This window comes from Pseudobutyrivibrio ruminis HUN009 (assembly GCF_000703005.1).
Lineage (GTDB): Bacteria > Bacillota > Clostridia > Lachnospirales > Lachnospiraceae > Pseudobutyrivibrio > Pseudobutyrivibrio ruminis_A.
Genome location: NZ_JNLH01000001.1, coordinates 1,525,686 through 1,583,356, shown reverse-complemented (window position 1 = coordinate 1,583,356; position 57,671 = coordinate 1,525,686). Strand labels below are relative to the sequence as shown.

Here is a 57,671-nt window from a genome sequence, read left to right as displayed (position 1 = left end):
TGTGTAAGGACCCCGTCAAGGTCATTTACAATATCGTAGCCACCATCCCAAACATGGCAGGTATCAAGGCAAACACCCAGCTTATCGCTAAGTGTGGTGCGGTCAATAATCTCTTTTAATTCCTCAAAAGTTTTGCCCACCTCTGAGCCTTTACCAGCCATAGTCTCTAAGAGCACTGTAGTCTGCATCTCAGGGAAAAGTGATTGATTCAAGCCATCCGCAATCTGCTGAATTCCTGTTTCTGGCCCTTGGCCAGTGTGAGAACCTGGATGGAAATTGTAATATTGATTTGGAACCTGTTCCATTCTCTGCAAATCCTGCTTAAGCATATCGAGAGCGTTCGCTCTAGTCTCTGGTTTCGCCGAGCAAAGATTCATGGTATAGCTGGCATGTGCCACAAGTGTACCGAATTTCTTCTCCTGCAGTATTTGCTGGAGCTTTTCAACATCTTCCGGCTCTATATCCTTTGCTTTTCCACCACGTGGATTTCTTGTAAACCATGCAAATGTGTTTCCTCCAAATTCTACCATCTGGCGTCCCATTGCTTCATATCCGTTTGTCACTGACAGGTGACAGCCTATGTATATCATTAAAAATCTCCTTAGTTGTCTTTTTTTCGATGAGCTTGTTTTACAATTGATTATACCAAATCTAGCGTCAGCTGTTCATATCTCTCAGGCAAATCATTCAAGTAGCTAAAGCAATCATCAGGTTTATAAAGAATCTTATGTGCTTTACAAGTATCCTCGAAAAGTTGCATTAGTTTTTTGTTGTTAGGGCTTGGTACATTATATGAATTGCCATAGGTTCTAATGTATTTTTCTTTCAATCCTGGGAAATTTTTATCCAATGCCTCATAAAAATACTCCCTGTCACCTTCCCTCAGGGTCACGCCCATATCAAAACAAATAATGCCCTTCACACCTACGCGAATACATTCTTCAAGTATCGCATTTACGTTTTCTTCTGAATCGTTTATAAAAGGCAGTATTGGTGTGAGCCAAACCACTGTTGGAATACCACGCTTTTGCATCTCCTCTAACACCTGTATTCTGCGCTTTGTATTGCAGACATTGGGTTCTATAATAGCGCACAGGTCATCGTCGTAAGTGGTCAATGTCATCTGCACTACAGTCTTTGCCTTCTGATTGATTTCATCCAAAAGATCAATGTCCCTAAGAATCCTATCGGACTTTGTCTGAATCGCTAAGCCAAATTCATATTTAGAAATGATTTCTAGGCATTGTCTTGTGAGCTTTAACTGCTCTTCGCAGTGCATATATGGATCTGACATGGAGCCTGTGCCAATCATACATTTTTTTCTTTTTGATTTAAGCGTGGCCTCTAAAAGCGCTGGAGCATTGTCCTTCACCTCAATATCCTCAAAGGCATGGGTAAACTGATAGCATTTGCTTCTGCTATCACAATAAATACAGCCATGGGTGCAACCACGATAAATGTTCATGCCGCATCGACCGTTATTTGCAGTTAATATCCCCTTCGCATTTACGAAATGCATTTGTTACCTCCTGCCTTCCTCATTATTAATCCGCATTATAACAATATTGTGAATTGCCGTCCATATCTACAACAAAAACTCCCGTATTTTCTCTTCAACAAGTCTAACATCAATTGGTGCATCTGATGACTCCATAGTTGTGATCAAGTCCCTGCCTTGTAGATAGCCATTTTTCTCATATTCTTGTATCTTCTTGAAATTCTTTGTAGCATAATCCATATCCGAAAGAATCCCTAGATGTTCCCAATAAATAGTCTTTCTTGTAATTGTATTCAATGCAACAAAGTCAGGATATACCGTACTATAGCCCAGTTCTAACATCGGCTCATATTGATAAGGAACATTATACTTATCTAAAGCATCAGCAATAATCTTTTCCGACTTTGATCGTACCATCTCTCCTCGGTTTGTCTGATATAAACCTTCTTCTGGGAATGGATTCTGCTGCCCCGGATGTTTTTCTAGCCATTTTTGAATATATATATCATCAGGCTCTATTAGTGGGGTTACATATCTTTTCCGTCCCTCATTCAAATTGTCATATACATCCGTTAATTCTTTTATATCATATAGACTAATAAACTTATCTATACGTTTATGCAATATCTTTAATTTCTCATTTAATGCAAGTTCATAATCTTTTTGAATATATTTTCTAATAGCTTTCTCATCCTCAGCCCCCATATACTTTCTTATGCCATTCATCTTATCAACATAATAATATTGAAAATTTCCACGGCATCGAGATACATGAATCTGCCCATTGCCTAAATCCTTGTACTTAGATACATTTCTATTAGAGCGCTTTATAAGAATATTTAGCTCTTGTATCTGTTCTTCTAACTTCTTTTTATGATTTTCCATTACTCCTCCACGTCAATTATTTTGTTAATACATCCTTGCCTATTCTAAAGCTCCACATTTCAAATAAGTTGTTGCCCTATACAGTTTTTTTAGAAATCCCCTCCCAAAAAACTGTATTGAAATTTTCTGTTTACATAAATGTACAGTTATTTTTTATCTCTTGTGATAAATAACTGTACAACAAACCGCTCATTTTAGACTTAAACAGTGTTTTCTGGCTATAGCATAAAAATCACTGTCGATATAAATAAACCATGACAGTGTTTTTAGATGACAGCATCAAAAAAACTGTATCATCATAATCTAAGCTCTTTTCGCTTTTATTAGCGTACAGTTATTTTCATAAAAAACCGTATAATCACTGTACTTCTGCTATTTCATTCTCTTTCCAACTGTGAAAACTGTGGCGAATTGCCAAATAAGTGATAAAAATAGAACACTTTTCATAACTCGAATGATAATATAACGTCCAAAAGTAACTTTGTCAATACCCAATCCTGAAAAGCTAAATGATGAGCCAATCTATCTACAAATCAAATACCAGATATTGTCATTTTATTGTCACTAGACAATAAAAAAGCCCTGAGGACATTGAATTCTCAATGTCCTCAGGGCAATAAACTCTACTCTAATTCCACTGTTCCAGGTGGCTTACTTGTCAAATCATACATTACGCGGTTGACGCCCTTAACCTCGTTGATGATACGGCTCATAACTCGCTGAAGAACCTCAAAAGGAATCTCTGAAGCTTCTGCTGTCATGAAGTCTACTGTTTCAACGGCGCGAAGTACTACTGCATAGTCGTAAGTACGCTCGTCGCCCATGACACCTACTGAGCGCATGTTTGAAAGTGCTGCAAAGTACTGGTCTGGAAGCTTTGCAAGACCTGCCTGTGCAAGCTCTGTACGATAAATATAATCAGCATCCTGAACTATGCGAACTTTTTCTGCTGTAACTTCGCCAATGATACGAATACCAAGGCCTGGGCCTGGGAATGGCTGACGGAATACAAGGTATTCTGGCAATCCGAGCTCTAAACCGACCCTACGCACTTCGTCCTTGAAAAGATTTCGAAGTGGCTCGATGATTTCTTTGAAATCTACATAGTCTGGAAGGCCACCAACATTGTGATGAGACTTGATAACTACAGACTCGCCGCCAAGTCCTGACTCAACAACATCTGGATAGATAGTTCCCTGGGCAAGGAAATCCACAGTTCCGATTTTCTTAGCTTCTTCTTCAAATACACGGATGAATTCCTCACCAATGATTTTACGCTTGCGCTCTGGCTCTTCAACACCGGCAAGCTTTGCGTAATAACGCTCTGCTGCGTTGACACGAACAAAATTAATATCAAATGAGCCTTCTGGACCAAATACAGATTCTACCTCATCGCCCTCGTTTTTACGAAGAAGACCATGATCAACGAAAACACATGTAAGCTGCTTTCCAATTGCCTTTGCAAGAAGTGCTGCTAGAACAGATGAATCAACACCACCGGAAAGAGCAAGAAGCACTTTTCCTGAACCTACGCGCTCTCTAATTTCTCGGATTGTCTGCTCAACAAAGGAATCCATACGCCATGTTCCTGCTGTCTGGCAGATGTTTCTAACAAAGTTGTGGAGGATTTCTTTTCCACGAACAGTGTGGAGTACCTCTGGATGGAACTGAATAGCGTAAAGCTTTTTATCTTCACAAGCTGCTGCTGCAACAGGGCAATCATTTGTGTGTGCAATAATGTCAAACCCAGGTGCTACTGAAGAAATGTAATCAAAGTGGCTCATCCAAACAACTGTTGAATCCTCAACACCTGCAAAAAGAGTATCCTTTGATCCATCAATAAATGTCTCGGTTTTGCCATATTCACGAACTGGCGCTTTCTCAACCTTACCACCAAGAACATGCATCATAAGCTGTGCGCCATAGCAAAGACCAAGCACTGGAATACCAAGTTCAAAAAGTTCCTTAGTATAGGTAGGTGCCCCCTCCTCATAACATGAATTAGGACCTCCTGTCAGGATAATTCCTTTAGGATTCATCTCTTTAATTTGGTCGATAGGGGTACGATAAGAATAAATCTCACAATAGACATTACATTCTCTGACACGACGTGCCACAAGCTGATTGTATTGTCCGCCGAAATCAATAACAATGACTTTCTCTTGATTCATAGCAGCTCCTTATTAGATAAATTTTTCTAAAGTATAGATGAAATTTTCAAAATCTTCAACAAAAAAACTTAATATTAACAGGATTTCATTCGATACAATATTTAGATATGAAGAAAAAGGAGTTTTTATGAGTGTAAGCGTAACCAATTCATTAAGCATAAGATTGTTTTACAATCACTACGCATCGGTAGCAAGTGGCTCTACTAGAAAGAATTCTACCACTGGTACCCTTTCTTTTGCTGACGCTACTGCTCTGCGCAATGCCATAAGAAATCTCCAGGATTATAAATTTGAAGACGTAACCAAAAACCAGATTCAAGAAAAACTCAAAGCATTCACTGACACCATGAACAATACCCTTGAGTCTGCAGTTAAATATGGCAAAGGAAGCACTTCTGTAAAAAATGCAGCATCCACTATAAAAAATCTTAATACTCAATATGCTTCCGATTTGGCCAAGATTGGTATTACTGTAAATAAAGATGGCAGTATGTCACTATATGAAAATGCATCAAAAAACTACTCTGTCAGCAAGTTCTCAGAATTCTTTGATAAGGACTCCCAGTACTTAACTGATTTATATAGCGCAGCAAAACGTATTACTAGAAGAGTCGATGTGCGAATTTAACTTGAATTTTTGCCTCTATTAGACTACATTTATTATGTAATATTTTGTTTATTCGGAGGCAATAAAATGACTTTTGGTAAATCCTCAAAACGAGGACTTAAAATAATCATCGTAGGATGCGGTAAAGTTGGCCGTACCCTTGTTGATAGACTTTCTAAAGAGGGTCACGATATTGTAGTAATCGATCAGAAACAGGATCGAATCGATAATCTTACAAATCTATACGACATAATGGGAATTCAAGGAAACGGTGCCAGCTACAGCATTCAGGTTGAGGCTGGCATTAAAGATGCAGACCTCATTATTGCCGTTACAAACTCTGATGAGCTTAATCTACTATGCTGCACAATTGCAAAGCAGGTAGGTGACTGCGCTTCTATCGCCAGAGTTAGAAATCCAGACTATTCAAAGGAAATTTCATATCTTCAGGAGAAACTGGGTCTTGTTATGATTATCAACCCAGAGTTTGAAGCTGCAAGAGAGATTTCATCTATTCTCTCATTGCCATCTACCCTTGAAGTATCCTCATTCGCTCACGGTCAGGCTGAGCTTGTTGAGTTTGCCATTGAAGAGGGAAATGTTTTAGATGGCCTCACTATCAAGGATTTAAGCTCAAATATTTCCAGCAAGGTGCTGATTACTGCAGTAAAACGCGGCAGTGATGTTGTAATCCCATCCGGTGATTACACACTTAAGGCTGGAGATATCGTTTGTGCCGTTGGTGCTAGACGATTCGCCCGTACTTTCCTTAATGAAATCGGATTCAAAACTAGACAAGTGCGTGATTGCTTAATTGTTGGTGGTGGAAAATCTTCTTTCTACCTGGCAAAGCTTTTGCTTCAGGCCAGAATCAATGTACGAATCATCGAACGTGATAAGGAGCGCTGCGAGGAGCTTTCTGTTATGCTTCCAAAGGCCACTATCATAAATGGAGATGGTGGTGATGAAGCATTGCTTAGAGAAGAAGGAATCGAGTATGTAGAAAGCTTCGTTCCACTTACCGGAATCGACGAAGAAAACATTCTATTAACTCTCTACGCTAATCAGGTTAGCAATGCAAAGGTTGTTACAAAGGTTAATAGAATCAGTTTTGACAATGTATTATCACAGCTCAATTTAGGCTCAGTGGTTTATCCTCGACATATTACTGCCGAATCAATTATCGCTTATGTACGTGCAAAAAGTGCATCTGGCGATGGTGACGATATCCTTACACTCTACCATCTGTTTGATCAAAAGGTAGAGGCTATTGAGTTCAATATTAGTGAAAAGTCAAAGGCGACTGGAGTGCCATTCTCAGTTCTTCAGTTTAAGGATAATGTCCTTATCGCCTTTATCAACCGCAATGGTACAATCATCATCCCTAGCGGTTCTGACACTATTGAAGTTGGTGATACTGTAATGGTTGTTACAACTCACACTGGCTTCGGCACTATACTTGACACATTGAGGTAATCAAATATGAATACTTCCGTTATTCGTTTTATTTTAGGATATGTTGTTGGATTCCTCGGCTTGTTCCTTATGCTTCCTATCATGGTAGCTCTCATATATCACGAGGATGTATGGATTTACTATGCAGTTGTAGCATTTCCTTGCCTTATTATAGGAATTTTAAACAGCTATTTTCGTCCAAAGAAATTTGTTTTCTATTTGAAAGAAGGATTCTTCTGCACAGGCGCATCTTGGGTTGCCCTTTCTGTAATCGGTGCCCTTCCACTTCGCCTTAGCGGAGAGATTCCACATTATGTAGATGCTTTATTTGAGGCAGTTTCCGGATTCACCACCACTGGTGCATCCATCCTTGATAACGTTGAATTGCTTACTCACGCCTCATTATTTTGGCGAAGCTTCACTCACTTTGTTGGTGGTATGGGAGTTTTAGTATTCCTGCTTACAGTCATTCCACTTGCCGGTGGTGAGGGCTCTCAGTTCAATCTGATGAAAGCAGAATCACCTGGACCTTCTGTTGGCAAGCTTGTTCCTAAGCTAAAAAACACTGCCCAGATGCTTTATCTTATATACATTGGACTTACACTTTTAGAATTCATACTACTACTTATTGCAGGCATGACTCCATTCGAAGCTATCAACACCTCTATCGCTACAGCTGGTACTGGTGGATTTGGTATCTACGCTGATAGTATTGCCGGCTTCAATGTTGCATGTCAATGGATTGTTGCAATATTCATGTTTATATTTGGTGTAAACTTCAACTTTTACTACTATCTACTCTTCCATCACGCAAGAGATGCGTTTCGAATGGAAGAAGTTAAGATGTATACATTACTTACAGTTGCTTCAGTTGGAATTATTTCTGTAAACATTTTAAACAGCAGCGCAAACCTTTTTGATGCTGTTACAAAGGCAGCCTTCCAGGTAACATCAGTTCAATCATCTACTGGTTTTTCTACTGCTGATTTTGCCCAGTGGCCACAGACTAGCCGATGTGTGCTGGTACTTCTGATGTTCATTGGAGCATGTGCTGGTTCCACTGGCGGCGGTATTAAGGTATCCCGATTCGTTCTCATGGGAAAGGCTGTACACAAAGAATTAATCAGCTATATCCACCCTAGAAGTGTTCGCAAAACTCGTATGGATGGCAAGCCAGTTAACCACGATACAATTCGTTCAAACAATGTTTTCTTTGGAACATTTATGCTTATCTTCTTTGTAAGTGCCTTTGCACTTTCATTTGAGGATTTAGATTTTTCAACTGTATTTACAGCTGTTATCGCTACAATGAGTAATATCGGACCAGGACTTAGCATGGTTGGTCCTGCGGCAAACTTTGGTTTCTTCAGTGATTTTTCAAAAATCGTACTTATTTTTGATATGCTAGCCGGAAGACTTGAATTATTCCCAATTCTTATGCTCTTTCATCCTAATATATGGACTGATTTATTCAAAAAACGCCGTTGTAAAGAATTGAAACATGCAGGAAAAATATTAAAACAATGAAATTAAATACAACTATTATAGAAATGACTGATGCTTATTTGCATCAGTCATTTTATCAATCTAACGAAAAACTAAATATTATAGACTGTCGCAATATTGAAGGTACCAGATGCTATCTTGACGATGCAGCAAAAGAGGAGCTTATAAAGCGAATAAGCAACGAACCTGCCGATGGAATTCACTTTATAGATTCCGGCAACTACCACTACATCACCCTTCTTTGGCTGATGAAAATCACCGTAGATTTCAACCTGGTTTTATTCGACCATCACCCTGACGATCAGCCACCAAGTTTTGGAATGATAACCTCTTGCGGCGGCTGGGTGTTAGAGGCAAAAGAAACATTGCCTCACCTAAAGAATGTTTATACTTTTGGCGTTGGTGAAATGCCTGATGTTTCTGATATTCCTACGGATTTACCACTATATATTTCCATCGATAAAGATGTGCTCACCACTGATTATGCTATCACTGATTGGGACCAGGGAACAATGACCTTGCCTGAAATGACAGATATTCTGAAAAGGATTTTTTCCACACGTGAAATATATGGAGTAGATATCTGCGGAGATTCTGGAGAAATGGCAGAAAACGGGGCTTTAATTAATAATCAGACAAATGCAACTCTTTTTGACTTTTTGTCACAAAAAAAATAAAATAGAAGTAAGAAAAGTATCAAATCAAATGTGATTGGAGGGAACAACTATGTATCCAGTAATTACCATCTCGAGAGAATTTGGCAGCGGCGGTCATAGCATAGGCGAGGCTGTGGCAAAACAGTTGAACATCCCATTTTATGACGGAGAAATCGTTAATCGCGTAGCAGTAGAAAGCGGTTACGCAAAGGAACTTATAGAGACCCAGGGTGAGTATACTTCATCTACAGCAATGTGGTTTGATATCTCTGCGGCTGGAACAATGTACTTCCAGAGCCCACAGGATGAAATCTTTATCGCTCAGAAAAAGGTAATCCTTGATTGTGCAAGCAAGGGCCCATGTGTAATTGTTGGACGTTGTGCCGATTATATCCTCAGAAAAGAAGGAATTCGTTGCTTGAACGTCATGATTCATGCAGATATGGAACATAGAAAAAAACGTGTATTAGAGCGCTACGAGAATATCGAGAATGTCAGCATTGAAAAGAGACTTGCGAAGAAAGACAAACAGCGTAAAACATATTACAAATACTACACTGATAAAAATTGGGGTGACTTCCGCGAATATGATGTAATCCTTGATAGCGGCACTCTAGGTGAAGGAATGTGTGTAAAAACTATCTGCGATTTAGCAGCTGCATTCCCAGAATAGATAGAAACAAAAAAGCAATCAAAAAAGCTAAATGTTACATAGACAAACCTTAGTGTTTCTCCGCTTAGCGTAGAATGCTTCGCTTGAGAAACCTAAGAGTTTGCCTATTACATTTAGCTTTTTTATTGCATTTTATGAAGACGGCCCTGTATAGGCATCAGCAGCAGTGCAAATAACGCTCCATAGAATAACGATAACACTGCTACTGCCATGTTTGGTCCGATGGTATCGGGCGACTCACTCCATACTATAACGAGCACTGCTACAAATCCCATTATGCTGGAAAGTATTCCGCCAAGGATTGCCCCTCTCTGGGCGTATTTTACAGCAAATTCGCATTTTGCGGCTTTCACTGCAACATCGTCCTCTATCTCTACTTTCTTTCCAAAAATCAGCTTAAACGCTCCCAGAAAGCTTTTCATCTGTCCACCTGCTCCTAAAACAATAAGCTGTATAGCAAGCACAAATACTACAGATGGAATATCAAGGAAATATACTACTCTGCTTCCGCTGACTGTAACTATACCAATAAGCCCTAACATCAACAATACAAAGCCTAATGCTAAACCTAGCACTACTGATTTTTTGTCATTCTTATTCTCCTGAACATCTTTAACCAAACTAACCATTATTTCTTCCGCCTTTCCACTATATGCCTCAGCGTTCAGGCGCTCACCGGATAAAAGTTCATTTACATTGATATCAAGGGCCTTGCATAATTCTGGCATGATGCTGGTATCCGGTAATCCTTTGCCAGTCTCCCACCTGGAAACTGCCTTGTCACTAACTCCCACCTGATCTGCCAATTGTTTTTGTGTAAGACCTTTTTCCTTTCTCATCTCCGAGATAAATGAACCTGTCTTGATTAAATCTAACATGTGACCTCCTGCCGCTACTTTAATTACACCTTTAGGCTATAAGAAAAGACGCCTAGAATAAACCTATGTATGCTAGAATCCGCCTAGAATCGGACTCCACGAAAACTAGAACTCCCTAGATTACTGACTCCCAGAACTCCACTGCTCTATCAAGCCAGCCTTCAGCTTTTGTGCGAATGCCAAGGCCAATGCCGTGTGGTACACCAAAATACTTTTCATAGATATGATTAACGCCATGTGCCTTGAGGGCGCTTTCAAAAACATCAGCATGACGACTTGCAGGAACAAGCACATCCCAGGAACCTGAGTACATGAATGTTGGTGGATAGTCATCCTCAATATATTTCTGCACATCTAGAAGCACACGTCCTCTTCTGATGTGACGTAATCCAAACATATGGAAGCTGCCTCTGTTACTAAGCCAAATGCCCATCAAACCAATCCAAATATTCCAGTAAGGATGATGAAGCCAATCGTTAACACAAGTCCATGGATAGCCTAATATGACAGCTCCCGGCTCAGGCAATTGGTAATCCATGTAACCAAACTTGTGGCTGGAAAAGATTCCCGCCAGATTTCCACCTGCTGAAAATCCCATCAATGCATAGCCGTCTAAAGTGACACCGTATTGGTCCTGATTTTGCTGAATCATCTGTAATGCTGTGCCTAAATCCTGCATTGGAGCAAAGGCTTCGCAATCACGTCCCGTGCGATATTCAAGCACAAAGGCATTTACTCCCATTTCATTAAGAGCTGCCGCAACAGGATATCCCTCCTGTCTTGTGCAAAGATGTGCATAACCTCCACCTGGAAGAACAACTACAAATCGCTTGCTCTTAGGGTTATCTGCTGGAAAATACATAAGCCTAACATCTCTTTTATGTTTATCCTTAGACATTTCCTCCATGGAATACACCGGAATTTGCCTAAATCTTCCTGTAGCTTGAAGCTTCTTTACGCGATCTCTTCCCGCTTTTACATTATTGGATTTATGCTCTATATAGTACATCCTGGCTACAGAATATACCGTAAATACGAATGTAAGAATAAGATACGCGATAATCAGTGTTCTCACCGTCTCGCCAAATCCGTTTGCAAACAAATATATGTTTTTCATTATCTTCCTCCGAATTAAAAAAAGGTGCTACCTCAGTAGCACCTTTTATTATAGCATTTTTATCTGTGCTTGAAAGCAACCTTAATACGCTGTTTTAATCCGTTAGGAAGAACGTACTTAAGCTTATCCTCAGATGGAGTCATCTTAGAACACTCTGGATGCTCTCTATAAAGCTTGATAGCATCGAATTCGCACTTAGTTGTACATACACCACAACCAATACACTTATTCTCATCTACTACTGAAGCACCACACTTCAAGCATCTAGCTGTCTCCTTCTTAATCTGCTCCTCTGTAAGCTCTACAGTCTTATCGCGGAATGTAAGCTCTCCGTCAACAGTTGTCTTTGAAACACCTGGAATCTGACGTGGGCTGTGATCGTAGTCACCAATCTTGATGTTTTCCTTATCAAGCTCGATGAAGTCACGACGGTTACGTCCAATTGTAAGTGAGCTGTGTGGCTGTACAAATCTGTGGATTGAGATAGCACCCTCACGACCTGCTGCGATAGCATCGATAGCAAAACGTGGGCCTGTGTACATATCACCACCAACGAAGATATCTGGCTCGTCTGTCTGGTATGTAAGAGCATCAGCCTTTGGACCACGCTCAATAACAACCTTAGAACCCTTGAAGAGATCTCCGTAAACACTACGCTGTCCTACTGAGAAGATAACGTGCTTACACTCTACAGTGATTGTATCATTCTCATCGTACTGTGGAGAGAATCTACCTGTCTCGTCCTTAACACGAGTACACTTCTTGAGAACGATTCCCTTAACAGCACCTGCCTCATCAACGAGAACCTCCTTTGGTCCCCATCCGCAGTTAAGCTCAACGCCTTCTGCCTCAACGATTTCGATTTCCTCTGGAGATGCAGGCATGATATCTCTGCTCTCAAGACAGAACATAGAAACCTTTTCGTTTCCAACACGTCTAGCTGAACGAGCAACGTCGATAGCAACGTTACCACCACCGATAACAACTAAATCACCCTTGATATCGTATTTCTCGTTCTCTGAGCACTCGTGAAGGAAATCAACAGCTGTTGCTGTACCGATAGCATCATCACCTGGTACGCCTGGCTTGTTTCCGCCCTGGCAACCAATAGCTACGTAGAATGCCTTGTAGCCCTGTGAACGAAGCTCATCAAGTGAAATATCCTTACCAACTTCAACGCCACACTTAATCTCTACACCAAGCTCCTTGATGATTTCGATTTCAGCGTCGATTACATTGTTCTCAAGTACGAATGATGGAATACCGTAACGAAGCATACCACCTGGATACTTGCTCTTTTCGAAGATTGTAGGCTTGTAGCCCTTAAGTGCTAAGAAGTAAGCACAAGAAAGACCTGCAGGACCTGCACCAATAATAGCTACCTTCTCTGTGAACTCACCCTTCTGTGAAGGAACGATCTTCTTAGGGATGTAGCGTGTCTCTGACTTAAGATCCATCTCTGCTAAGAAACGCTTAACTTCATCGATTGCAATTGCCTCATCGATTGTTCCACGTGTACAAGCTGCCTCGCAACGTCTGTTACATACACGACCGCAGATTGCTGGAAGTGGATTGTCCTGCTTGATAAGAGCAAGAGCTTCTTTGTAACGTCCCTGAGCTGCCATACGAAGGTAACCCTGGATAGCGATATGTGCAGGACAAGCTGTCTTACATGGAGCTGTACCTGTGTCATAGCAGTTGATTCTGTTTGTGTCACGATAGTTGTCGTTCCACTCGTCTGTTGACCACTTGCGCTCTGTTGGAAGAACCTGCTTTGGATACTCAACCTGTGAGCCATCAGCCTTGCAAAGCTTCTGACCAAGCTTAACAGCACCAGCTGGGCAGTTCTCAACACACTTACCACAAGCAACACAATCCTCAGCTGTAACGTGAGCAACATATGCTGAACGTGACATGTTTGGAGTATTGAAAAGCTGTGATGTACGAAGTGCATAACATACATTTACATTACAGTTACAGATAGCGAAAATCTTGTTCTCGCCATCGATATTTGTGATCTGGTGAACGAAGCCGTTGTCCTCAGCCTGCTTGAAAATCTCAAGAGCTTCTTCACGAGTGATGTAAACACCACCCTTGTTTGTTTCAACAACGTAGTCTGCCATATCACCAACTGCGATACACCATCCTTCTGGATCATCAGCACAGCCCTCGTCATATGTCTTTCTAGAAAGACGGCAAGAACATGGTGACTTAGCATACTTTCCTTCGTATTTATCGAGCCAGTAAGAAATCTTCTCAAGTCCGATTGCTTCCTGCTCCATTGAAATAGCGTCCTCTACAGGGATAACGTGCATACCAATACCAGCGCCTCCTGGTGGTACCATGTGTGTAAGTCCCTCAAGTGGAAGACGGCTCATTCTCTCAAAGAAACGTCCCATCTCAGGATGCTCAGCCAAGAAATCCTGATTCATGTTTGAGAACTCTGCAGAACCTGGAACGAACATAGGAAGTACCCACTGCTTTTCGTGAGCTTCGTTCTCATAGTTCCACTCTAAAAGACCTGTCCAGCTAGCTTTCTCAAGTCTTTCCTCAAGTGTTTTTTCATCGAGGCCAGTGATTTCAAGAAGCTCCTTGAAAGTCTTTGGCTTTCTAATGCCACCCATAGAAAGTGCAAGCTCTGCAATTTCCTTTGTAGGTGCAAGATTTGCAACAGCCCAGTACTCTGGATCGTACTTTGTAATCTTCTGAAGACCAAGCTTGATTTTAGCTCTATCTGTGATTACCTTTCCAAGCTGAAGAATTTCTGGACGTAGATCTTCATCCTTTAAATCATTTACCCAATCAGGATAAAAATCGCCCAAATTGTCTGGTCCGATACCCATATTAATTTCCTCCTTTAATTGCCCTAAAACTGTTATTTATACTTCCCTCAAAAAGTCTCAATTCCCTAGCATTAAGCCTGCCACTGCTGAACCTGGCCCCTCAACCAGTCAATCCACTCATCAAATCCTTCGCCAGTTTTGGCTGAAACAAAGATAACCTTTGCATTAGGATTAAGACTGTGGATTCGTTCGACAACAGCATCCTTTGAGAATTCGCTAAACACTGGAAGTGTGTCGCATTTGTTGATAAGCACTACATCACACACTGAAAACATCAGTGGGTACTTAAGTGGTTTGTCGTCTCCCTCGGGAACAGAGAGAATCATGGCGTTCTTTGATGAACCGGTATCAAATTCCGCTGGACAAACTAAATTACCAACGTTTTCCAGGAAGACAAGATCTAAGTCTTCTGTTCCAAACTCATGCAAGCCCTGGCGGGTCATATCCGCATCGAGATGGCACATACCTCCTGTATGTATCTGAATTGCACGTGCTCCTGCCGCAGTAATTGTGGCAGCGTCTACATCAGAATCAATATCAGCCTCCATTACACCGATTTGCATTTCGTCCTTAAGACGTGCGATTGTTTGGCATAATGTGGTTGTTTTGCCAGAACCAGGAGCTGACATCAGATTAACAAGAAATGTCTTCTGTTCTTTAATCTCCTGTCTGAGCTTATCAGCATCTGCATCATTGTCCTCAAAGATGCTCTGCTTTACTTCGATGATTTTGTAATCTAGCATAAGCTCTCCTAACCAAATGCTGTTAGTAAACTCTAACTCATTTTTTCAGTTTCCTGTATATATAATATACTCTAATTGATAAAAAATTGTCAATAAGTTTTTTCGCCACAAACCGGTATAATTTCTAGGACAAAGCTACTTTATTACACAGGGTGTGTATTATCACTGTGAATTCTTTGTGAACATGGGCTTTGTACAAATTTTATTCACCATTTTTACTTATAATCTGATAATAGGATGATTTTCCTTAGAAAACTATTAGTTTGGGTGATGAGATATGAAGAATAGAGTTTGTTCGATATGTCTTTTAATTACATTAATATTTAGTTTACATTCTACCACAATTACCAGTACTGCGCTCACTTCAAATGAGCCTTTATACCCATATTTACAACTTCTTAATTCTGATCAGCTTTCCGTTTACAATCAGATTTACCAAAATATCATGAACTTCAATGACGAGCTTTTTGTGTTGGATACACCTATATCTGAAAAAAGTTTGGAGGATACAATGAATTCTCTCTTCAACGATCATCCCGAGCTTTTCTGGGTGTACACATCATATCAGTATGCTGTAGATTCTTCTGATATCGTTCACAAAGTCAGATTGAAATTCTGTATTACCAAGGATGAATTACCTCAAGCTCAAGCGAATTTCAATGGTGTTTTAAATTCGCTTGTTGCAGGCGCAAAGCAATTCACCCGCCAGATTGACCAGGAAAAGTATTTGCATGACGCTATCTGTCAGATGAACACCTATGATCCTGATAACCATATGAATCAAAGCGCTTACTCTGCTCTCACAACTGGCACCACTGTATGCGCAGGATACGCTAGAGCATTTCAGGCAGCCTGCCAGCGCCTTGGCATCACCTGCTATTATGTAACTGGAATTTCTATGGGAAGCACCCACGCATGGAACGTGGTTAAAATTGATGGAAAGTTTTATAACGTAGATTTGACTTGGGACGATTCAATTTCTGAATCTATCGGAATCACTTCCTACGACTATTTCAATAAAAGTGATGCAGCTTTTGCATCCGACCACAGCCGCTCTAGCCTGTCAGGAAGAATTGTGGCTTGTAACTAAAAACGGCCTGATTTTACAGGCCGTTTTTTTATATCACTCGCTCAGCTATAATAACCAAGCGTTGTGTTGCTATATAGATTGGTGTGCAGGTGTATAGAGTGAGTGTTTCTTTGCCCTCTATAGGTTCAAGGATTTCTACATCTGTAGGGTCCACCACCTGAATGTCTGTTACCACATATGTGTATGTTTCTGTGGCTGAATCCAGATAAATCAAATCATCTATTTCCACTTCATCCAAGCGATTAAAGTATTTGCCAAAGTTGTAATTGCGATGACCTGCGATTACGCAATTTCCTTCCTCTCCTGCAAATGCAGTTCCCGATTCATGTCCAAGAGAATCTGATAAAACATCTCTTTCAGTGCCCTCTCGCACTGGATTTTCTGAATCGATAGATGGAATTCTAAGGATGTAGAGCATGTCTCCTGTAACTGCATCATTACCTTCTGTTTCTGATGATGCAACACCGCTTTCAATCTTTTCTTTGAACTCTTCAACAGTATTCTTTTTTGAATAATATTGCTTTAGGTTTAATGCAATAGAACTGAGCAATAAGCCCAGTCCCAATGCGATTAACGTTAAACCTATTATCTTTTTAATAGATTGTTTATTTGTCATGTTCCTTTTTCTTTCCAAGTGTCAAATACAAACCAACAAGGATTAGCGCCACTGCTGTAATGTATCCAAACAATGTACCTACAAAACCACCTGTCTTTGCAAGTCTATCAGCATTAACATCCTGATTATTTTCATCAAGATCAGCACCCACTATAATATCCTTTTCTTTGAGAGCTAATTCCTGATTATCTTTTTTTGCTGTGTAGCTTCCATTGTTGCTAGCAGTGTTTGCTATGCCTGATTGAAGTGTAAATCCAGTGTTTTCTGATGCTGATGGTGCTGGAGTAGGTACTACCGGACTCTTTACATCCATTTTTATTGTAATTGGAAGTGGGTTGCCCTCCTCATCATACTCTACAGGCACGTCAACATAGTCACTGCCTCTAAGGGTTGGCTTTTCTATAAGCTTTGTCTTTATAGTTCCATTCTCGTCTTCATATACCTGAACCATAACAACTTTTGATGTCCTATTACCAGCACTATCTGTTGAAACGATAACATATTCTGTTTCTGGATTTAGCTCAGGATCGTTTGTATCAGTATCACTTTTCCAAACTGGTTTATCTGATAAGCCACTAGGAACACCATCTTCGTATGTAACTGTATATATTTCGGTTTTAATCTCGTCTGATGGTTCACCATCTTTTGTTGGTGCAAAGTCTGTCAATGTGACTTTTTTTGATGAATCCGGATTTTCTGGAACTACCACCTTGTTATCAGCAACTGATATCTGAACATTTCCAATATTAGATGAATTATCAAATTCTACCTTATCTGATTTGACAGTAAACTTTATAGCCTTGTCCTCATTATTTAAGAAACCTAATGGTGCATCTGTTCTTGTCAACCAGTAATCACCTTCTGGCAATGTAAATGATATGAATGAGCCATCAGATATCCATTCCTGCACCACATTATCTTTTGTTTTATATGCAAGCTTAAACTTAGCGCCTGACAGGTATCTGCCTTGGTCAGATACATCGTTAATGCTTACCGACACTGATTTAAGCTTATGATCAAACATTGTAATAGATGACTCGGTATTTGAAGCTTTGATATTGTTTTCAACTATAACGAGTTTTCCATAATTTGCAGATGTTGTATCATCATCGACTTTAAACTTAAGACCAGCCTTTGAATCTCCAGCATATCCGAATGGCACCTGTGCTTCCTTGACTTCGTATTCCTGACCATAAACAGCCTCAAAAGGAGTTGTAGAAGTTGATGAATTCCAGACCTCGTTGCCATTGTTTGTGATTGAAATAACACCCTTATTACTTTCGAGTTTAGTTAAATCAACATTTTTCTCATCTCTATCAACAAGATTGATTTTTATCGGTTTCGATGGTTTTGTATTAACCACAGTATTTGCCGCAACGTTATTTCTTGCTGCTGTAACACCTGTTCCAACAGTTTTAACTGTATGGCCTGTTGCTAAATCTGTATCAGCTGTCTTTGATATCTCATATCCTTCCGGAATAACTGTTTCTACAATCAAATACTCTGTGTTTGGCTGAAGATTTCCCTGACCGTTAAAAAGTATTTCGCCCTTAGAATTTGTAATGGCTGTTTCAATAGTTTTGGCTGTAGTCTTATCTTTTAATTCAATCTTTGCTCCTGCCAAGGGCTTTGTAGGATCATTTTGATCAACTAGCTTAACCTGTAGATATACATATTTGGTTAAATCTGCTCCACCAAAACTACTGCTTTTGTAATCCCATTCCTGCGCTTTTTCCTTAACACTCTCCGCACCTACAAGCTGAATGCTATTTGTTATATCTTTCTGCGAAGAATCAAGCATTTTAGCTGTGTACTTTAACACATATGCCATTCCTTCATTTCTAGGGATATTAACCTCTAAAACTGTCTTGCTATCATCGTTAAGGTAAACTGAAATATCATTCTCACTTAGATTTACTTTTGTATTACTTGATAAAGTACCGTCTGTTGGATTTACTGTAGCCTCATAAAGACATACAGAATCTTCTACCAACGTAAGACTTGAACCCATTGTATCTCTAGCTTTTATAACAACATTGTCAGCCACTTCAGCATATAGATTCTGTCTTGCAGGGTTAATCTGTACTACGAAGTCGACATTTTCTTTATTTGTAGTATCTTGTGTACCTGCCTTTACTAAGAGCTTATTATTAATTGTCACATCATTGCTCTTAGCAACTACATATGTACCAGCCTCTTCGCTACCGTATTGATTACTAATAAGCTTTGCAGAGTTCTCTATTTTTGTTTCGCCTGTTTTAAGAAGCCAATCACCATCTTTAACTTTAACAACAAACGAAAACTCATTTTTCGCTGAGATAGTACCAACATTAAATTTAATATTATTATTTACAACAGTTGGCTTTGCAATTCCTGACGCAGATACATACTCTACTTTGTCGTCTAAAGCATCAAATACGAATACATCATCCATACTCATACCATTAGCATCTACAGTAACAGTATACTTGATAGTATGATCATCGTAATTATATGGATCAGCCTTTATGTCCAGCACCTTACTTACATATTCTTTACTAACAGAATCCTCAACGTCATCGTTTTCTGATGATTTAAGAGTAACTCTATTGGTGTAGTTTGCCTTATTATTATTTGCCCACACATTATTCTGAGTATTATCAAGCTCGGTAGTGACAACAAAAGAAGCACTGTGTCCGTTTAGCTTATCACCAAAATAAAACTCTTTGTCCGAATCTGCATCTTTTACAGTTGGATATTCACTTTCTGCTATGGGCTCTCCATCTATTTTTACATCTGATATTCCAATATATGCATGTCCATCAGGTATATCATCAACTACAGATACTCCAGATAGAGGCTGCTTATTCTTGTTAACATCTATCTTCCACTTCATCTGATGATTAACCAAATCTGGCTCTAAAGCTGTTTTTTCAATAGAAGCCTTATAAGTGGTTACATCTTTTTCAAAGAACGGTTTTGACACTGTTGGAGTCTTTGGTGTAACTGGTGTACCATTCTTATCGTATTTATATGAAATGGTTGCACTATTTGATGGAATACCATGGTTTTCTTTCAAGTATTTATCATAGTTTAATATCTGTGTTTTATAGGTAACAGTGTATGTTTTGTTACCCGACATTGGATTATTAAAGCAAACTTTTAATATATTGTTTTGAAATGTATAACTATACTCCGAAGCATCAAGCTCATTTACTTTTACATCAGTCAAATTAATACTTACCGGTTTCGCATTTGTTAAGGAGTCTGGAGTAATCGTATCAGTAAGAACCAAATCCTTTAATGTAAAACCATTATTCTTGATTTTAACAGTCCATGTTGTATTTCCTTTTGAATCTATAGAGGTTCCAGTTTTTTGAATCCAACTATCTAGGTAAGTACTTATATTAACCGTTGCTTCATTAGATATAATGTCAAGTTTGCTATAGTCTGTGGACTTACTATTACCTGTTACATTTGTTTTATTTGTAACTGCCGAAGTAACAGTTTTAGGTGCGTCTACATTAGTACCTGCTACCTGCCCTAGCGTATCCACATATGTCTGATATGTATACACAAGCTTTTTACCTGGTGTAATCAAATCATCACCTGTGTATTCCCACTTCAAATCAGTTGTGCTTGTAGGTGTAACCGTTGCATCTCCTAGCTTTAATGATCCATCTCTGTATACCTGATTTTCATCAATATTGCCTTGGAATGCATACTTATCGTAATGGATTGGCCTTTCTGTATCATTTGTTAGAGTTACAGTCCAATTAACATATCCTGTCCAGTTTCCATTTTCATCAATATTTAGGCTGCCCTCTGTTTTTATAGAAGGCTCTTTAAGTTTATACTCATCAACCTTGATAGTATATTTTCCATATTTACCAAAGTCCAACTCATAAACGCCATTTTTATTTTCTGCATTATCAATCTGCTCCTGATTCAGCTGTATAAATATGCCGGCTTCAGCTTTACTAATATCTTCAGCTGTATCTAATCCATTATAGGATACTGAAAAAAAAGTTTTGCCATCCTTGAACTGGATTTTTCCAAATTCGTGGGTATTTCCTGTTATTGGAACGCTAATTGCTTCACTATTAACAGACTTTAAATAACCTGGTAAGCCTGGAAGTTCATATTCTTCTCCTGATGCAACAATAACTTTTTTAGCTACTGCTAATCCTTCCAAATTTACATCTCGACTTTCAACTACAGTAATTGGAGATGCAAAAACATATGTAAGTTTAAGTTTGTCGTTGAGTGATAAGGAATCTCCTGATTTAAATTCAGAGGTTGAACCATCAGCAGCAACCTTTTCCAATTTAATCTCTCTAATTAATGCATTTGCATTTGTACTATCTTCAACTATTTTGTTTGAGGATTCATCAATTACAAGCGCGTAAACTGAAAAATGTTCTGCCTCAAAGCTAACCTGGCCCTCTCCAACACTTGTATCTACAGACTCGGCCGACTGCATGGAATCCGCTATATGGAATACTTCCATATCTTTGTTAGCATCAGCTTTAACCTCTGCTGTGTCGATATTGTTGAAAGTTACCTGGACATTTCCCTTTGATGTATCTGGCTGAACCTCATTTCCGTTTGCGTCATAGATAGTGATGTCAAATGCCTTCACCTCTACTACTGACTTTGTATCAGCAAGGTTCTTTTCTACTGCGTCCTCGATTTTAGAGATGTTGCTTTTTCCAGTGATGGCAACTGCTTCAAAGTGGCTGTCCTTTGGAAGAACCCCTGCTGCTGCAGTCATGGAGATTTTAACACCATCAATCTCCTTTGTCTGAGAAAAAGCATCTTCTTTTTCTTCTGAAACATTCTCTTCTACAGTTTCGTTTTCTGTCTCAGTATCATCAGAAATTACATCCTCAGTAACTATTTCCTTTTCATCTTTTTGAACAGGCTCTTCGAAAACCATCTCCTGGTTTTCTTGAGCTTCTTCTGTTACAACTGACTCCTCTGCTTCTTTCTCTTCCTCTTTGTTAATAGGAACTTCTTCTTTCTTTTGTTCCTCAGTTATTATTTCTGTTTCTGGTGTCTCGAGCTGCGTCTGCTCTTCCACCTGTTGGGGTTCTGCGACTCCCTCTGCTTGCGACACTAAATCCGAGCTGAATGTGCTAAATATAATAGCAAAGCCCAGAACTGCCGCCATAATTTTCTTTTTCATTATCTATAGTTCCCTTCTTGTGTCTCAAAACTCTTGCCCCCCACTTGGAAACTAAATTATTCCAAACCAGTTTATTATTATAAAATGTAATGTTTCAAAGTCAATACAATCTATGTTCTAAAATTGTTTTTTCAGACATTAAGCACCCAAAAATAGAGACCGGTCTAAACCAGTCTCTATCCGTTAATTGTAGCTTATTTTGCAATCCAAGGTGATTGTTACTTCTGTTCCTAGATTCTTTTTCGACATAAGAGTGACATAACCTCCCATAAGCTCCACAAGCTTTTTCGTAATGGTCAATCCCAGACCAACACCTGTCAGATTCGCATCCAATGCATTTTCTTCCTTTGTGAAAGCATCAAAAGCTATTCCTTTAAACTCATCACTCATACCAGTGCCATCATCTTTGATGGTGAACACCAACCTTGCCATACTCATGTTTCCGCATGGCTGTTCTTCCACTGTAAACTTTATAGTACCACCTGCACCAGTGAACTTAAGAGAATTATCAATAACTGCCATTAACGCCTGCATTAATCGTTCTCTATCCACCATAACATCTTTGGTCTTTATATTCTTTGTCTTTACAGAATAATTAATACCTTTGCCATCTGCCTTTGGCTGCATGTAGCCTTCAATTTCTCTTGCAAAGGCTGCCACGTTAACCTTTTCTTTGTTAAAAATAAGTCTACCTTTATCAAGAATACTTGCATCAATAATCTTGTCTGCAGTAGTCTGAATATTATCACTGTCAATCTCGATTTTTTTAAGACAATCGCTAATTAGCTTTTCGTCATCCATCGCTTGTGATGCCATGCTTGAAAGATTATGTATTTCAGTAATTGGCTCCTTAATACTCCTTGCAATATTTTCAATAAGAACCAATTGATTGTTATTGGAATTGCGAAGAGCAAGTATAACTCTATTCTTTCGAATGGTTCTAATATGAAGGATGATTACTGAAACTACAACAATCAAGACAATAATTACTAAAACGCCCACAAGATAGTCGTCTAGCCAGTCGATAAATGAATAGTTGTATAAATCATTTGTGTATTTATAAGCAATACTTTCAGAATAATCTTCTGTAAGAATATTAATACCTCGGTTTAAAAGACGTAGCAAACCATCATTACCGATTTTTACACCAAGGCATCTGTCATCCTTTTCAGAAAGCTGTCTAACAGATAAGCGATTGTACTTGTAATTCTTTAGAATCTCTCCAGCACGCAAACCATTGAGAGTAGTACAATCTACTTCATGTTTCATAACAGCTTCCAAACACTGTTCTATATTGTCATAATAAACAATCTCTGCATCAGGGTAGTATGTCTTTATGTAATAATACTGCATACTGTTACTGCTGTTTACAGCAAATCTAGCTACGCTAGGATTAACCACAACATTGTCAAATACCAGCTCTGCACTGCTAGAAACTATTGGTTCTGTCTGGTAGATTCCGTTTTGTTCAGAGTGATATATACCACCGCCCACTGGAAATGCAATATCAATTTCTTCATTGTTGATAGCTGTAATCATATCTTCATAGGTATCATATCCAACGTAAGACAAACTGATATCATCCACATTAATAGCATTAAAAATAGCTGGCATTAGCTCTCTAACAATACCTGTTACATTCCCATTTGTATCTGAGGAACTGTATGGAAGATAGTTATTTAAATATCCTACCTTTATTGAGTCGTTATTATCCAACCATTCACGTTCAACAGCTGACAATGCTTGTGCTGACACACTGGAACCATGATATTTTGAGCTAAGAGAGCTTGTATAATATGGCTCATCATTGAATAAAGCAGTTTGTGCCTCATTTAATTCGTATAAAAGATCCCCTCTGCTGTTGCTGACACAAATATAATAATCAGTCATTCCAAATGTCAAAAGAACCTCGTAACCTGTTCTCTTATTAGTACCTTCACCTTCAACAGCTAGAACTTCAACCTCTCCTGCCTCAAAAGCAGCTTTTAGCTCATCAGTAGACTCGTAACGTACCACATTGGCTTCAATGCTATTTCTTTCAAGATATTCGTCTAGTGCATCCGCAATGGCACTATCAAGCACACCAATAGAACGCCCCTGTAAAGAATCAACATCACTTGTAATCTCTCGATTGCTTTCATACTTGACCAGGTTGTATGATTCAGTACCCATTGCTAACTGGGGATATCCCATCAAGTCAGCCCTGTCCTCTTTATAAGCAAGACCTGCTAACATATCTATATCGCCATCAATCAACATCTGATACAAGTCATTAAAGCTACCATATACATACTCATATCTCCAGCCTGTATACTCCGATAGCTTCATATAATACTCGTATGCATAGCCTGATTTTACGGCATCTTCCGAAGCTCCCTCTTGGAATATTTCATTCTCGTAATAACCTATTTTGACTGTCTTAGGCTGTACATTTGAAGCAGACACAAAAAGAGGGCCTTGCAATAAGGATATAACAAGGCCCATAATTACTAGATATGTCAAATTCTTCAAATGGTTTCCTATAAAAGAAACTCTCCTCATAAACCGATTCCCCTAAAATATTAATTATTTCTTTTACTTTAACACATTTCTCCAGTAAGTGGATATTTATCTGTAATTTCTTTTATAATTTTGCGAGCTTTTTCTACGCCAGCTTCCTGCTCCTTGATAACAACTGCAATTGCCTCAGCAACCTTGTCGAAATCATCCTCCTTAAGTCCACGTGTTGTAGCAGCTGGTGTACCAAGACGAATACCAGATGTTACGAATGGTGACTTTGGATCGTTAGGAATTGTGTTTTTATTTGCTGTGATATGCGCATCATCAAGAAGCTTCTCAACAACCTTGCCTGTAAGCTCAAATGGTGTTAAGTCGATGAGCATCAAGTGATTGTCGGTACCGCCTGATACAATTTTAATACCTCTGTCCTGAAGACCTTTGCAAAGAGCCTGAGCGTTCTTTACAATCTGCTTGCCGTATTCTTTGAATGAAGGCTCTAAAGCTTCCTTGAAGCATACAGCCTTACCTGCAATAACATGCATAAGTGGGCCACCCTGGATTCCTGGGAATACAGCCTTATTGAAATTGTACTTTTCATTAGCTTCGGCTGTTGCCATAATCATACCACCTCTAGGACCGCGAAGAGTCTTGTGTGTAGTGGTTGTTACTATATCTGCATATGGGATTGGGCTCTCATGGACGCCTGCTGCTACAAGACCAGCAATGTGAGCCATGTCCACAAACAGAACTGCATCAACTTTGTCACAGATTTCTCTGAAGCGCTTGAAGTCAATCTTACGACAATATGCAGAAGCTCCTGCAATAATCATCTTTGGCTTGCACTCAAGTGCTATACGCTCTACTTCATCATAATCGATGAAACCATCATCGTTTACTCCATAAGGAACAATGTTGAAATAAGTACCAGAGAAGTTGGCAGGTGAACCATGTGTAAGGTGTCCGCCGTGATCCAAATTCATACCCATAACTGTGTCCCCTGGCTTAAGCACTGCAAACTGCACTGCCATGTTGGCCTGCGCACCAGAATGAGGCTGAACGTTGACATATTCGCAACCAAAAAGCTCTTTTGCACGTTCACGAGCAAGCTCCTCGATTACATCAACTTCTGAGCAACCACCATAATAACGCTTTCCTGGATACCCCTCAGCATACTTGTTTGTAAGTACAGAGCCCATAGCTGACATTACTGCTGGTGATACCCAGTTTTCTGAAGCGATAAGCTCGATGTGTTCTGACTGGCGATTGAACTCCTTAACAATTGCCTCTGCTACTTCTGGATCTGTGTTTTTGATGTCCTGTAGTGTGTACATTATAATCCCTTTCTTTTATAAATATTTCTTTTCAAACTCTCCTCTAGATAGTGGTTTGTCAAAGAAGAATCCCTGCGCTAAATTAACGGAAAACTTGCCAATCATATCTACCTGCTTGTCTATTTCAACTCCTTCAACGCATACATCTACGTCTAAGGAATCTGCAAGCTCGGAGATTGTCTTTACAAATGCTTCAGAGAAATGATCTGAATCCATTTCTGAGACAAATGCTTTATCGATTTTGATAGTATCGATAGGCATACTCCTAATATGATTGAGGGAAGAATAGCCTGTGCCGAAATCATCCAGCGCAACTCTGCATCCCAATTCTCGAATGGCCTTTAGTATCTTGACCATCCACTCCATGTCATTTATAGCTAAAGACTCTGTTACTTCTAGAGTCAAGTTTCTAGGATTAATTGATGTAACTTCCAGTACGTTTTTCAGTTTTTCAATGAAATCATTCTGTGTCAGCTGAACAACTGAAAGGTTAACATTGACCTTGTATTCAGGATGGCCGAAATCATTCCAGTGCTTGCATGCCTTTGCTGCTTCCAAAAGAACATGCTCACCAATGGCATTGATAAGCCTCATCTGCTCTGCCTGACTAATGAATTTGTCTGGCATAACCATGCCATACTCAGATGAATTCCATCTAACCAAGGCTTCGGAACCGCAACACTGTGGCAGGCCATTGATAAATTCCATGATAGGTTGGAAGTAAACCTCGAATTCCTTACAGTCATCCTCTACAGCTTTTCTCATGGCCTGGTCCATCTTGACCTTTTCTGCCATAACTGCTTCTGATTTTGGACTATAGTACTCAAATCGGTTTTTGCCCTTATTTTTAGCACCATGAACTGCGATATTAAGTCTTGTTAGAATATCTGTAGAATCCTCTAAATCAGCAGGTGCTTTAACACATCCCATACTCATTGTGCAATAGTAATCCTGATCATTAAGCCTCCATGGATTATCAAAAAGATTCATGATTCTCTTGATAATTAAATCAAGATTATCATAGTTTTCATGGTCAATCAGGACTGCAAATTCATCGCCGCCTACACGGTAACATTTACCGTGGATATAAGAAATATCGTTAATGCTATGAGCAACATACTCAAGCAAGTCGTCACCGATTTTGTAGCCCAGTCCTTCGTTGACGCTGGCAAAATCATCCAAGTCAATCATAAGTACTGCAAACTTCGTATCAAGCTTTTTAGCCACATGGAACTCTAAGGAAATATCCTTTTCGCAAGCCTGTCTGTTGTAGAGGCCTGTCAGGATATCCTCCTGAGCCTGTTTCTCAACCTTCTTTTGGTAGATACGAAGATCTGTGATGTCGTAGAAGGTAATCATTCTAACATCTCTTCCATCCACCCACTTAAGAGAGTCGATTGAAATGTCAAACCACTTTCCTGAACCATTTGCTGAGTAGCCATTAAGCTCTGGAAGTGTATATCGCTCATCGAAAATTATTTCTTCGATTGCCAACCTATCAACTTCATTTTCAAACATGATTTTGAAGGTATCGTTTGTATAGAGGATTTGGTGATGAGCCAAATCTGCAACAACAACTCCGTAACCAGCATTTTGTAATATTGCTTCAAGAGCATTGTAAGAGCTTGCCAAGGAATTGGTAGTAATCTTTTTCACTAAAACGGTATGAATGATACGCTTGATGTCATTTGCAAAACGCAAATCATCCACACTCCACTTTCTCTCCTCTCCAATAGAGAAGAAGCATAAATACATTGCAGCTGAATCATTAACATTGATAGGTAAGAAAATAGCTGCCTTAATTCCATATTTAATGAAGAAAATCTCGAAGGCTTCTGGAAGCGAAGCATCCGATGAAATGGTGTATGGCTTTCCATTCATAAATGGAAGTTCCACCAAAGGAACCTCCTGGAAATGAGAAATCAACGCCTTGCTGCTTTCTGCACACCACTCAGAAATCATATCCACACCTATTCCGCTGGAATCAATCTGAAGCAAAGCTGTGTGTGTACAGTCTAAATATCTGCCTGATTCCTTGAGAATATCCTCGGATATCTTTGAAAATGAATTCTCTGACTCCATCAAACGAAGGATATCTGTCATGATTTCATTTTTCTTTAGCTTATATGTAATTTCATTCTCAACATCTTTTTCTTTCATCAATTTTTGACGCAAAAGATGTGATTTGAATTTTTCTGCGAAATAATACTTTGTAAGAGTTTCAATAAGTGAAATTGATTTGTCGAAGGAATCCTTCGTTGTAAGACGAATCGAAGAATCCAATCTGACTTCGATAGGGACTTGTGTTCTATCAACGCCAAAGCAAAGCCATGCCCCCATAAGCTCTCCTTCAGAACCTCTGATAGCAACGCCCCTGTACATAAGATAATCATTTGTGCCGTATCTTTCCACGATGTTTTCCGCGGAACCATCCACAAAAGAATCAACGATTTCTCTTCTGAGCTCAGAAGAGAAATTAGAGTCAACAAAATCCTCCTCAGGCTTTGTACCTGAGAAGGATGTGATTTGTCCTAAATTTTTCCCAATACACATGATATACATATCATTAGATTTGCAGAATACGTCCTGTAATGACTGCATATCATCATTATTGATTTCCAATTCAAAATTTAATCTACTAGAGTTGTCCATCCATATTTGTCCTCGAGCCTACCCCACTGGATACCTGTAAGTGTATCGTATAGCTTCTGTGTAAGCTCTCCGGTTTTACCTCCATTTATTACAACAACATCATCCTTAAAACGGAGCTCGCCTACTGGAGAAATAACTGCTGCTGTTCCTGTACCAAAGACCTCCTCAAGCTTGCCATCGTGACCAGCCTTCATAAGATCATCAATTGCGAGGCGCTCCTCTCTAACATTATATCCCCAATCTCTTAATAAATGGATCATAGAATCTCTAGTAACACCTGGGAGTACAGTACCAACTGTTGGAGCTGTCCAAATCTCTCCATCAATCTTGAACATGATGTTCATTGTACCAACTTCCTCAACGTACTTACGCTCATTACCATCCAGCCAAAGAACCTGAGAATAGCCAAGCTTCTCTGCCTTTACCTGACCTGCGATAGAACCCGCATAATTTCCACCACATTTTGTAAAGCCAGTACCGCCTGCAACTGCTCGTACTAATTCATTTTCTACTAAAATCTTTACTGGGTCAAGCCCTGTTGCATAATATGCGCCAACTGGACAACAAAGAATCATAAATTTGTATGATTTTGCCATATGAACACCAAGAGCAGCCTCTGTAGCGAACATAAATGGTCTGATGTAAAGGGATGTATCCTTCTGAGATGGAACCCAATCCTGCTCTGTCTTAACAAGGGCCTTAACAGCTGCAACAAAGTCCTCAACTGGGAATGCAGGCATGCAAAGTCTTTCATTAGAATTGATCATTCTCTTTGCATTCATTTCAGGTCTGAAAAGCTGAATCTTTCCATCTTCACGACGATATGCCTTCATACCTTCAAATGTCTCCTGTGCATAATGGAGAGTCATGCATGCTGGATCTAATTCAATTGGTCCCTCTGGGACAATTCTGGCGTCGTGCCAACCTATCTCTCTATCCCAATCACAGACGAACATGTAGTCTGTCATATACTTTCCAAATCCAAGGTTGTTCCAATCTGGTTTTTCTTTTAATTGCTCACGCTTTTCAAATCTGATTTCCATTTTCCGCCTCCATGAAATCTATGCTTTGATCTTATTAAATATTAATAGAAATTTTACCCCTTTTTTCTAGTTTGAGTCAACACTTTAACGCACTAAATTATTAAATTTTTTCGATAGTTTTTTGTCACTTTTTGAACATTCTTTGAACTTTCTGAGTTTTAGGCAATTCCATATAAAATGAATGCTATAATCAGTTTAAATACTACACATAGGAATGATTTTATGAATATATACACTCAAGTATGCGGCCTGATTATTGTATCCATGCTCCTGTTTTTTTATAAACGTCAACCAACTATGGGGCTTGTTTCAGAACGCCGTTTTATCGAAACCTTATATGCTATCTTGGCCTGTGTCATCCTGGATATAGCTTCTTGTTATTTCATCGTTTATGGATATAGATACAATCCAATGATTATTACACTAGTAGGGAAATTCTATCTTCAATCACTGCAAGTCGTTTCCTTCTTCGCCTTTAAATATACCGTTTCAGACATAGTAGAAACAAAAGGAAGCCAGGCAGAAATTATTTTGGATAGAATCATCAAGTTTTGCTTTGTTGCAGGAGTTTTATCGACTCTATACCTGCCACTCTATTTCTACTATGACGGTATCAAACTATATTCTTATGGCCCTGCCGCCATACTGACATATATTTTGGCGACCCTCTACATATTAAGCGTTGCACTTTCCGCTTTTCTTTTACGACATCACATCAAGCGCCAAAAGATTCATGCCCTTCTTATATGGATGGTGATATGGAGCCTGGCTGCAATCATTCAGTTTATAAGACCTCAATATCTGATTGTTAGTTTCGCTGCATGTATTGGTGCTTTAATAATGTATTTTGAGTTGGAAAATCCGCAGGGAGCTATTTCCAGAAAAACCGGTCACTTCAGTTCCGCTGTTATACATGACTATTTTGATTTTCTATATCAGAACAAAAAAAGTTTTTCATTGATGATGATTTCCTTCAAAACAGTTGGAGATGCTGTTAATGAAAACAAACTACTTAGACAGACAATAGAAAAGCTTTCCGAGTTTCTATTTAGCATTGATACAGCAAAAGTATTTGATACTGCTGAAGGCTACTTTCTTTTAGTATTTGATAATACCGATTTTATGGAAAGCACAAAGTTTAAAATTGCCACGTATTTTCAATCTATAGAAGACAATCCAGATGTTGCTGATGCAATTACTCTCCTACATCCTTTCTATACTATAATTCCTAATTGTAACGTAGCAGAGGATGCAGACGAGCTTCAAATGCTTCTCACTAACTTCATTCCAAGCAGTCATGATTTGCTTAACAAAAGTGAAATTGTTGTTAATACAGAGACCATGACAGAACTAAGAAATCACAAGTTAGTTGAAAAAATGGTTATATCTGCAATGGAAGAAGACCGAATCGAAATGCATTATCAACCAATCTACAATGTTTCGACTGGATTATTCACAGGTGCAGAAGCACTTGTGCGAATCAAGCTCAAGGATGGCACTTTGGTTTATCCAAATGATTTCATACCAGTCATGGAAGAAACCGGAAGAATCATCCCTCTATCGGACAGCATATATAAAAAGGTTCTATCCTTTATGAAATCATACAGGATAGAAAAACTAGGCATCGAAAAAATCGAGCTTAACCTTTCAGTAAAGCAGGGTGAAAGTCCTGTATTTGTATCCAGATTTACAGAGCTATTAGAGCATTATGCAATTTCACCACTACTTATTAATATGGAAATTACAGAAACCAGTTCCTTAATCAGCAAGGAAAACATTCTTAACAACATGAAAAAGCTGGAGGAAAAGGGAATCTCTTTCTCATTAGACGATTTTGGTTCTGGCTCATCAAATCTGAATTACATAATTGATATGCCTGTAAGCATTGTAAAATTAGATAAGCATCTGACTGATGAATATTTTAAGAATACAAAGGCTCGGGCTATTGTAAAAACAGTTATAGATATGGCTCATTCAATGGATATTAAGATAATTGCCGAGGGAATTGAGACCGAAGAAGAACTGGAAACTATGAAAACTCTGGGGGTTGATTACATTCAGGGATACTATTTCACAAAGCCATTACCTGAGCATGAGTTTTTAAAGTTTCTTCAAAGTAATAACCTTAAATAGCCATCAAATATTATAGAGAAGGAGAATCATATGCATACTTTTCAACCTTATCCAATTAATATGTTGGAATGGAATCCAATTCAAAAGCTTGCCGACGATGGTATTGCAATCGTTGCAGAGGCAGACGGAAAAGCCAATGCCACCTCGTCACACAACGGAGGCGTAGGTCATATCTGGGGAAAACATGTAGTCTACGCATTTCTTCGCAACACAAGGTACACAAAAGAATTACTTGATAAATCTGAGTATTTTTCAGCATGTTTCTTCGATATGAACGACAAAAACAACGTACAACTAATGAAGGTACTTGATCAGCTTAGCGGCCGTAATGAGGATAAGCTTCGCCTATGCCACGTAGATGTTGAACACGCAATGAATGTTCCTTACATTGATGATGCAAACTTTATTATTCTGTGTCGAAAGATTGCTGCTGTGCCAATGACCGAAAACACAATACTGGATGAAAACATCCTAAATACCAACTATACCGAACGTCATCTCGATGACTTCCATACCATGTATATTGGTGAAATATTAGATATTCGCGCAAGATAAAAATAATGCTGGCCAGAATCCTGGTCAGCATTATTCTTTTTAAGAACTATTTTAAATTATATTCGATTGTTATATTTCCCAGGTCTGTGCCAACTGTAGCCATAGCACCTGATATGATTGGCATTGCTGGAGCAATATGTCCCACATCTGCATCCATAACTATAGGCACATTGTATTTGCCAAGGATTCCTGTAACAGCATTGTACTGATCAAGCCCCATCATCTCCTCTTTCCATGCAGCAAGTGGACGACCAATTATAAAGCCCTTGGCATTCTCAAACCATCCTGCTCTATCAAGATTCCACAGTGCTCTGCGAATAGACATAACATTCAAATCGCAGGCCTCTAAAAACCAAATCACGCCAGCATCGCTGTTGCGCTTGTTAAACTCGGCCACCTTGTCGTATTTTGTGCCAACAAGATTTGCAAGACAATCAAGGCATCCCCCTGTAATCCTGCCTGCAAACTGTGGCAAACGATTCACTGCTGCCTCACCACTGAAAAGCTTTAACTCCTTTTTCTCTGTAAGATTATATGAAACAAGTGGATGTTCCTCGTCCTTCAAAGAATCAAGTTCAAACATGTCGTATCCAGACACTTTATCAAGTTCGCCAGTGAATGCTTTGATTGAATCAAGCAAAGCCTGATGAAGATACTCTGCTCCAAAAGCACCTATGCTTGGCCCATAGATAGAAGCCACGTCGCAAATAGTATTAAGTAGGAAAGTGAAATTAGTATTGTCTGAATATCCCATGTACCACTTTGGAGCAGCATTTTTAACTGCATCGAAATCAACATAATCCAAAGTCTCACACATCAACTCTCCACCGCCACAGCTAATAAGCATATCGTTGTCAGCTGAGCAATAAAACTCCGTCAATTCTTTGCCACAATTTGAAGGTGTAGAGCTGATTCCGATTCCGTCATCCTTTCTACAATTTGGGCCTTCTACTATGGAATAGCCCATTCCTTTAAATCTATCTATGGCTGCATCCATACAGCTTTTATATGGTTCAAATGTACATCCAAAGGATGGTGCAACAAGTCCGATTGTGCCATTCTTTTTTAGAAACTCAGGATATCTCATTTCATTCTCTCCAATCTGATATTACTGCAAAAATAAATATGAGGGAGCAAAACTTCCCTCATATTTATTCTACATAATACTATTTACTTTGCAAAGATTTCTAGCGGTATTAAACACACCGCCAACGTAAATGCGATAACACATCCTGTTATCATGCGTAAAGCTAAATTACTCATACTCCCCATCCCCATAAATATATTAAATCTTGTTTTTCTTTAATATATTATGGCATATTTCCCTGGGAAAAAATTGTTTTTCACAATCATTTCATTATTCTAGATTTCCTCGCTGCCCTTCAGTTCTTTGATACGCGCAAGGATTTGTTTTTCATTGAATGTGAAGAAGATGCAAGCACCAATGAAGCAAGTAACAAATGCAATTCCCGCTGTCATACGATAGCTAGCCTTTGTCTGTGCAACTGTAACAGAAGTAAATACTACCATCGCAATTGCCTGCCCCATTTTGAATGCAAAAGTACGGGCTGCAAAGAACATACCACTTCTGTCTTCACCAGTTTCAAGACGTGTAAGCTCTGCTACATCAGCAACACAAGCCTGTGGAAGAATTCCAAGGATTGCCATTGGGATAGATGCTGCAACAGCAATAATGAAGCCCCACTGTAATCCCTTGCCACAGAATGTTGTTACAAGGAATACACATGCGTATGCAAAAAATCCCACAATAATAAGCTGCTTCTTACCAATTTTCTTAGCTAAGATGTTTACTGCTGGATAGAGGCAAACGCTGATGAATGTCATTGTTGCAGTAAGGACAAATGTCCATGTATCTTCAATTTCCATAAGCTGTGTCTCGTAGAATGCAAGACCTGTCTGGAACAATGTAAGAGCAAAGAAATAAATAACATCACTATATACAAAGTGTCTAAACTGAACATTCGAAAATGTCTTTACAAGTGATGAAAATGGCTTTGTCTCACTTGGTTTGCTTTCGATGTAATCACGCTCGTTAATGTAAAATGCTGGAATGAGCATTGCAATACAAGCTATAGCTGCCATAATTGCAACCGACATTCTGATTGAGCCAGCCTGTCCAAAGCTTCCTTCCAAGGCACCTGCTACGTTTGGAAGCAAAAATGAAATAGACTGACCTACAATAAATGTAAATGAAATGTATGTTGATACGTTTATACGATGCTGCTGTGTGTCACCTAGCTCTGCAATAAGAGCGTTGTAAGGTGTACAGAACATTGTCATGAAAAGATAGAACACCATCAAAAGGACAAAAAGCACTATGTCATTTACAACTACGTTGCTTGTTTGTGGAAGCACAAAAAGACCAATAGTACATAGAGCAAATGGGACTGCCATTGCTCTCATAAATGGAATACGTCTGCCTCCCTTGTAGTCAGCACCATCTGACCATCCAGCAATAAGTGGATCTGTGATTGCATCGAAAATTCGACCGCAGGCAAGCACAAGACCAAACAATGTTAATTTGAAAAGAATTGGATTTTGAGTGATTCCAGATGCAAAAAGACCTGTGTTAGGATTCTGTGCACTTGGTGTACCTGTGTAGTAGTAAACCATCCAGTTAGATACAACACCAGACAGAAGACTCCATCCAAACTGCCCTAATGCGAAAATCCATAAGAGTTTGTTAGTAATAGGTTTGAGTTGTTTCATTATTCAATTATCCCCCTTTAAATTTATACCCAACAGAAATTATAAACCTATTTGGGCCTTTGCACAAATGATAACTGCTCAGTCCCTTTTCTATTAATAGACACTATGCATTTTTTACAAACTCAAATCCAAGCATAGTAAGGTCGTCAAATCTATAACAGCAAGCCAAACAGTAACAAACAACTCTACCTTATTACCTTCGCAAAGCTGCCGGAATTCCTTTGCATGATACATTTCGGAAGAACATTCGGAAGGATGCCAATTTGAATTGACATCCTTCCGAATGATGTTTATACTGTAAGTAATGAAAGATGTAAAGGAGGAAGGTTCATATGAAATCCTGCAAAGAAATGTCTGAGCTATGGGGAATATCAGAACGAAGAGTTGCGGCATTCTGCAAAGAGGGTTCGATTCCTGGTGCTGTTAAAGTTGGGAAACAATGGCAAATCCCCGATGAAGCTAAGCGACCTGCGGACAAACGCATAGTTACAGGTGAATATATCAAGTCAGGAACAGATACAGAGAAAAAGCCCCTTCCCGTTGGAATATCAGATTATATTCGTGCGCAGTCAGAATATTATTATGTGGACAAGACCCTTCTAATTAAGGAGTTTCTAGACCGCAAATCTTTTGTATCTTTGTTTACAAGACCAAGACGTTTCGGAAAGACTCTAAATATGGATATGCTTCGTGTTTTCTTTGAAATATCAGATGATGATACACGTAGATATTTTACAGATAAAGCTATTTGGCAGTGTGGAAATGAGTACAGAAAACATCAGGGAAAATATCCTGTGATTTTTCTGACATTTAAGGATGTTAAATACGATTCCTGGGAAGCAACTTTTACAAAGATTTCAGGATTGCTACAGGAAGAATTTGGTCGCCATTCAGAGCTAATAAACAGCGATAAACTAGAAAGCTATGAGAAAGACTATTTTAAGAAAGTATTAAGTGGAAAGGCTGATGAAGTAGAACTTGCAGACTCGCTTCAAAAGCTTTCTAAAATGCTTGCAGCTCATTACGGAAAAGCCCCTATTATCATTATTGACGAGTACGATACTCCAATTCAGGAGGGATATTCGAAAGAATTTTATGATGAAATTATCGGATTCATGAGGAACTTCTTCTCCGGTGCATTCAAAGACAACAGTAATCTATCCTATGGCTTTTTGACTGGTATATTAAGAATAGCTCAGGAGAGCATTTTCAGCGGTTTGAATAACCTTACGGTTAATTCCGTCATGGACAATGAGTACGATGAATTCTTTGGCTTTACCGAATCCGAGGTAAGCCAAATGCTCGCTTATTATGGAGCATCCGACAAGAAAGACGAGATTCAAAGCTGGTACGATGGGTATATCTTTGGAAATAAGGAAATTTATAACCCATGGTCAGTGATTAATTATCTCTCCAAAGGTTGCTTGCCTCAGGCATATTGGGTAAACACTGGGAAAAATGAAGTCCTTGAAGATGTACTGAAAGTAGCAACAAACGATATCACTGAGAAACTATATTCTCTTCTTCAAGGAGAAAGTGTTATAGCCAGAATCGATCAGAACGTAGTATACAGATCATTGGCCGATGATCCTGCAAATATTTATAGTCTACTTTTGGTCGCTGGTTACCTGAAAATACCCCAAAAAGAGCTTCAAGATGATGGCGCATGGCTGTGTCAGGTTTCTATTCCCAACCGTGAAATAGCAGCGGTATATAAAAGTGAGATACTCTCTCACCTTATGCAAATTGGCGCAATGAGAAGAGCTACTGCAAATAAAATTGCGGAGAGCCTATTTGCCCAAGATACAAAAAAGTTACAAGAAGGAATAGAGGAATACTTAAAAAACAGTATCAGCTTCTACGATGCCGGTGCAGAAGGTTTTTATCATGGCCTTGTTCTAGGACTTATTGCTTTAATGGATAACCAGTACCGTATCAGGTCTAATAGAGAATCTGGCGAAGGTCGATATGATATCAGCATGTTCCCAAGAGAAAATAAATATCCAGGGATAATCATGGAATTAAAATGGGATAAGAATCTGAACGATAAGGAACTCACTGCTTTAACCTCAGAAGCTCTTAATCAAATAAATGAAAAGGATTACGACACCGAACTCCATGATATAGGTGTAAAGAATATCATTAAATTCGGAATTGCTTTCTCTGGAAAGAATGTAAAGATAAGAATGGAATAAGATATATAGCTTGTTAGCTCATTTATTACATTATGACTGCCCTCCAAAAGTATGTTTATTACACACTTTTGGAGGGCAGTCGCTGTTGTTTGTTCCTTATAGCAGGTTTTCCATATCATCCCAGTCAAATCTCTTTAGGGCTTTTCTTAGTTCTTTAATCTTCTTGTCATCCTTATCAGGAAGTTTATACTGCTGCACTTCAGAAAGCACCATTTCAGCCCCATCATAATCCATCTGCTGGACCAATTCTTTTAAAGCTTCGTAGGCTTCCTTCAGCTCCTCAGGATTAATTGGAGTTTTATCCTCTTCACCTTGGGATTCCTGGCTGGCTTCTAATTTGGAAAGCAAAGTTTTGTACCTTCTGTAATCAGCCAACAGCTTTTCAGTGTTTTCATTAATGAAGTCTAAATCATTTTTCTTTCCTGCATCCTCCAGCTGTTCAGCCAATGCAGATAACTCCATAGCTCCAACAATTCTTGCTGAAGTCTTAAGAGCATGTACCTTTACTGTGTACAGCTTGATATCTCCGGCATTATATGCTTCCTCGATAGCATCAGCATTTAAATCAATTGTGTCATAGTAATCTTTGATTGAAATAACATATACCGTTACACCGCCAGAATTTTTTATACCCTCATCAACATCCAAACCATCCACCTGTCTAATCCAAAGCATATCATCAGGTAAATCGGTAGGCTCGTTCTTTTCTAATTCCTCTGCTGGCTTTTGAATTATTTTATCTCCAAGATGCTTCATCAATGTAGCTTCCATCGCAAAGGAATCAATAGGTTTAGATAAATATCCAAGAAAACCATGAGACTTATAAAACTCATCTGCATCCGACATATTGTTTGCAGTCAATGCGTACACCGGTAAATCTGGATATTTTTCCTTGATAATGGCATTTGTTTCAATACCATCCATTTCTGGCATCATATGATCCAAAAGAACAATATCAAACTGCTTTTTCTCCAACAGTTCCAAACACTCCAATCCACTCGAAGCAGTTGTGATTTTTATTTGTGTTGGTCGAAGCAGTCCCTTGAATACATTTAAGTTCATTGGACTATCATCAACAACTAATAATTCGCCTTCTGGTGCAATAAACTGAGGTGCATAAAAACCTGGAGGAGTAGTTTCCTCTCGCTCCTTAAATTCACCTATAGGAGTATTATCAATTACCTTTTGTCGGAAGGTAAAAATGAATTCAGAGCCCTCGCCATAAACGCTTTCGCACCAAAGATTTCCTCCCATTAATTCGCTGAATCTACGTGAAATATCCAATCCAAGTCCTGTGCCTTGAATTCCACTGTTTCGCTTTTCATCAAGTCTTTCATAAGCTGTAAACAGTTTATCCAAATCTTCTTCCTTTACGCCAATTCCAGTATCTTTAACAGAAATGCGTAAATCACAATATTCTTCTGCATCATCTGTCACTGCTACTTTAAGTGTAAATCCACCTTTTTCTGTATATTTAACAGCATTTGTCAACAGATTAAGTGTTATCTGCTTAATCTTTCCAAAATCACCATACAAAATACTAGGAATATTTTCATCCACTTCTACATCAAATGATAACTCCTTTTGTTCTGCACGAACTCGAATCATAGTGATTATGGCACGTAGTTGTTCTACTGGTTCATATTCCTGTTCCACCAAATGCATTTTTCCTGATTCTATTTTAGATATATCAAGAATCTCATTAATCAAGCTAAGCAATGATTCCGATGCTGTACGAATATCCATCGCACTATTAATAACGGACATTAAATACTCTCTAGGAACTCCTTCTGGGTTTTCCCTGAGAATTATTTCATCCATACCCATAATTGTATTTATAGGTGTCCTTATTTCATGAGACATATTTGCAAGGAATCTGGATTTTGCAGAATTAGCTCGTTCCGCCTCATCCTTTGCTGCTGCAATTTCCATATATTGTCGCCGAATAACCGTCCACGTCATAACGCGCCAAACTGCGACGCCAACAACTACTGCAAGCAAAACGACCAATAGCACCCTTACAGCTGTTCTCTCAAAGAAAACCGGTTCTTTAATAATTGCATAAGTATTATCCTGTATTATTTCTCCTGACGCCTCATCTAATAGCTGAATATGAAGCTTATAATTTCCGTATCGAAGCCCTGTGTATTCCAGCGTTGTTAATTCGTCTTTGTATCCAATAAAGCCTTTGTCTGGATTGCCTTCCAAATAAACTCTTACCAACGGATTTACCATGGAATAATCAAGTACTGCCGGTCTTATTTGTATTCTTCCCATAACTGCTGGAACAGTATATGTACCATATAAATCAGGTGAAATATACTGATCATCGCAGTAAATATCTGTTATTCCAGTTTTTATCCACAATTTTCCCTGGTAATAGTTATTGATATTAACAACACAAACACCATTCATTCCAGCAATATATAGGTTACCATCCTCATCTATATCACTATATTCCGGAACAATAGGTATACTGGTAAGTCCATTTGAAATAGTAAATAGTTTATACTTTTGTACATCATCACTTAGCATTTCAGATGCATCAACCCAGTAAACGCCATTTGATGCAAGTATCCATAGACCTCCATTTTTATCATAGAAAATATTGTCATTATTGTTATATGGAAAGGTTGATACCTCTTTTATATTCCCTTCCTTCATATATTCAATGGAATTTGATGTAATTATCCAATAAACATTTCTGCTGTCATCCCATTTGATTTTGTTTATAACATCGCTTGTAAGTCCATCATCCTCGTCAAGCTTTGCTATTTCATTATCCTTAATTACATATATTCCATCACCATCTGTTGCTGCATATATCTCACCATCTTGCCCCGCTTCAACATCGAGAAAAACCGTGTTTTTTATACCCGACGACTTATCTATTGTAGATACAACACTATGGTCTTTGATAATAGCTAAACCGCCATTTGTTCCAGCAATTATGCTTCCATCCTTCGCTTCTTCTACACATCTAATCTCATTACTTGGCATTCCATCATTCATAGTAAAGGATTCAATGCTTCCGTCTGATTTGTAGCAAACTAAACCATACTCATTTTCAAAGGTAGCAATCCAAAGATTATTACTACTGTCTTTGATTATGCACCTGATCTTTGCATTTCCCAGATACTCCGTTAAATCATTTTCTATAACTGTAGAAAAATTATCTATAATTCTAAGTCCAGCATTTGTGCCAATATACAGTGAATTATTATACACACATGTTGTGTTTACAACCTCTTCACTTAACCCCACCTTAGAGGTAATGTTTGAAAATCTATTGGCCACAAGCTTCATAACGCCCTGTCTTGAGGATGCGACCCAAATATTTCCCTGATAATCTGCGGTCAGCATTTCGATACCGCTATCTATAGCAATATCATCTAACAAATGAAATACATTTTTTTCATCCAAATAGCCCAAAGCACTCTCAGAAGCCACCCATATTCTGTTACATGCTAATTCTATCCATTTAATTTTATCCAAAGGTGCTACAGATATTTCTTCCATATCATCTAGCTTCAGACCAAATTTACCATAATAGATTTTTCCAGAATTAACACCAATATATACTTTTTCTGAGCTTGATGGATCTGCATATATATTAGTAATGCTTTGTTCACCCAGCTCCTCCCCAGTATAGAATTCTGAGACACTACAATCCTTTAAAGAAAATACTGAACCATTTTTGGTATATCCATATACAGTACCATCTAAATCTGTTGATAAACGTAAAATTCTCTCAGTGTTTATTCTGCTATCATTAACTGTAAGTATCTGCCCTTTAGAATCTACATATGCTATTCCTTCAGTTGTACCTATGAATATATTTCCTTCTGAGTCTTCTGCGAATGTTCTTATCGAAGCAGAAGGTAAACCATCTTTTTTACTATAATGAGTTGGTTGCCTATATTCATCAAAATAGACTACACCATTATCGTTGGTTCCTATCCAAATACCGCCCTCAGAATCTTCAAATATTCCTCTTCCACTTGTTAGGCCCTCAGTAGAGGTAAAGCGCGTAAAAGTATTTCCATCGTAGCGCATAACTCCACTATATCCGCCTATCCAGATATATCCTTCCTTGTCTGATAAAACGTAATTTGCCTCCGAAGTTGGAAGCCCATTAACAGCATCATACACCTGGGTGGAATACCCTACGTGCGTTAATTGCCCTGTAGCAGCAAAGCCTCCACCCATCTGAACACTATCTTTTTCTGAATCTATTTCCTTTGCACATAAATAACTAGTAAAGAAGCAACCAAGTGAACATATTAAAGCAAAAGAAACTATTATTTTTCCTGCTCTTTTACTCATCATAGTCATAATTAAAGTCTATTCCTTCGACATAAAATAAATCTTAAGCTTGTTTAATAATTCATCTTTTCCTATCGTTTTCAAAAAATAGCCTTCTGGTTTTAATGACACAACTGCCATAACACTCTCTTTATCATCTCGTCCTGTTAGAAACATTACCGGAATATCCTTTGTATCGTCGTCAGCTCTAAGCATTTCTAGAACCTGAGGACCATCAGTTACTGGCATTTCATAGTCAAGCAGAATCAAATCCACTTTGTTCGCTCCAAGCCATTTAATTGCTCTAAGCCCGGAAGTTGCCATAGAAACCTTGTAGGTATCTTTCAACCATTCTCGAACAAGATTCATGTAATTAGGATCATCATCTACTACTAGAATGCTCTTTTTCAACTCGCCTGTTGCGGCCTTCTTTGTATACGTATTTACGATATTAATATAATTAGAATAATCTAGCGGCCTTGGTAGTATTTCAAAAATCAAATCCGATGGTATTCCCTTTGCTACATCACCTGTATCATTGGGTTCGCCAATGAGAATGATTTGTTTGTCATCATCCTCCATCTTATCTACAAGAAATGTTCTTATTTCATCATCGAGTCTTTCATCCTGTTCCATATAAAATGTAACAAGCGAAATATCCTCCCAATAATCATTTATCTTTTCTACCGAAAGAGTTGTAAACTCAGCATCAATGCCAGCATCTGCCAGTTTCTTTAAAAGTACTCGAATAATAAATGATTCCTTTGAACCTAAAATTAAAATTTTGTCTTGCCCCATAAGTAAGTGTCCTCCATTTATTTACATATTGTTTAATAATTCTTCCATTTTGTCCCAGTCAAATGTTTTTAATGCCTTTTCTATATCTGCAAAAGCCTTTGCATCTTTTTCTTCAAGCTTATATTCATGTATCTGCTCCATTACCATTTCGATAGCATCATAATCCATTTGTGGAACAAGTTCTTTAATGGCATTGATTGCCTCATTTAATTCTTCTGGCGGTAATAAAGGTTTATTTTTGTCATCTTCTTTATAAAATAATCCTGAAAATCTATCCTGGAATGATTTATATGCATCTAATAATTTATTATTGTTATTTAGAATATAATCAATATCTCCAGCTTTTCCTGCATCCTCAAGTTTTTTAGCCTGATTTGATAATTCCATGGCACCTATTATTCTGGCTGAACTCTTTAGTGCATGAACCTTTACTGTGTAAAACTTAAGATCCCTTTCATTAAATGCCTTTTGTATTACATCGATATTTCCTTCCAGCGTTTCCACAAACATTTTTAGAGCATTTATAAACCCTTCTGCTCCTCCGCTGAAACGTATGCCATCCTCTACTGATATTCCCTCTACAGAATCAATCCACTGATATTCCGTTGGTAATTCCATAGATTGAACTGGCATATCTGATGCATCAACATCCATAACCAAATTGCTAGGTAAAAACTCCCTAATAGTTTTTTCTAATGTTGCTCCGTCTACTGGCTTTGGAAGATAGCTATCAAATCCATGGGATGTATAGAATTCATCTCCGTTGGAAATATAGTTTGCTGTAAGTGCTATAACTGGCAGTCTTTTATGTTTCTCACGAATTCTTTTTGCTGTCTCTAACCCATCCATACCAGGCATCATATGGTCTAAAAGAACAATATCGTAATTTGCCTCCTCTATTTTTTCCAAACACTCTTCACCAGACAAGGCGGTCACAATATACATCTTTGTTGCCGAAAGTAGCCCCTTTATAACTGATAAATTCATTGGATTATCATCAACAACAAGCACACTTACATCAGGAGCAATAAATCTTGGAATATAATTTCCCTTAGGTATTTCTTCCAGCTTCTCATCAAAATCTCCCAAAAGCTCGTTATCGATAACCTTCTGTGATATCTCAAAAGTAAATGTTGTCCCTTTACCATATTCACTGTCACAATCCAGTTTTCCATCCATCATGGTTGCAAAATGACGTGATATATCTAACCCTAAACCAGAACCTTGAATATTGCTATTTTTTACAACATCCATTAATTCAAAAGCCGAAAATAATCTTTCCTTTTCTTCGGTTTTCATTCCTATTCCAGTGTCAGTTATAATAAATGATATTTTGCAATCCTCCTGCTTGCGCTCCACCAGTTTTACAATGAATTGTATAGAGCCCTCCTCTGTATTCTTTACAGCGTTTGTCAGCATATTAAAAACTATCTGCCTAATCTTGTTTACATCTCCAAAGACTTTTTGTGGAAGATTCTTATCAATGTCTACAATAAACTGTAAGTCCTTTTCCTCGCACTTTTTTCTTATGTTGGTAATAATATTTCTTAAAAAGCTTTCCAAATCATATTCATGCTCATCCAACTTCATTTTTCCTGACTCAATCTGTGAAATATCTAAAATATCATTTACCAGACTGAGCAAGGATTCTGATGCAACATGTATTGATTTGGCAAATTCCGTTATATTCTGATAATACTTTCTAGGTACTTCAGTTGCGTCCTCCCTTAATATCATCTCATTCATTCCCATTATTGTATTAATAGGAGTACGTATTTCATGTGATATATTTGCCAAGAAACGGGATTTTGCTGTGTTTGCTTCTTCTGCTTTTTGCTTTGCTTCCTGTAATGTATTGAGATTTTTAATCTCAAAGAAATACAAAAGCACAACCATTCCTACCATAGAAATATTTGTAAGTGACAGACCATAAGCAAATATTTGTATTATGGTAGCTATATATGGGAAACCGACAAATAGTATTACTGGTATATATTCCGTTCTTAATAATGCCTTTTTGTACTTTAAAATCGTTATTAATTGAAGTGTCAATATTAACATTGGCATCAAATAGCAAAGTAAATAGCCATCTCCTCGTTGATAACGATTAGTTTCATCAAACGTGTAATAGAATCCTGTAAACTGTGAAATTATTAATAATACAAGCCCACAGGAAAAAAAGACTTCACAATATCTCAATGTGGTTGGAATACGATTTAGTTTATCTTTTCCTTTATATAAGTCTATCAGATACAAATTAAAAGAATGTGTTCCGCACAATGATAATAAAAAAACTGCAAAATTACTTATGCGAACCATCCAATAGCCAAGCTCACTAACGTCGCCTCTGTATATATATGCCTCTCTATCAAACAGTAGCAATAGCATTGACACCACTTGCATATAGACAAGTGCACGTCTTCGTGAGGCGGACATAGTTTTTGTGAAGGAGGTCAATAATATGAGCACACCACAAGCCCCACTCAAAAACAGCATTACACTTAATTGTATCTCTCTCAAAAAATTCATCACTTTAGTTTCCCCTGGTTACTTTCCATTACTATCTCATCTTTTATATGCTTTCGAATGGTCTTCTCTAAAGCTATTCCATCTATTGGTTTTGTTAAATATCCATTAAATCCATGTGATTCATAAAAATCATCTCCTTCTGCAACAAAATTTGCAGTAAAGGCATAGACCGGAAGCTCAGGATTTTGTTCTCTTATTTTTGAGATTGTTTCTATTCCATCCATTCCTGGCATAAGATGATCCAGGAATACAACATCATACTCTCCAAATTTAAGTTTTTCCAAGCATTCCTCACCAGATTCTGCGGTAGTAACAAAAACTTTTGTATCTCTCAATAACCCCTTTATAACACTCAGGTTCATAGGATTGTCATCAACAACAAGCACTGAAGCATCTGGTGCAACGAAAGATGGCACATAAGGACCATTAACCACCAAAGCATCGTCTTCGTTAAAATCACCTATAGGAGTTGCATCAACAATTTCCTGCTCTACTATAAATGTAAATGTAGAGCCTGTTCCATATTCACTCTCGCAGGTTAATGTGCCATTCATTAACTCTGCAAACTGTTTTGAAATATCAAGCCCCAGTCCAGTACCTTGAATTCCATTATTTTTTTCTTCATCCAGTCTTTCAAAAGCCGAAAATAATTTATCCATATCCTCAGGCTTTACTCCAATACCAGTATCTTTTACTGCAAACTTTAGCTTACACTTTCCCATTGTCTGTTCAATCACAGCTACAGACAATGAAAAACCTCCCTCATCTGTATATTTAACTGCATTTGTAAGCAGATTAAGAACTACCTGCTTTATCTTTCCAAAATCACCATATAGCTTGCATGGAATATTTTCATCAATATCCAAATCAAAGCTCAGACCTTTTTGGTCGCTTCTTACCCTAATCATTTTGGTCATGGAACGTATTTGTTCGGCAGGCTTATACTCCTGCTCAATAAGATGCATTTTTCCTGACTCTATCTTAGAAAGATCCAAAATGTCATTTATCAAGCCTAACAGTGTTTCTGCTGAAGATCGAATATCCAATGCGTAATTAATTACAGACGTAAAATACTTTTTGTCTACACCTTTAGCATCCTCTCTAAGAATCATTTCATCCATTCCAAGAATAGTGTTAATAGGCGTACGTATTTCATGCGACATATTGGCTAAGAAACGGGATTTCGCACTATTCGCTCTTTCTGCTTCTTCTTTGGCAGCCTGGATTTCTTTATACTGTCTTCGTATTATGGTATTTGTCATCAATCTCCATACAAATAGCGCCACCAAAAGAGCCACAAATATTAATAGTAAAATCTTTACAACCATCAGCTCAAAAATATGTGGTTTCTTTTCCACGCTGTATGTGGAATCCTGATATATTGTTCCTGTAGCATCATCAATAATCTGTAAATGAAGAGTATACTCTCCATATGCCAAACCAGTATATTCAAGAGAATCTAATTCACTCTGAACAGCAGTAATACCCTCACTAGAATCTCCTTCGAGGTATATCCTTACCATAGGATCAGACAAAGTATAATTTAAAATAGCAGCATTCATTTGAATTCTGCCTGCATCGGCAGGAATAATGTATTTACCATCTTCATCAGGAAGCACACTGATTCCATCATACGTAATGTCCTTTACCCTGATTTTTATTTCGCTGGTTTGTTTAAAATAATTGTTGATATTAACTAGATTAACTCCACTTCGTCCAGCTATATACAGATTTCCATTTTCATCTAAAACACTATACGCATTTCCTGTTGGTATACTAGTCAAGCCACTGGCAGTGTTGTACAGTGAGTAGTCTACAATTGAATCATCAAGCATCATATCTGCTTCAATGCAGTATAATCCATATGAAGATAGAACCCAGTAATTATCATTATTATCCCAAAATATATCGAAGTTATTGTTATAAGGAAATGTCTTAACACAATATATTTCTCCATTTTTTATATACTCGATTGAGTTAGAAGTGATGACCCAATCAACATTTTTATTTTTATCAGGCTTTATTCTAAGAATGACATCAGATGTTAATCCCTCATCTCTTCCTATTTTAGATAGCCCAATACCATCATATTCAAATATACCCGCGCCATCGGTGCCAATGTATATGTTTCCGTTTATTCCCTCTGTTACAGACAGACAGACCTCATTTTCCAACCCATCATCTGCTGTAATTGTTTCTCTTACAAGTCCATTTTCAATAATCGCTACACCTTTATTTGTGCCAACTGCAATAGAACCATCTGTTAGCATAAAAGTGCAACGGATACCATTACTAATAAAACCATTATCCTCGTTGTACTGTGTTATCTGTCCATCCGCGCCGTAACAAATCAAACCAAATCCATTTGTGTATGTAGATATCCACAGATTTGAATGTTCATCCTCCATGAGGCAACGAATACGTGTGTCGATTAGTAAATTCGTCAGGTCGTTTTCTACCACATGAAAATCACCATCTAAAATATGCAGACCTTTATCTGTTCCAATATAAATATTATCTTTATACAAGCAAGTGGAATTTACTACTTCTTGCTCAAGGCCCGCCAAATCTGTTATATTCTGGAAATTACTGGTGACCACCTCCGCAACACCTTGTCTTGTTGATGCCAGCCACAGATTGCCCTGATAATCAGCTGTTATAGTTTCAACAGTGCTATACAACGGACTGGTCTCAACTACATGGAATTCTTTGTCAGCATCCAAATATCCTAAAACATTGTCACTTGTTATCCATATTCGTCCACAGACATATGTAATATTAGATAGCTTTGTTGTATCTGCTGATAAATCTATTGTCTCTAGATTTTTTAATCCATCTGAAATGCTTCCATGATACAAAAATCCAGAATCGTCGCCAAGGTAAATGCCATCTGCATTGTCTGGATCCATTCCAACAATAGATACTGTATTACTTATTATTTCCTGACTTGTCCAAAAGAAAACAACCCTATTGTTCTTTATGACAAATACATCTCCATCCCTTGTATTTCCTATGATTCTTCCTTGAGAATCTGCGTACAGGTAACTAATGTATTTATTAAGTAATTGGCTATCATCAATGTTGTATATATTAAAATCTGAATCAAAATAACAAATACCATTTGTTGTTCCTACATAAATCGAACCATTTTCATCCTCAGCAATAGAGCGTATTGTGGATGCAGGCAAACCATCCTTGTATGTATATTGTGTTCTTTTATCTTCCTCTATAACAACAATACCATTGTCATTTGTACCTACCCATATTCTTCCATTACTATCTTCGTATAAGGCTTTTGCACTGGTCAACCCATCTGAAGAGTCCTGTCTTTCAAATGTTGTACCATCGTATTTTATTACGCCGCCATAGCTTCCTATCCATATATAGCCATTGCTATCAGCAAGAACACAGTTTGCATCTGACGTAGGAAGTCCATTTGTAGCATCATAAAGCCTGACCGCATATCCTACTCCCTCCAACTGATTGGAAATAGCATAGCCTCCACCATTTTTTTCTAAATTTTCCGTAGCAGAAGAAACCTCATCTACATCTTCTACATTTGATGCATATATGTAAGGCGATTCAAAAACATTTGTAGCCATAAATATAGTTGCTGCTATTCCAATGGCAAAACATTTCCTGCTGCTATTATGTTTCATGCACTAGGTCCCCCCGTAAATGCTTAAACTATAGTTATTCCTGATACTTCTTTAAGACTCTTCTAACTTCTTTTTCTGATTCCACAAATACCTCAACACATTTAGGATCAAAGTGTGTTCCTGAGTCCTTCATAATAATATCCATAGCTTTTTCAAATGGCATTGGTTCCTTATAAACTCTTCTTGCTGTCAAGGCATCAAAGACATCTGCCACTGCCATTATTCTTGCTGAAAGAGGTATAACTTCCCCTTTTAATCCTTCTGGATATCCACTACCATCCCATTTTTCATGATGGTAAGCAGCCATGTTTCTTGCCTCTTTTAAATAGCTTTCACCCTTAACTGTACTTATTGCCTTCTCCATAATCTGCTTACCTGCTGTGGTATGAGTTTTCATAATCTCATATTCCTCATCTGTAAGCTTTCCTGGCTTATTTAACACAGCATCAGGTATATTTATTTTCCCTATATCATGCAAAGGTGCTGACATTTCCACATCTGAGATAAACTTTGGAGTGAGCTTTTTAGAATAATAGCCTTTCTTCTGAAGTCCCTCTAATATAATCTTTACATAATCTGCAGTTTTCAGAATATGATATCCTGTGTCCGAATCTCTATTTTCAACTAAATCCGCCATCGTAATGATAAGACCCGATTGCATTTGGTTGATAGCTTTTGCCTGCTGACGAACATCCTTCATTTTTTCCGCTGTGCTTTCCGTCATTTTGCAAAGCGCCTTATACAGATTTTCAATTTCATCTCCAGTGTGGATATCTAGTGCTTTTATCCTTCGTACATTTTCTTCCAGCGCAGCCTGATTGTCATTTTCCGTCATAAAATCACTTGTATAGGCAGCCATACTGTTTATTGGATAAACTAAATGATATCTGGATAGCCACATACCATAAGCCAGTATTAGTAAGAAAAATCCGGAGAATATCAAAAATGTTTTTATAATATAATCCTTCAGATAGCCCGAAAGATATTTAATTTGTACATCTGCTGCAACATAACAAACAGTGTTTCCCTCAGCATCTTTTACCGGGTAATACTTAGTGATTATCCACCCCGATATATCATCTGATTCTACTGGCTCAATTTCCTTGCCAGCAAATAAATCATCCAAATAAGGCTCAAAGGCTTCTTCAAATGGAATCATATCTCCATTGTCATATGGCTCTACCTCCTCGGTAGCCAAATCAAACACCACCTGACAGCCGTCTTTTTTCATTCTGATTACATAAAGATACTCTACGCCCTCAAAATTTGCCCTGATGTCATACAAAGCATTTTCTGTTTCTATGTAATCACTTAATTCATGTCCTTTGATAACATAAGCATCAATTCTATCTGGATTAATCACCTTTGCCGCCATTTTAACGGCGCCTGTTGCATTGGCGATGTAACGCTCTTTAACATCAGAATAGAATAGCTGCACGCTAATTACACTCATTATCACAGACATAGTTATTGCTGCAGTAATGAGCATACTTGAAACTCTTTTTTGTAATTTAGCACTATTCTTTTTTGAGGCTATTTTCATCCTCTTCATATCTATAGCTGATAAAGGACGCTGTTGCCATCCAATGTCCCAAATCTCATCAAGATTTTTCTGTGGAACTAATCTAAGGACCCCAAAAACAATTCCTGCAGATAAGCCTTTATCTATTAGGTTTAGAATTATGTTAACTGCAAAAAAGCAAACATATGCATTGATAGAATATCTAGTTGAAATATATTCACTAACCTGTGATACCTCGTCATATTGTGGATGATGTAACAACAAAAGCTGCACACCTGCTCCCAGTCCCCCTGCAATTAACGCCAGAATCAGAAGATATTCTGCAACACGAGTTTTCTTTTTTAAATAATTACGATGAGTATAAATAGATGTAACAATTGCCATAAGAACACTTAGGATAGCGTAATATATCGCAAGAGGATTATATATGCAGCAAACAAGATTTGTTATAACTGCCACTAAAATACCTGGCAGCATGCCGCATACCGCTGCTGTTGCAATCGTTCCAATAGAATCCAAATACATTGGCAGCCCCATTTTATACATCAGGAATGAAAGCAAGAAATTAACAGTAACGCCGCCAATCATTGTTATGAAATTCAAAAAAACATTTTTATCAAATTTTTTCATCACTCAAAACCCCTTAATAACACCCTATGTAATTATATCATAGTTGCAACAATTCCTCTATTTTATCCCAATCAAACACTTTTAATAACCGTTCGATTTCAAATATTGTTTTTTCATCATCACTTGGCAATTTATAAGTATTTAATTCTTCTATAAGCATTTTTATAGAATCATAATCCATTTGTGTTACTAACTCTTTCAATGCCTCATACGCGTCATTTAATTCTTCCTGCGAAATCTCCTGCTTAGGCTCTTCTCTATCAGAAGCTTTAGCTTCCTTCTCATAGATATTTATCATTTGGTTGTAAATCCTTGTGTAAATATCTAATACCTGATTCGTATTTGCGATTATCGCATCTACGTTTTTATCCTTTCCAGCCATTTCAAGTGCCAACGCCTTTTCAGATAAATCATTAGCACCTATAAGTCTTGCAGATGACTTTAATGCATGAACTTGAATAGTATAATTCTTAATATCCATGCAATCATAATAATCCTTTATCATCTGAATTCGTTCCTTGGCTGTTTCGTAAAAGCTTTTACAAACTACAAGATAAGTATCTACATCTCCTGCTGCCAAGATTCCTGAATCAACATCGATTTCTGGAATCTGGCGCATGTCTGAAATACTATCCCCGTACCCATCAGAATTATTCTCTTCTTCATCTGTTCCTTCAACATCAAATTGCTTCTTATCATCTGGCAAGTACTTTTCTATCATGGCCTCAAACTTAAGACCATCAATTGGTTTTGACAAATAGTCTGAAAAGCCTACTGCCAAGTACTCCTCCTTTGCCCCCTTTACTGCATTTGCAGTAAGAACAATGATAGGAGTAACATTATTAATCGGGCAAGTTCGTCTTATAGCAGCGTATGTTTCCTCTCCACTCATTCCCGGCATCATTGCGTCTAAGAATATAATGTCGTACTTTTTAGCATGGCATAAATCTACCGCAATCGGTCCTGAAGGCGCCGTATCAACCTGAATCTGAATACGCTTTAACAAGTTCTTTGCGACAATCAAATTCATTTCTACATCGTCAACTACCAAAATGTTGGCATTTGGAGCATGGAAGGACTCCATAGCATCTTCGGAAACGGCAATGTCAGCCTTTTTCCTATAATCTCCTAGCTTTTCCTCTCCCTTTACCGGTTGAATAATGGAAAATGCAAAAGTTGAGCCTTCGCCATAGACACTGGTAACCTCAAGCTGACTATGCATTTTTTCAAGAAGACTCTTTGTAATGCTCATGCCAAGACCTGTGCCCTCAACCTTTTTATTCTTCTGTTCATCAAAACGCTGATATGGCGAAAACAGCTTTTCAATATCTTCTTCCTTGATGCCTATACCTGTATCGCTTACACTAACCTTGAGCATAATATCCTCGTCTGACTCTCGAGAATAATCCATTTTAAATGTAACTCCGCCTTCCTGCGTATACTTAACAGCATTACTCAGAATATTGATAATAATTTGCTCTATTCTAACCTCATCTCCATATAAAAACTGAGGAATATCCGGATTTATATCAACATTAAAGCTAAGCTTTTTATCATCAGCCTTTGGTTTAATCATGTTAATCAAATCATTAACTAGTATGCTTAAATCATAATCACTCTCAATTAATTCCAGATTACCCGATTCAATCTTTGAAAAGTCCAAAATATCGTTAACTAGAGCAAGCAAAGTCTTACTGGCATTTCTTATATCTCTTGCATATTTTTTTGTTGTTTCTTCCTTTGACTCTCTTGTAATCATAGTTCCCATGCCAATAATTGCATTAATAGGAGTTCTGATTTCGTGAGACATGTTAGCCAAAAACTCTGACTTCATCTTGTTAGCCGCTTCTTCCATCCTAAGAGTTCTTTCCAAGGCAGCAGTTTTTTCAGCTTGTAATTTTTTTACAACTTCCTCATGCTCAATATTTTGTTTTTTGGTTAACGTATATACGGCTCCATTTGCAAATGAAACTATTACTGCAAAAACTATTAAACTTACTTCTAGATAAAAATATATCTTGAAGGCTGTAGTTTCATATGCTTCTCGTTCTTTTATAATTGTATATTGTTGTTCTACTAGAACTCTATTATCGTCATTCAACACTTCTATATTAAACTTATATGTCCCGTAAGGTAGACGGTAATAGGATATTGTTCCTAGTTCACTTGCTAAAACCTTCTTTTTTTCTATATCAACACCTGATAGATAATATCGTATATACGGATCACTAGGAGTGAAGTTATTTAAATCTAAGGTAAAATCTGCCCTCTCTACTCCTCTAGGAATAACTATTTCATCCATAGTGGTAATAGGCACGTATTCTCCATCATAAGAAACACCTGTTATCTTTGTCTTATATGAATCAATATTCATTCCATAATTATCAAGATTCAATGAATATATTCCTGTGCTTCCACAAAGGAAAATTGTATTATCTTCAGATACATAATTCCATGCATTACTTGTAAGGCTTCCTGGCAGCCCCTTATTAGAATCCAACAAATTATAAACATTTGCTGACAAGCCTGCCATCAGGTCTTCATATCTAACTACATAAATACCTGCTCCGCCAAATATAAATACGTTGCCACTTTCCGATTGATATAAATCAAAGTTGTTAAAATATGGTATGCCGGTTAACTCTCGAATCTGATATTTATGATTCATATAACAAAGCCCACTTCCAGTCATTATAAAATAGCCATTTCCAACTTTATCAGCCACTATTCTGAGGATAACACTTGAACATAGCCCATCTTCTTTCGTTATATATTTTTCAACCTTGCCTTCTTTTATAACAGCTATTCCATCACCGTCACTGCCTGCAAGTAGTGTGCCATCCTCCTGCTCTAAAGCATTTAAAATTGTTGCATTATTTAGTTCATTTCCCAGTTCAAGTGTACTTTCAATCTTTCTATCCTTTATGAAAGTTAATCCACTTTCACTAGAAACCAGAATTCTACCATCTGATAGAGTTAGTAAAAATCGCTGTTTTCTATCTGTAATCTGATTTTCATCCTGCACATATTGATAAAACTCTCCAGTATCTGAAACAGCCATTAAAGGTTTGCCATAACCAGCTATAACTAAATTGCCATCTTTGTCCTCAGACATTGATCTAATTCTTGTTTCCGCGTAAAATTCAGTAATCTCATTGTATACGGCTTTACCAGTGACATAATCTAAAATTACAAGTCCATCATCAGTTCCAATATAAAACTGATTATTTTTGTTTTTTATAACATTTGCTACCGCTGGTGAAATATTATAAACACCAAATGTATCAACAAAAGCAGACTGACTTAAGCATAGTAATCCACGTCGATAAGAGGTAAACCACAAATCTCCTTGATAATCCTCAAATATTTGTTCCACAGAGCTGTCAAAGCTTCCTGTATTAATGTGACTTACATTTCCCTCTTCATCTACAAATCCTATTCCAGAATCAGCCGCAATGTAAATCAAACCGTTACGATGAAAATACATTTCATTAATATATGTAAAATCAGGAGTATCAATAGTTTCTATTTTGTTGTAGGCTCCATCGACATACTCATATTTGTAGATACACTGTATATCTGTGCCTATATATAAATTATCTTTAGAATCATAAGCTATTGTAGTCGCTTCATTACATTCAAATGAATTTTCCACCTCATAGCTATCTGTAGAAAAAACAGTAATATTTCCAACAGTATCAAGTACAGCAACATGCCCATTGCTATCAGCAGCTTCCTTTGATACATAACCAATATCATCAAAGGATTTAATGATTACTGGTTTTTCATCCTCAACTTTTACAATTTCGAGCCCTGCTGTAGTTCCTACAAAATAGTTTTCTTTGCCATCTTCAACAATGGCTCGTACAGAATTGGCTGACAACCCATTATCAGTATCTAACACACCTACAGACAAATCGTCATGAACTACTGACAGACCTGCCCCATTGGTTCCGACCCAAAGCCTATCATTTTCATCCACATACAAGCACTGTACAGATCGAATAGATTCCACGGAATCAAGCAAATCGAAGTTTTTGCCATTGAACCTGTACAAGCCTCCGTATGTACCGACCCACATGCTTCCATCGGAGGTCTGCGCCAAATCATTTGCACATCCACCAACTAAGCCATTATCACTATTGTATATACGTTGAACAAAATTGATGTTCATTTCGGCTTTAGCATTTATTGGACCAATAAATGCTAAGGCTGTAGAAATTGCCAAAAGCGTCAAGGTAACTTTTGCTCCCAATACTTTTTTCAATTTAGCTGAATTCTTTTTTCTGAAATACCATTTATAAAGCTTTCTGACTGTATAAATAAGCATACAGCTCACAAATGCGTCTGCAAAAGCCACAAAAAGACTGCATATAGCAATGCAAGAAAACAGACTGCCACCTAAATTCGTAATATAAGCTGCTAACGCATCTATTAGATAGTTTCCGGCATACTCTGGATAGTTGATATACGATACGACAGTTAACATAATACCTTGTAATATTGCAAATGTAAGGGCTAAGCTTATCGTAGAGAAAAACCTATTAAAAAATCTATTGTTTCTGCTCAATAAATAAATAAAAATAGCTATTAATGCATCGATAACAATAAAAGCTATATCTTCTGCCACAAAAAACTTTGCAAGAAGGCCACCAATGATTGCCGCTAGAAGGCCCACTATCCATCCTCCGTAATAAGAAGCATAAATAATTCCTGTAAGATTCAGATTTCCTGGGAATTTCAGTAGATGTGCTCCCCCTCTGCACAATAGTATTATTACTATACCCTGTATTAAAATTTTGAGCTTTTTCTTGTCTATGTTAACCATTTAAAAACTCCCCAACTATTCCTCAATGGTATCAATAATTTTTAGAAACACGTCTATAATAAGTGGATCAAACCATGTTCCCGAATTATCTTTAAAGAATAATTTCATTTCTTCTAGATTATACTTTTTACGATATTCTCTATCCTGACTAATATCATCATAGGCATCAGCGACAGCAATAATTCTTGCAATTAAAGGAATATCCTCCCCTTTCTTGCCCATTGGATAGCCTTTTCCATCAAAGCGTTCATGGTGATACAATGCTGCTGCAGGTGCCAGCTGTATCATCTTTACATTTTCAAGCAATTTTGCGCCTTTAATTGTATGTATTTGTGCAATTTTCTCATCATCCTTTGTGAGCTTGGTTGATTTTCCTAAAATTCTTTCCGGTACTGCATAATTACCTATATTGTGAAGGAGTGCACCATAATACACTACATTACAATCATGCTTATCCATTCCCATTGACTCAGCAATTTTCTTAGCATATTTTGCAACTCTATTAGAATGTTCTTTGTGATAATAATCCTTTTCATCTGCAAGATTGCTACAAATTGTAAACATGTCATCTATTATCTGGGTTTGATAATTCACAGTACTTTCGAAGCCTAAAATAATCCATCCAATTATTGCAGATACAATTATCAGTAAAATCCATGCCGGTATAAGTACAACAAATATCATTCCAGCTGTGCCTGCAAAATAAGATTTAGTAAGATGATATGTCATTACATAGTCAGATAAATCATTGTCCCCCGACAGACTATACAGGATAAATCCAATGTTGGACTGACCTGAGAGCTCCGATGTTGACTTAATTGGTACTTCTCCAGAATCACTACCTGTTTTTGGATGATATATAAAATAATCACCACTATTAAGAGGAATAAGCAAATCCTGTCCTGCCAAATAATAATCAAGAGTAATATCACTTACGTTATAATCTCTCAAATCTAAAGTCTGAATGTTTTCTACGCCATTCTTAAACTGATGAATTTCCATAGTCCCATTCCAGGCATTATTAATCCAACAGCTTTCCCGAACATATACCTTCAACTGCCAATCTGTTAAGAGACACTTTGAATTGTTTACTACAGTAGCTTCATAGATTTTGCCATTAATAACCATATCATCGAAAGCATCATTCTTTTCCCAAGAATCTGTAAGCATCCCCCTAGGATGAATATCCGCTATAACATCCATGGATACAGTATCTGGTGTATAATATCTTTCCTGGCTATTAAACTTGTTAACTTGAATCACATGAAATACAAAAGAAATAATGATGATAGCAAAAGAAATTCCTAAGATTATAAACAATCTTTTTATTAGTTTTCTTGTTTTCTGTAATGTACTCATACTCTCACCCCTCGTTATATAAAATAACACTTCTATTGTACCCAACTTTTGCAAAAATGTGTTTTTTTTGACAAAAAATACACAAAAAAAGACCTTTTTTCAAGGTCTTTTTCTTAGATATGTTTATAATGTCATACTAATAGCGCCTAGAAGCTCCTCAACCTCTTCATCTGTTGGAATTCCTTCGTAGCAAAGAGCATAGTCTATAAGCTGCTCAAAGGCACTTTTCCTAGATGATTCAAGCGGGAACAGCTCTGTAATCGGTTGTCTCCATCTACCAAGCATCTCGTTAAGCTCTCCAAGCTTTGGTGTAAGCACCTCTTTTTCTTTATTTCTAAGAAACTGAGTAAGGGCAGGGCTATTTCCACTGCTAGAAAATGCTCCCACCAAATTTTGTTCTTTAATATATGACGAGAAAATAAAAGAACATTTAGCCTGGTCGTCTACAACATTAACTGGAATACCTCCTTCATTGCACATCATAGAAATCTGAGCATTCAGCTCATTATCGTTAGTTGCAACAACAACCAACTTGCGATCCTGAAGGTCAAGTGGTGTAAACTCGCGCTGTTCTAAGAGAAGATGATCCGTCTCCTCAGATAAAGCAGCCAATTCCATAGAAATTTCTTTGGCAATTACATGTACCTTTGCACCAAAATCAAGAAGTACATTTACCTTTCTAAGGGCTACTTCACCGCCACCTACAACCAGACAATTGGTATCTGTTATATCTACAAACATTGGAAAATATGCCATATCCACCTCCTTGATACGCTTTCTCATCATCAGTGTATACACTATAGCAAAAATATGTGAAAAAACTATTCTTCGTAAATAACGCTCTTATCAATTTGAGATAATGCAATATCTATCTCTTCCAGATACTGCTCACCTATCTTACTCATAACAGAGTTTTTCTTGGTGATATAGCCTATTTCCATAATACTATTAGGATTCTCTTCATCCCCTTTGTAAGGAACAACCACATATCCGTCGCT

Annotated in this window: 34 protein-coding genes (2 of these 34 cut by a window edge); 9 read left to right on the top strand and 25 right to left on the bottom strand. The window is 37.9% G+C overall.

Annotation, left to right across the window (positions count from 1 at the left end):
• The 4 genes from BO15_RS0107150 to guaA all read right to left on the bottom strand — a co-directional run.
• Window positions 1-590: the 5' portion of a deoxyribonuclease IV gene (locus tag BO15_RS0107150; protein WP_033153639.1), read on the bottom strand. Its footprint begins 238 nt before the window's first position; the window shows 590 of its 828 coding nt (coding positions 1-590); its start codon is at window positions 588-590; its stop codon lies beyond the left edge, outside the window.
• Between the two features lie 50 nt (window positions 591-640).
• A complete protein-coding gene (locus tag BO15_RS0107145; protein WP_033153637.1) occupies window positions 641-1,519 on the bottom strand; it encodes an SPL family radical SAM protein in 879 nt (292 codons plus the stop codon).
• A 66-nt stretch (window positions 1,520-1,585) separates the two neighbouring features.
• Entirely contained in the window at window positions 1,586-2,383 is a 798-nt protein-coding gene (locus BO15_RS0107140) for a hypothetical protein (protein WP_033153634.1), read from the bottom strand.
• 623 nt (window positions 2,384-3,006) lie between these two features.
• A complete protein-coding gene (gene guaA / locus BO15_RS0107135) occupies window positions 3,007-4,554 on the bottom strand; it encodes a glutamine-hydrolyzing GMP synthase (protein ID WP_033153633.1) in 1,548 nt (515 codons plus the stop codon).
• Between the two features lie 127 nt (window positions 4,555-4,681).
• Between guaA and BO15_RS0107130 the strand changes: the two genes are divergently transcribed.
• The 5 genes from BO15_RS0107130 (at window position 4,682) to BO15_RS0107110 (ending at window position 9,451) form a co-directional block, all read left to right on the top strand.
• Window positions 4,682-5,182, top strand: a complete 501-nt coding sequence (locus BO15_RS0107130; RefSeq protein WP_033153630.1) for a hypothetical protein — start codon at window positions 4,682-4,684, stop codon at window positions 5,180-5,182.
• A gap of 66 nt (window positions 5,183-5,248) precedes the next feature.
• The gene (gene trkA / locus BO15_RS0107125; protein ID WP_033153628.1) at window positions 5,249-6,637 is read left to right on the top strand and encodes a Trk system potassium transporter TrkA; all 1,389 of its coding nucleotides are present in this window, start codon (window positions 5,249-5,251) and stop codon (window positions 6,635-6,637) included.
• A gap of 6 nt (window positions 6,638-6,643) precedes the next feature.
• Complete coding sequence (locus BO15_RS0107120; protein WP_033153626.1) at window positions 6,644-8,143, top strand: TrkH family potassium uptake protein; 1,500 nt, start codon at window positions 6,644-6,646, stop codon at window positions 8,141-8,143.
• Window positions 8,140-8,799, top strand: a complete 660-nt coding sequence (locus BO15_RS0107115) for a hypothetical protein (protein ID WP_052169826.1) — start codon at window positions 8,140-8,142, stop codon at window positions 8,797-8,799. The genes BO15_RS0107120 and BO15_RS0107115 overlap by 4 nt, the downstream gene beginning before the upstream one ends.
• A gap of 49 nt (window positions 8,800-8,848) precedes the next feature.
• On the top strand, window positions 8,849-9,451 hold the full coding sequence (locus BO15_RS0107110) for an AAA family ATPase (protein WP_033153624.1): 603 nt from the start codon (window positions 8,849-8,851) through the stop codon (window positions 9,449-9,451).
• 122 nt (window positions 9,452-9,573) lie between these two features.
• Here the strand turns inward: BO15_RS0107110 and BO15_RS13175 are convergent, their stop codons facing one another.
• From BO15_RS13175 to hypB, 4 genes are all read right to left on the bottom strand, one after another.
• Window positions 9,574-10,329, bottom strand: coding sequence for a helix-turn-helix domain-containing protein (locus BO15_RS13175; protein WP_052169825.1), 756 nt, complete (start codon window positions 10,327-10,329; stop codon window positions 9,574-9,576).
• 115 nt (window positions 10,330-10,444) lie between these two features.
• Complete coding sequence (locus tag BO15_RS13170; protein ID WP_052169824.1) at window positions 10,445-11,446, bottom strand: alpha/beta hydrolase; 1,002 nt, start codon at window positions 11,444-11,446, stop codon at window positions 10,445-10,447.
• A gap of 59 nt (window positions 11,447-11,505) precedes the next feature.
• Window positions 11,506-14,289, bottom strand: coding sequence for an FAD-dependent oxidoreductase (locus BO15_RS0107095; protein WP_033153622.1), 2,784 nt, complete (start codon window positions 14,287-14,289; stop codon window positions 11,506-11,508).
• Window positions 14,290-14,360: 71 nt separating this feature from the next.
• Complete coding sequence (gene hypB, locus BO15_RS0107090) at window positions 14,361-15,032, bottom strand: hydrogenase nickel incorporation protein HypB (protein ID WP_033153620.1); 672 nt, start codon at window positions 15,030-15,032, stop codon at window positions 14,361-14,363.
• Between the two features lie 277 nt (window positions 15,033-15,309).
• On the opposite strand from hypB, the gene BO15_RS0107085 reads away from it, so the two are divergent.
• Window positions 15,310-16,122 carry a transglutaminase domain-containing protein gene (locus BO15_RS0107085; protein WP_081828584.1) on the top strand — a complete coding sequence of 271 codons (813 nt, stop codon included), beginning with the start codon at window positions 15,310-15,312 and terminating at the stop codon, window positions 16,120-16,122.
• A gap of 28 nt (window positions 16,123-16,150) precedes the next feature.
• On the opposite strand, the gene BO15_RS13165 is transcribed toward BO15_RS0107085, so the two are convergent.
• From BO15_RS13165 to BO15_RS0107055, 6 genes are all read right to left on the bottom strand, one after another.
• Window positions 16,151-16,738, bottom strand: a complete 588-nt coding sequence (locus tag BO15_RS13165) for a class D sortase (RefSeq protein WP_052169823.1) — start codon at window positions 16,736-16,738, stop codon at window positions 16,151-16,153.
• Window positions 16,728-21,905: an MSCRAMM family protein gene (locus BO15_RS0107075; protein ID WP_033153616.1), complete on the bottom strand. Its 5,178-nt coding sequence runs from the start codon at window positions 21,903-21,905 to the stop codon at window positions 16,728-16,730. The genes BO15_RS13165 and BO15_RS0107075 overlap by 11 nt, the downstream gene beginning before the upstream one ends.
• A 183-nt stretch (window positions 21,906-22,088) precedes the next feature.
• Entirely contained in the window at window positions 22,089-24,446 is a 2,358-nt protein-coding gene (locus BO15_RS0107070) for an ATP-binding protein (RefSeq protein WP_033153613.1), read from the bottom strand.
• A gap of 38 nt (window positions 24,447-24,484) precedes the next feature.
• Window positions 24,485-25,735, bottom strand: a complete 1,251-nt coding sequence (gene glyA / locus BO15_RS0107065) for a serine hydroxymethyltransferase (protein ID WP_033153611.1) — start codon at window positions 25,733-25,735, stop codon at window positions 24,485-24,487.
• A 15-nt stretch (window positions 25,736-25,750) separates the two neighbouring features.
• Complete coding sequence (locus tag BO15_RS0107060) at window positions 25,751-28,387, bottom strand: GGDEF domain-containing protein (protein ID WP_081828583.1); 2,637 nt, start codon at window positions 28,385-28,387, stop codon at window positions 25,751-25,753.
• Complete coding sequence (locus BO15_RS0107055) at window positions 28,366-29,430, bottom strand: branched-chain amino acid aminotransferase (RefSeq protein WP_033153609.1); 1,065 nt, start codon at window positions 29,428-29,430, stop codon at window positions 28,366-28,368. Before BO15_RS0107055 ends, BO15_RS0107060 begins: the two co-directional genes overlap by 22 nt.
• Window positions 29,431-29,652: 222 nt before the next feature.
• Between BO15_RS0107055 and BO15_RS0107050 the strand changes: the two genes are divergently transcribed.
• Window positions 29,653-31,563, top strand: coding sequence for an EAL domain-containing protein (locus BO15_RS0107050; RefSeq protein ID WP_033153607.1), 1,911 nt, complete (start codon window positions 29,653-29,655; stop codon window positions 31,561-31,563).
• A gap of 30 nt (window positions 31,564-31,593) precedes the next feature.
• Entirely contained in the window at window positions 31,594-32,118 is a 525-nt protein-coding gene (locus BO15_RS0107045; protein ID WP_033153604.1) for a flavin reductase, read from the top strand.
• A 46-nt stretch (window positions 32,119-32,164) separates the two neighbouring features.
• Here BO15_RS0107045 and BO15_RS0107040 read toward each other — a convergent pair whose 3' ends face one another.
• Both BO15_RS0107040 and BO15_RS0107035 read right to left on the bottom strand, forming a co-directional pair.
• Window positions 32,165-33,205: a S66 family peptidase gene (locus BO15_RS0107040; RefSeq protein ID WP_033153602.1), complete on the bottom strand. Its 1,041-nt coding sequence runs from the start codon at window positions 33,203-33,205 to the stop codon at window positions 32,165-32,167.
• 275 nt (window positions 33,206-33,480) lie between these two features.
• Window positions 33,481-34,848: an MFS transporter gene (locus BO15_RS0107035; RefSeq protein ID WP_033153600.1), complete on the bottom strand. Its 1,368-nt coding sequence runs from the start codon at window positions 34,846-34,848 to the stop codon at window positions 33,481-33,483.
• 332 nt (window positions 34,849-35,180) lie between these two features.
• Between BO15_RS0107035 and BO15_RS0107030 the strand changes: the two genes are divergently transcribed.
• Entirely contained in the window at window positions 35,181-37,043 is a 1,863-nt protein-coding gene (locus BO15_RS0107030) for an AAA family ATPase (protein ID WP_033153597.1), read from the top strand.
• Between the two features lie 96 nt (window positions 37,044-37,139).
• Here the strand turns inward: BO15_RS0107030 and BO15_RS0107025 are convergent, their stop codons facing one another.
• From BO15_RS0107025 to BO15_RS0106985, 9 genes are all read right to left on the bottom strand, one after another.
• The gene (locus BO15_RS0107025; RefSeq protein WP_167541219.1) at window positions 37,140-41,372 is read right to left on the bottom strand and encodes an ATP-binding protein; all 4,233 of its coding nucleotides are present in this window, start codon (window positions 41,370-41,372) and stop codon (window positions 37,140-37,142) included.
• A gap of 15 nt (window positions 41,373-41,387) precedes the next feature.
• Entirely contained in the window at window positions 41,388-42,146 is a 759-nt protein-coding gene (locus BO15_RS13160) for a response regulator (RefSeq protein ID WP_052169820.1), read from the bottom strand.
• Between the two features lie 21 nt (window positions 42,147-42,167).
• Entirely contained in the window at window positions 42,168-44,198 is a 2,031-nt protein-coding gene (locus tag BO15_RS0107015; protein WP_207641078.1) for a response regulator, read from the bottom strand.
• Window positions 44,199-44,674: 476 nt separating this feature from the next.
• Window positions 44,675-48,334: a two-component regulator propeller domain-containing protein gene (locus BO15_RS0107010; protein ID WP_052169818.1), complete on the bottom strand. Its 3,660-nt coding sequence runs from the start codon at window positions 48,332-48,334 to the stop codon at window positions 44,675-44,677.
• Window positions 48,335-48,368: 34 nt separating this feature from the next.
• On the bottom strand, window positions 48,369-50,486 hold the full coding sequence (locus BO15_RS0107005; RefSeq protein ID WP_033153588.1) for an HD domain-containing phosphohydrolase: 2,118 nt from the start codon (window positions 50,484-50,486) through the stop codon (window positions 48,369-48,371).
• A 37-nt stretch (window positions 50,487-50,523) separates the two neighbouring features.
• Window positions 50,524-55,314 (bottom strand): ATP-binding protein, encoded by a 4,791-nt coding sequence (locus BO15_RS13155; protein ID WP_052169817.1) that lies wholly within the window; start codon window positions 55,312-55,314, stop codon window positions 50,524-50,526.
• 15 nt (window positions 55,315-55,329) lie between these two features.
• Entirely contained in the window at window positions 55,330-56,673 is a 1,344-nt protein-coding gene (locus BO15_RS13150; protein ID WP_052169816.1) for an HD-GYP domain-containing protein, read from the bottom strand.
• A 123-nt stretch (window positions 56,674-56,796) separates the two neighbouring features.
• Window positions 56,797-57,429: a precorrin-2 dehydrogenase/sirohydrochlorin ferrochelatase family protein gene (locus tag BO15_RS0106990; protein WP_033153586.1), complete on the bottom strand. Its 633-nt coding sequence runs from the start codon at window positions 57,427-57,429 to the stop codon at window positions 56,797-56,799.
• A 65-nt stretch (window positions 57,430-57,494) separates the two neighbouring features.
• Window positions 57,495-57,671, bottom strand: the 3' portion of a protein-coding gene (locus tag BO15_RS0106985) for a LysR family transcriptional regulator (protein WP_033153584.1). It continues 765 nt past the right edge of the window; the window shows 177 of its 942 coding nt (coding positions 766-942); its start codon lies beyond the right edge, outside the window; it ends in the stop codon at window positions 57,495-57,497.

Excerpts from the sequence above, each read along its gene's own strand:
- BO15_RS0107040 (WP_033153602.1), bottom strand. The coding sequence starts at position 33,205 with ATGAGATATCCTGAGTTTCTAAAAAAGAATGGCACAATCGGACTTGTT.
- BO15_RS0106990 (WP_033153586.1), bottom strand. The coding sequence starts at position 57,429 with ATGGCATATTTTCCAATGTTTGTAGATATAACAGATACCAATTGTCTG.
- BO15_RS0107060 (WP_081828583.1), bottom strand. The coding sequence starts at position 28,387 with ATGGACAACTCTAGTAGATTAAATTTTGAATTGGAAATCAATAATGAT.
- BO15_RS0107145 (WP_033153637.1), bottom strand. The coding sequence starts at position 1,519 with ATGCATTTCGTAAATGCGAAGGGGATATTAACTGCAAATAACGGTCGA.
- BO15_RS0107005 (WP_033153588.1), bottom strand. The coding sequence starts at position 50,486 with ATGAAAAAATTTGATAAAAATGTTTTTTTGAATTTCATAACAATGATT.
- BO15_RS13160 (WP_052169820.1), bottom strand. The coding sequence starts at position 42,146 with ATGGGGCAAGACAAAATTTTAATTTTAGGTTCAAAGGAATCATTTATT.
- BO15_RS0107025 (WP_167541219.1), bottom strand. The coding sequence starts at position 41,372 with ATGATGAGTAAAAGAGCAGGAAAAATAATAGTTTCTTTTGCTTTAATA.
- BO15_RS0107010 (WP_052169818.1), bottom strand. The coding sequence starts at position 48,334 with ATGAAACATAATAGCAGCAGGAAATGTTTTGCCATTGGAATAGCAGCA.
- BO15_RS0107115 (WP_052169826.1), top strand. The coding sequence starts at position 8,140 with ATGAAATTAAATACAACTATTATAGAAATGACTGATGCTTATTTGCAT.
- BO15_RS0107085 (WP_081828584.1), top strand. The coding sequence starts at position 15,310 with ATGAAGAATAGAGTTTGTTCGATATGTCTTTTAATTACATTAATATTT.
- BO15_RS0107030 (WP_033153597.1), top strand. The coding sequence starts at position 35,181 with ATGAAATCCTGCAAAGAAATGTCTGAGCTATGGGGAATATCAGAACGA.
- BO15_RS0107035 (WP_033153600.1), bottom strand. The coding sequence starts at position 34,848 with ATGAAACAACTCAAACCTATTACTAACAAACTCTTATGGATTTTCGCA.
- BO15_RS13170 (WP_052169824.1), bottom strand. The coding sequence starts at position 11,446 with ATGAAAAACATATATTTGTTTGCAAACGGATTTGGCGAGACGGTGAGA.
- BO15_RS13155 (WP_052169817.1), bottom strand. The coding sequence starts at position 55,314 with ATGGTTAACATAGACAAGAAAAAGCTCAAAATTTTAATACAGGGTATA.
- BO15_RS0107130 (WP_033153630.1), top strand. The coding sequence starts at position 4,682 with ATGAGTGTAAGCGTAACCAATTCATTAAGCATAAGATTGTTTTACAAT.
- BO15_RS0107120 (WP_033153626.1), top strand. The coding sequence starts at position 6,644 with ATGAATACTTCCGTTATTCGTTTTATTTTAGGATATGTTGTTGGATTC.
- BO15_RS13150 (WP_052169816.1), bottom strand. The coding sequence starts at position 56,673 with ATGAGTACATTACAGAAAACAAGAAAACTAATAAAAAGATTGTTTATA.
- BO15_RS0107055 (WP_033153609.1), bottom strand. The coding sequence starts at position 29,430 with ATGGAAATCAGATTTGAAAAGCGTGAGCAATTAAAAGAAAAACCAGAT.
- hypB (WP_033153620.1), bottom strand. The coding sequence starts at position 15,032 with ATGCTAGATTACAAAATCATCGAAGTAAAGCAGAGCATCTTTGAGGAC.
- BO15_RS13175 (WP_052169825.1), bottom strand. The coding sequence starts at position 10,329 with ATGTTAGATTTAATCAAGACAGGTTCATTTATCTCGGAGATGAGAAAG.
- BO15_RS0107045 (WP_033153604.1), top strand. The coding sequence starts at position 31,594 with ATGCATACTTTTCAACCTTATCCAATTAATATGTTGGAATGGAATCCA.
- glyA (WP_033153611.1), bottom strand. The coding sequence starts at position 25,735 with ATGTACACACTACAGGACATCAAAAACACAGATCCAGAAGTAGCAGAG.
- guaA (WP_033153633.1), bottom strand. The coding sequence starts at position 4,554 with ATGAATCAAGAGAAAGTCATTGTTATTGATTTCGGCGGACAATACAAT.
- BO15_RS0107075 (WP_033153616.1), bottom strand. The coding sequence starts at position 21,905 with ATGAAAAAGAAAATTATGGCGGCAGTTCTGGGCTTTGCTATTATATTT.
- BO15_RS0107110 (WP_033153624.1), top strand. The coding sequence starts at position 8,849 with ATGTATCCAGTAATTACCATCTCGAGAGAATTTGGCAGCGGCGGTCAT.
- BO15_RS0107095 (WP_033153622.1), bottom strand. The coding sequence starts at position 14,289 with ATGGGTATCGGACCAGACAATTTGGGCGATTTTTATCCTGATTGGGTA.
- BO15_RS0107140 (WP_033153634.1), bottom strand. The coding sequence starts at position 2,383 with ATGGAAAATCATAAAAAGAAGTTAGAAGAACAGATACAAGAGCTAAAT.
- BO15_RS0107070 (WP_033153613.1), bottom strand. The coding sequence starts at position 24,446 with ATGAGGAGAGTTTCTTTTATAGGAAACCATTTGAAGAATTTGACATAT.
- BO15_RS13165 (WP_052169823.1), bottom strand. The coding sequence starts at position 16,738 with ATGACAAATAAACAATCTATTAAAAAGATAATAGGTTTAACGTTAATC.
- BO15_RS0107050 (WP_033153607.1), top strand. The coding sequence starts at position 29,653 with ATGAATATATACACTCAAGTATGCGGCCTGATTATTGTATCCATGCTC.
- trkA (WP_033153628.1), top strand. The coding sequence starts at position 5,249 with ATGACTTTTGGTAAATCCTCAAAACGAGGACTTAAAATAATCATCGTA.